Origin of the sequence: Marinifilum sp. N1E240, from assembly GCF_009295825.1 — a bacterium.
GTDB lineage: Bacteria > Bacteroidota > Bacteroidia > Bacteroidales > Marinifilaceae > Marinifilum_A > Marinifilum_A sediminis.
Window position 1 is genome coordinate 1 of sequence record NZ_WHKF01000005.1, and the last position, 57,671, is coordinate 57,671.

At 34.2% G+C, this 57,671-nt stretch carries 46 protein-coding genes, 1 tRNA gene, 2 rRNA genes and 1 riboswitch (1 of these 50 running past the window's edge); of the genes, 20 read left to right on the forward strand and 29 right to left on the reverse strand.

Annotated features, from left to right (window positions below; all coding sequences use genetic code 11):
• Together rrf (GCQ56_RS13530) and rrf (GCQ56_RS13535) are read left to right on the forward strand one after the other, a co-directional pair.
• A 5S ribosomal RNA gene (rrf, locus tag GCQ56_RS13530) occupies nt 1-82 on the forward strand; the annotation flags it as partial.
• A gap of 96 nt (nt 83-178) precedes the next feature.
• Nucleotides 179-289, forward strand: a 5S ribosomal RNA gene (rrf, locus tag GCQ56_RS13535).
• Nucleotides 290-482: 193 nt separating this feature from the next.
• Here the strand turns inward: rrf (GCQ56_RS13535) and GCQ56_RS13540 are convergent.
• Nucleotides 483-556 (reverse strand) — tRNA-Ile (locus tag GCQ56_RS13540).
• Nucleotides 557-656: 100 nt separating this feature from the next.
• Here GCQ56_RS13540 and GCQ56_RS13545 point away from each other — a divergent pair.
• Complete coding sequence (locus GCQ56_RS13545; protein ID WP_152735017.1) at nt 657-1,286, forward strand: HAD family phosphatase; 630 nt, start codon at nt 657-659, stop codon at nt 1,284-1,286.
• A 6-nt stretch (nt 1,287-1,292) separates the two neighbouring features.
• Here GCQ56_RS13545 and GCQ56_RS13550 read toward each other — a convergent pair whose 3' ends face one another.
• Together GCQ56_RS13550 and ispG are read right to left on the reverse strand one after the other, a co-directional pair.
• Nucleotides 1,293-1,973 (reverse strand): hypothetical protein, encoded by a 681-nt coding sequence (locus GCQ56_RS13550; RefSeq protein ID WP_227006078.1) that lies wholly within the window; start codon nt 1,971-1,973, stop codon nt 1,293-1,295.
• A gap of 177 nt (nt 1,974-2,150) precedes the next feature.
• Nucleotides 2,151-4,112 (reverse strand): (E)-4-hydroxy-3-methylbut-2-enyl-diphosphate synthase, encoded by a 1,962-nt coding sequence (ispG, locus tag GCQ56_RS13555; RefSeq protein ID WP_152735018.1) that lies wholly within the window; start codon nt 4,110-4,112, stop codon nt 2,151-2,153.
• Nucleotides 4,113-4,226: 114 nt separating this feature from the next.
• Here ispG and gldA point away from each other — a divergent pair, with 114 nt between their 5' ends.
• Both gldA and metK read left to right on the forward strand, forming a co-directional pair.
• Complete coding sequence (gldA, locus tag GCQ56_RS13560) at nt 4,227-5,126, forward strand: gliding motility-associated ABC transporter ATP-binding subunit GldA (protein ID WP_152735019.1); 900 nt, start codon at nt 4,227-4,229, stop codon at nt 5,124-5,126.
• A 356-nt stretch (nt 5,127-5,482) separates the two neighbouring features.
• The gene (gene metK / locus GCQ56_RS13565) at nt 5,483-6,739 is read left to right on the forward strand and encodes a methionine adenosyltransferase (protein ID WP_152735020.1); all 1,257 of its coding nucleotides are present in this window, start codon (nt 5,483-5,485) and stop codon (nt 6,737-6,739) included.
• A gap of 261 nt (nt 6,740-7,000) precedes the next feature.
• Here metK and GCQ56_RS13570 read toward each other — a convergent pair whose 3' ends face one another.
• Nucleotides 7,001-8,026 carry an NAD-dependent epimerase/dehydratase family protein gene (locus GCQ56_RS13570; RefSeq protein WP_152735021.1) on the reverse strand — a complete coding sequence of 342 codons (1,026 nt, stop codon included), beginning with the start codon at nt 8,024-8,026 and terminating at the stop codon, nt 7,001-7,003.
• Between the two features lie 37 nt (nt 8,027-8,063).
• Complete coding sequence (locus GCQ56_RS13575; RefSeq protein WP_152735022.1) at nt 8,064-8,474, reverse strand: OsmC family protein; 411 nt, start codon at nt 8,472-8,474, stop codon at nt 8,064-8,066.
• Between the two features lie 204 nt (nt 8,475-8,678).
• On the opposite strand from GCQ56_RS13575, the gene ileS reads away from it, so the two are divergent.
• The 4 genes from ileS to GCQ56_RS13595 all read left to right on the forward strand — a co-directional run bounded on the left by ileS (nt 8,679) and on the right by GCQ56_RS13595 (nt 14,458).
• A complete protein-coding gene (gene ileS / locus GCQ56_RS13580) occupies nt 8,679-12,119 on the forward strand; it encodes an isoleucine--tRNA ligase (protein WP_152735023.1) in 3,441 nt (1,146 codons plus the stop codon).
• A 35-nt stretch (nt 12,120-12,154) separates the two neighbouring features.
• Nucleotides 12,155-12,529: a TraR/DksA C4-type zinc finger protein gene (locus GCQ56_RS13585; RefSeq protein WP_152735024.1), complete on the forward strand. Its 375-nt coding sequence runs from the start codon at nt 12,155-12,157 to the stop codon at nt 12,527-12,529.
• 125 nt (nt 12,530-12,654) lie between these two features.
• Nucleotides 12,655-13,263: a lipoprotein signal peptidase gene (locus GCQ56_RS13590; protein WP_152735025.1), complete on the forward strand. Its 609-nt coding sequence runs from the start codon at nt 12,655-12,657 to the stop codon at nt 13,261-13,263.
• 451 nt (nt 13,264-13,714) lie between these two features.
• Entirely contained in the window at nt 13,715-14,458 is a 744-nt protein-coding gene (locus GCQ56_RS13595) for a LytTR family DNA-binding domain-containing protein (protein WP_152735026.1), read from the forward strand.
• Between the two features lie 72 nt (nt 14,459-14,530).
• Here the strand turns inward: GCQ56_RS13595 and GCQ56_RS13600 are convergent, their stop codons facing one another.
• From GCQ56_RS13600 to GCQ56_RS13610, 3 genes are all read right to left on the reverse strand, one after another.
• Nucleotides 14,531-14,806 (reverse strand): hypothetical protein, encoded by a 276-nt coding sequence (locus tag GCQ56_RS13600; protein ID WP_152735027.1) that lies wholly within the window; start codon nt 14,804-14,806, stop codon nt 14,531-14,533.
• A gap of 176 nt (nt 14,807-14,982) precedes the next feature.
• Nucleotides 14,983-15,369: a hypothetical protein gene (locus tag GCQ56_RS13605; RefSeq protein WP_152735028.1), complete on the reverse strand. Its 387-nt coding sequence runs from the start codon at nt 15,367-15,369 to the stop codon at nt 14,983-14,985.
• A 149-nt stretch (nt 15,370-15,518) separates the two neighbouring features.
• A complete protein-coding gene (locus tag GCQ56_RS13610) occupies nt 15,519-16,382 on the reverse strand; it encodes a hypothetical protein (RefSeq protein WP_152735029.1) in 864 nt (287 codons plus the stop codon).
• Between the two features lie 321 nt (nt 16,383-16,703).
• Here GCQ56_RS13610 and GCQ56_RS13615 point away from each other — a divergent pair, with 321 nt between their 5' ends.
• Entirely contained in the window at nt 16,704-19,247 is a 2,544-nt protein-coding gene (locus GCQ56_RS13615; RefSeq protein ID WP_152735030.1) for a response regulator, read from the forward strand.
• Nucleotides 19,248-19,250: 3 nt separating this feature from the next.
• Here the strand turns inward: GCQ56_RS13615 and GCQ56_RS13620 are convergent, their stop codons facing one another.
• Nucleotides 19,251-20,603: a sigma-54 dependent transcriptional regulator gene (locus tag GCQ56_RS13620; protein ID WP_152735031.1), complete on the reverse strand. Its 1,353-nt coding sequence runs from the start codon at nt 20,601-20,603 to the stop codon at nt 19,251-19,253.
• Nucleotides 20,604-20,789: 186 nt separating this feature from the next.
• Nucleotides 20,790-22,934, reverse strand: a complete 2,145-nt coding sequence (gene rnr, locus GCQ56_RS13625; protein ID WP_152735032.1) for a ribonuclease R — start codon at nt 22,932-22,934, stop codon at nt 20,790-20,792.
• A gap of 138 nt (nt 22,935-23,072) precedes the next feature.
• Here rnr and GCQ56_RS13630 point away from each other — a divergent pair, with 138 nt between their 5' ends.
• The 3 genes from GCQ56_RS13630 (at nt 23,073) to GCQ56_RS13640 (ending at nt 26,642) form a co-directional block, all read left to right on the forward strand.
• Nucleotides 23,073-23,894: a toxin-antitoxin system YwqK family antitoxin gene (locus GCQ56_RS13630; protein ID WP_193323788.1), complete on the forward strand. Its 822-nt coding sequence runs from the start codon at nt 23,073-23,075 to the stop codon at nt 23,892-23,894.
• Between the two features lie 59 nt (nt 23,895-23,953).
• Nucleotides 23,954-25,426, forward strand: a complete 1,473-nt coding sequence (cysS, locus tag GCQ56_RS13635) for a cysteine--tRNA ligase (protein WP_152735034.1) — start codon at nt 23,954-23,956, stop codon at nt 25,424-25,426.
• An 88-nt stretch (nt 25,427-25,514) separates the two neighbouring features.
• On the forward strand, nt 25,515-26,642 hold the full coding sequence (locus GCQ56_RS13640; RefSeq protein ID WP_227006079.1) for a glutaminyl-peptide cyclotransferase: 1,128 nt from the start codon (nt 25,515-25,517) through the stop codon (nt 26,640-26,642).
• Between the two features lie 217 nt (nt 26,643-26,859).
• Here GCQ56_RS13640 and GCQ56_RS13645 read toward each other — a convergent pair whose 3' ends face one another.
• The 3 genes from GCQ56_RS13645 to GCQ56_RS13655 all read right to left on the reverse strand — a co-directional run bounded on the left by GCQ56_RS13645 (nt 26,860) and on the right by GCQ56_RS13655 (nt 29,908).
• On the reverse strand, nt 26,860-27,651 hold the full coding sequence (locus GCQ56_RS13645) for a DUF3108 domain-containing protein (protein WP_152735035.1): 792 nt from the start codon (nt 27,649-27,651) through the stop codon (nt 26,860-26,862).
• Nucleotides 27,652-27,727: 76 nt separating this feature from the next.
• Entirely contained in the window at nt 27,728-28,039 is a 312-nt protein-coding gene (locus GCQ56_RS13650; protein WP_152735036.1) for an MTH1187 family thiamine-binding protein, read from the reverse strand.
• Nucleotides 28,040-28,042: 3 nt separating this feature from the next.
• Complete coding sequence (locus tag GCQ56_RS13655; protein ID WP_152735037.1) at nt 28,043-29,908, reverse strand: Ig-like domain-containing domain; 1,866 nt, start codon at nt 29,906-29,908, stop codon at nt 28,043-28,045.
• Nucleotides 29,909-29,985: 77 nt separating this feature from the next.
• On the opposite strand from GCQ56_RS13655, the gene GCQ56_RS13660 reads away from it, so the two are divergent.
• The 4 genes from GCQ56_RS13660 to GCQ56_RS13675 all read left to right on the forward strand — a co-directional run bounded on the left by GCQ56_RS13660 (nt 29,986) and on the right by GCQ56_RS13675 (nt 35,550).
• Nucleotides 29,986-31,308 (forward strand): hypothetical protein, encoded by a 1,323-nt coding sequence (locus GCQ56_RS13660; protein ID WP_152735038.1) that lies wholly within the window; start codon nt 29,986-29,988, stop codon nt 31,306-31,308.
• A 111-nt stretch (nt 31,309-31,419) separates the two neighbouring features.
• Nucleotides 31,420-31,785 (forward strand): hypothetical protein, encoded by a 366-nt coding sequence (locus GCQ56_RS13665; protein ID WP_152735039.1) that lies wholly within the window; start codon nt 31,420-31,422, stop codon nt 31,783-31,785.
• A gap of 141 nt (nt 31,786-31,926) precedes the next feature.
• On the forward strand, nt 31,927-34,389 hold the full coding sequence (locus GCQ56_RS13670) for a TonB-dependent receptor (protein ID WP_152735040.1): 2,463 nt from the start codon (nt 31,927-31,929) through the stop codon (nt 34,387-34,389).
• Nucleotides 34,390-34,674: 285 nt separating this feature from the next.
• On the forward strand, nt 34,675-35,550 hold the full coding sequence (locus tag GCQ56_RS13675) for a hypothetical protein (RefSeq protein WP_152735041.1): 876 nt from the start codon (nt 34,675-34,677) through the stop codon (nt 35,548-35,550).
• Between the two features lie 65 nt (nt 35,551-35,615).
• On the opposite strand, the gene GCQ56_RS13680 is transcribed toward GCQ56_RS13675, so the two are convergent.
• Together GCQ56_RS13680 and GCQ56_RS13685 are read right to left on the reverse strand one after the other, a co-directional pair.
• A complete protein-coding gene (locus GCQ56_RS13680) occupies nt 35,616-36,071 on the reverse strand; it encodes a hypothetical protein (protein ID WP_152735042.1) in 456 nt (151 codons plus the stop codon).
• Nucleotides 36,072-36,096: 25 nt separating this feature from the next.
• A complete protein-coding gene (locus GCQ56_RS13685; RefSeq protein ID WP_152735043.1) occupies nt 36,097-36,993 on the reverse strand; it encodes a hypothetical protein in 897 nt (298 codons plus the stop codon).
• 173 nt (nt 36,994-37,166) lie between these two features.
• On the opposite strand from GCQ56_RS13685, the gene GCQ56_RS13690 reads away from it, so the two are divergent.
• Entirely contained in the window at nt 37,167-38,456 is a 1,290-nt protein-coding gene (locus tag GCQ56_RS13690) for a glycosyltransferase family 4 protein (RefSeq protein ID WP_152735044.1), read from the forward strand.
• An 11-nt stretch (nt 38,457-38,467) separates the two neighbouring features.
• Here GCQ56_RS13690 and GCQ56_RS13695 read toward each other — a convergent pair whose 3' ends face one another.
• The 4 genes from GCQ56_RS13695 to GCQ56_RS13710 form a co-directional block, all read right to left on the reverse strand.
• Entirely contained in the window at nt 38,468-39,274 is an 807-nt protein-coding gene (locus GCQ56_RS13695; protein ID WP_152735045.1) for an amidohydrolase family protein, read from the reverse strand.
• Nucleotides 39,271-40,104 (reverse strand): DUF4296 domain-containing protein, encoded by an 834-nt coding sequence (locus tag GCQ56_RS13700; RefSeq protein ID WP_152735046.1) that lies wholly within the window; start codon nt 40,102-40,104, stop codon nt 39,271-39,273. The genes GCQ56_RS13695 and GCQ56_RS13700 overlap by 4 nt, the downstream gene beginning before the upstream one ends.
• Nucleotides 40,105-40,173: 69 nt before the next feature.
• Nucleotides 40,174-40,926 carry an ABC transporter ATP-binding protein gene (locus tag GCQ56_RS13705; RefSeq protein WP_152735047.1) on the reverse strand — a complete coding sequence of 251 codons (753 nt, stop codon included), beginning with the start codon at nt 40,924-40,926 and terminating at the stop codon, nt 40,174-40,176.
• Nucleotides 40,923-41,663 (reverse strand): ABC transporter permease, encoded by a 741-nt coding sequence (locus GCQ56_RS13710; protein ID WP_152735048.1) that lies wholly within the window; start codon nt 41,661-41,663, stop codon nt 40,923-40,925. The genes GCQ56_RS13705 and GCQ56_RS13710 overlap by 4 nt, the downstream gene beginning before the upstream one ends.
• Before the next feature lie 153 nt (nt 41,664-41,816).
• On the opposite strand from GCQ56_RS13710, the gene GCQ56_RS13715 reads away from it, so the two are divergent.
• Nucleotides 41,817-42,905, forward strand: a complete 1,089-nt coding sequence (locus GCQ56_RS13715; protein WP_152735049.1) for a mannose-1-phosphate guanylyltransferase — start codon at nt 41,817-41,819, stop codon at nt 42,903-42,905.
• Nucleotides 42,906-42,970: 65 nt separating this feature from the next.
• Here the strand turns inward: GCQ56_RS13715 and gldN are convergent, their stop codons facing one another.
• The 6 genes from gldN to topA all read right to left on the reverse strand — a co-directional run bounded on the left by gldN (nt 42,971) and on the right by topA (nt 51,529).
• A complete protein-coding gene (gene gldN / locus GCQ56_RS13720) occupies nt 42,971-43,816 on the reverse strand; it encodes a gliding motility protein GldN (protein ID WP_152735050.1) in 846 nt (281 codons plus the stop codon).
• A 15-nt stretch (nt 43,817-43,831) separates the two neighbouring features.
• Complete coding sequence (gldM, locus tag GCQ56_RS13725) at nt 43,832-45,388, reverse strand: gliding motility protein GldM (protein ID WP_152735051.1); 1,557 nt, start codon at nt 45,386-45,388, stop codon at nt 43,832-43,834.
• A gap of 23 nt (nt 45,389-45,411) precedes the next feature.
• Nucleotides 45,412-46,365, reverse strand: coding sequence for a gliding motility protein GldL (gldL, locus tag GCQ56_RS13730; protein ID WP_152735052.1), 954 nt, complete (start codon nt 46,363-46,365; stop codon nt 45,412-45,414).
• 47 nt (nt 46,366-46,412) lie between these two features.
• Nucleotides 46,413-47,747 (reverse strand): SUMF1/EgtB/PvdO family nonheme iron enzyme, encoded by a 1,335-nt coding sequence (locus tag GCQ56_RS13735; protein WP_152735053.1) that lies wholly within the window; start codon nt 47,745-47,747, stop codon nt 46,413-46,415.
• 44 nt (nt 47,748-47,791) lie between these two features.
• Nucleotides 47,792-48,730: a type IX secretion system membrane protein PorP/SprF gene (locus GCQ56_RS13740; protein WP_152735054.1), complete on the reverse strand. Its 939-nt coding sequence runs from the start codon at nt 48,728-48,730 to the stop codon at nt 47,792-47,794.
• A 375-nt stretch (nt 48,731-49,105) separates the two neighbouring features.
• Entirely contained in the window at nt 49,106-51,529 is a 2,424-nt protein-coding gene (gene topA / locus GCQ56_RS13745) for a type I DNA topoisomerase (protein ID WP_152735055.1), read from the reverse strand.
• 208 nt (nt 51,530-51,737) lie between these two features.
• On the opposite strand from topA, the gene GCQ56_RS13750 reads away from it, so the two are divergent.
• Entirely contained in the window at nt 51,738-54,113 is a 2,376-nt protein-coding gene (locus GCQ56_RS13750) for a transglycosylase domain-containing protein (RefSeq protein ID WP_152735056.1), read from the forward strand.
• A gap of 44 nt (nt 54,114-54,157) precedes the next feature.
• Nucleotides 54,158-54,359: riboswitch (cobalamin riboswitch) on the forward strand.
• Nucleotides 54,360-54,502: 143 nt separating this feature from the next.
• Here GCQ56_RS13750 and radA read toward each other — a convergent pair.
• From radA to panC, 4 genes are all read right to left on the reverse strand, one after another.
• Nucleotides 54,503-55,876 carry a DNA repair protein RadA gene (radA, locus tag GCQ56_RS13755; protein ID WP_152735057.1) on the reverse strand — a complete coding sequence of 458 codons (1,374 nt, stop codon included), beginning with the start codon at nt 55,874-55,876 and terminating at the stop codon, nt 54,503-54,505.
• A gap of 9 nt (nt 55,877-55,885) precedes the next feature.
• On the reverse strand, nt 55,886-56,386 hold the full coding sequence (gene rfaE2, locus GCQ56_RS13760) for a D-glycero-beta-D-manno-heptose 1-phosphate adenylyltransferase (RefSeq protein WP_152735058.1): 501 nt from the start codon (nt 56,384-56,386) through the stop codon (nt 55,886-55,888).
• A gap of 138 nt (nt 56,387-56,524) precedes the next feature.
• Nucleotides 56,525-56,875: an aspartate 1-decarboxylase gene (gene panD / locus GCQ56_RS13765; protein ID WP_152735059.1), complete on the reverse strand. Its 351-nt coding sequence runs from the start codon at nt 56,873-56,875 to the stop codon at nt 56,525-56,527.
• Nucleotides 56,876-56,893: 18 nt separating this feature from the next.
• Nucleotides 56,894-57,671, reverse strand: partial view of a pantoate--beta-alanine ligase gene (gene panC / locus GCQ56_RS13770; RefSeq protein ID WP_152735060.1) — the 3' portion only. Its footprint extends 62 nt past the window's final position; 778 of the gene's 840 nt are visible here — the last part of the coding sequence; its start codon lies off the right edge, out of view; it ends in the stop codon at nt 56,894-56,896.

A 57,671-nucleotide genomic window follows, 5' to 3' on the forward strand; every position in this document is an offset into this window, starting at 1 on the left:
TCTTCCCATTCCGAACAGAGAAGTTAAGCCCGTTAGCGCCGATGGTACTGCAGAAATGTGGGAGAGTAGGTCGACGCCAACCTTTAAAAAGAGTCTTATTCCAAATGGAGTAAGACTCTTTTTTATAATGAAAAATTACGTGCAAAGGATATTCTTTGTAATTAAAATATTAACGATTTCAGGTATTTATAGCGGCAAGGTTCCACCTCTTCCCATTCCGAACAGAGAAGTTAAGCTTGTTAGCGCCGATGGTACTGCAGAGATGTGGGAGAGTAGGTCGATGCCAATCTTTAAAAGAGTCTTATTCCATCTAGGAGTAAGACTCTTTTTTTATGAATTTAATTCAGTTTAATTAAGATTGATGCATATGAATTGGTTGAACAACTTTTAAATTCAACTTCATAAGTCTGGAAAGGTTTAAATTTCTTTTAAGTTGGGCATAAAAAAAACACTCAATCAAAAGATTGAGTGTTTTCTGGGGGTGGGCCCACATGGGCTTGAACCATGGACCCCCTGATTATGAGTCAGGTGCTCTAACCAGCTGAGCTATAGGCCCTCGAAAAACTTATAAAATAAAAGCAATGTTTTATCTTTGTTTTCGGTGTGCAATATTACATATTTGTATTGAATAATTCAATAATTGACACAAAAATTTTATGCAAAAATACAATTCTTTCTCAAATATAATCTTTGATTTCGGTGGTGTACTTTTGAATATTGATCCGGATAAGGCAGTTAACAGTTTTAAAAATATTGGTTTAGAGGATGTTCAATTAATTAAAAATGAATATCGGACTAATGGTTTATTCGATTCACTTGAAAAAGGAATTATTAGTGCAGATGAATTTAGATCTGAAATTAGAAAACACATTTGTAAAGATGTAAGTGATAAGGAAATTGATGAAGCTTGGAATTCCATGCTTTTAGATCTGCCTTACGAACGATTAGAGCTTCTTAGCCGACTTAAGGAAAAGCATAGAATATTTTTATTGAGTAATACTAATATCATCCACTGGGAAGCTTATACGGGGATGATACGAGAAACTCATGGAGTTAACTTGTCTGATTTTTTTGAAAAAGATTATTATTCTCATGATATGGGTTTGAGAAAACCAGATACTAAAATTTATTCATCGGTTTTATACAAGGAAGGACTGGTTGCAGAGGAAACATTATTTATTGATGATATGTTTGCCAATGTTGAAGCGGCAAGATCGGTTGGTATGAAGGGACACTTCCTGGATTTGGATAATGGTGAAACAGTTTTGGACTTGTTCGGAAATTAAAAAGGATTATTTCTTTTTGAAACTACCCATTGTATTGTCGTAATTGATATAGTACAAGCCTGACTGAAGTCCTTTAAGATTGATTTTGGTACCGAAGCCTTTAAATACAATATTACCGAAATTATCGTAAATTTCATATAAAGTGGAGTCTGTAAAAAGAAGTTCATCTTTTACTTTTTCAGGACCAAAACTAACTAATTTTAGTTTTGATTGATGAACGATACGATCTGAATATTTTGGCTTGCCAGTATAATCAGTTTGACACAATCGAAATAAATTTTCACCTGTATGTGGACGAACATTTAATTCATATTTGTTAAGGGTGGACGAACCTTTTCCTTCCACTTCACCAACAGTTATCCATTTGTTCCAACGATATTGTTGCACAGTAAAAGGAATAGAACCCATTTCGCCACGAGTACTCCAATGCAATATTCCTTTTTTGTCCACCTCTGCTTTTTGTAAAACAAATGATGCCTTAGGTTGTATAACCTCGGCATTTATAACTCTTGGTATACAGCCGCTTTTATAACGAAGTATTACAGTAATTTTTTGACCGATATCAAAATTGAAATGTGTTAAATCTATCTCGAAAGCGCTGCTGTTAATTTCATCAGATGACGTTTGACCATTTACGCTCACTTCGTAAACGCAATATCCAATACCTGAATCGGCAAAGGGGTTCATAACGTAAAGATTTTTGCCCAAATAAATACCACTTAATTCGAGTTTATCTCCATAAGCGAAAGTAAATAGAAATGAAAAAATTATGAGCAGGACTTTTTTCTTCACGCTGATAATGCTATGTTTAGGTCTATACGCAAGATATAAAACTATATGTAATAAAAAAATCCGTTAATCAAGTTAATTGATATTATTGTCAATCCAATCACCGTTACGTTTAATGATTTGTTTGAGTTCAGATATGGCTTCTTTACTAGGAATATTCTTGATTAAAACTTCGTGCCCTTTGTAAAGAGACACCTTACCCGGACCAGCTCCTACATAACCATAATCAACATCTCCCATTTCGCCAGGACCATTTACAATGCAGCCCATAACTCCAATTTTTAAATGAGTTAAGTGGGAAAATTCTTTTTTTACTTCTGCAACTACATCCTGCAACTGGAATAGTGTTCTACCGCATCCAGGGCAGGAAACGAATTCAGTCTTTGTAGTTCTTACTCTTGCCGCCTGAAGAATTCCAAAAGCGGTAGATAAAACCTCATTTTGAGGAAGTATTCCATTGTTTTCTATGCTTATGCCATTACCGAATCCATCGAAGAATAAGCTACCTAAATCGCAAGATGATTTTATGTGTAGATCTTCGAGTGAATTATCGTGGAAAGATCTTTTGAAAATTATTGGAGCTTTACAATTACTTTCAATCAATTTAAATGCAAAGGCTCTTTGTTCTGCAAATGCATTCTGATGATTCGATTTACAGATTAACACGATTTTAGGATTTGCTTTTACCTTTTCAATAAAATCATTGGAGAGATCTTTATAAGTACACTCTAAAAAGTGAATGTCGCAACAAAATGCAGTTAGGTTATCATTTAAAAATTCCTCTGTTTGAAACAATGGATAGGATTTATCGGTATATTGATCAGTTAATTCCCAACATTCCTGATCTACAATAATGCCCATGTCTTTTGGATAATCAGCAAAAATTGGATCGTACCCATTAACATATATGTAATCGGCTGCTAATTTCCCTTTTTCCCACTCTAGTGTATCATCATCCTGAATGTAGCCTGCCAATTGTGGTAAATCGGCAGTTAAAAATCTTTCGTGACTTAAATCTGAGATGACTACAGGAAGTTTTTTACTGCCAATATTCTCAATCAGATAGGTTGATCTCTTGTAAAAATCAAACAGGTTGACATCGGCATTTTCAACGGGAACAATTTGCTCATGATTTTCTTTCTCTAAAACATAGTCCACTAATTTTTGCCCAACAGGAGATTCTATTTCCGGATCTTCAGTCAAGGAAATACGAACTGTATCTCCTATCCCATCATTTAAAAGAGCTCCGGTTCCAACTGCCGATTTAATTCTTCCGTCTTCTCCTTCTCCAGCTTCAGTAACACCCAAATGCAAAGGAAAATGGATATCTTCATTTTCCATTTCACTTACTAACAGACGAACTGTTTTCACCATCATTACCGTATTGCTCGATTTAATGGAAATAGCAACATTGTAAAAATCTTGTTCCTTGCAAATCCTCAGAAATTCAAGAGTTGCTTCAACCATACCTCTTGGTGTATCACCATATCGGCTCATTATTCTGTCTGATAAAGAACCATGATTGGTACCAATACGAATTGCCGTATTGTGTTCTTTACAGATGCGTAAAAGTGGAATAAATTTATCTCTAATTTTCTCTAAATCTTCCTGATACTTATATTCTCCATAATTGCTATTGTTGAAATCAGCTCTTTTATCCACAAAATTTCCCGGATTGATTCGAACTTTATCAACGAATTTTGCTGCTATCGTAGCCGCTTTAGGATTGAAATGAATATCAGCAACCAAAGGAGTTTGATAACCTCTCTTTAACAATTCCTCTTTTATAAACCTTAAGTTCTCAGCCTCTTTAGTACCTTGAGTAGTCAAACGTACATATTCAGCACCCGACTCAATCATTCCAATAGCTTGCTCAACGCTTGCATTAATATCGTTTGTATCGGTATTGGTCATCGATTGAATCCGAATAGGATTACATGCTCCCATTGGTGTAATTCCAATTTTCGATTCGCTCGATGTGCGACGAGAATAGTTAAAAAGATCTTTACAAAATTGTTTATGTTGTGAGAAACTCATTGCCTTTGATTTGAATTTAAGCACAAAGGTAATTGATAAATTTTATAAATTTGATCATCCTTTAGCAAGAAGTAAGAGCTCTCAAGCTATAGGACAACAATGTAAACCATTCCTATGTCGATAATTGTTCAAGAAGTAAGTAAGCTGTATGGCAAACAAAAAGCACTCGATACCATTAGTTTTGAGATTAACAAAGGTGAGGTTGTTGGATTTTTGGGTCCTAATGGAGCTGGTAAATCAACAATGATGAAGATTATTACGGGATACATTCCACAATCTTCGGGATTTGTTGAAGTGAATGGTTTAAATATTGAGGAACATTCGCTAGAAGTTAGAAAGCAGATTGGTTATTTGCCCGAGCATAATCCATTGTATCTGGAAATGTATGTGAAAGAATATTTGGATCATGTTGCTTCCATTTACAAGCTGGGTAATAAAAGGACTCGAATTGCCGAAATGATTGAGCTTACAGGATTGGGAATAGAACAGAATAAAAAAATTGGCTCTCTCTCGAAAGGATACCGGCAAAGAGTGGGAATTGCTCAGGCTCTGATTCATAATCCGAAGGTTTTAATACTCGATGAACCAACTACAGGACTCGATCCCAATCAGTTGATAGAAGTAAGGAAATTGATTCAGGATATAGGGAAAGAAAAAACAGTAATGCTTTCAACACATATTATGCAGGAAGTTGAAGCTTGTTGCGAAAGAGCTTTAATTATTAATAAAGGAAATTTAGTTGCTGATAAACGAATTGTAAATTTAAATTCAGAATTAAATTCTAAGATAATTGAATTGGAATTTGCCGAAAGAATTTCAGTTGAGAACCTAAAAAGTCTCCCAGCAATTAAAGGAATAAACGATTTGGGTAACAATCGATATGCAGTTTCAACAGATGAAGATATCCGTAAAGAAATATTTCAAACAGCAGTGGCAAATAATTGGATCATTTTAGAGATGAAGCTACAAAGCCAAAATCTCGAAGAAATATTCCATGAATTAACAGTCGAATAAAGACTTACATGTCTTAATAGAGGTCAAACTAGCTGTTTTTCAGGAGTACGAATTGTTAAAAACAGCTAAAACAGCTCTTGCATTTTTGTTTCTTTCCGAAATAATACTTTCCTTTGCGACGAAATAAGTGGAAAGATTTGGCTGCTTGCAACCACAGAAAAAAATGCTAAATGGTAAACTATATTGCTTTTCTGCAATTAGATGACCTAACATTGCTTTCCCGTATCGTGAACACCATTATTTAGTAATGGTATTAAACAACAATACGTATTGATTATTTCAGACATAGTTAATTCTCGTATGTAGTATTGATGACACTGAGACAATCGATAGGACAACTAATTTATTAAAATATTATGGGATATTTATTCACATCAGAGTCAGTTTCAGAAGGACATCCAGATAAAGTCGCTGATCAAATTTCAGATGCTTTATTGGATAAATTTTTAGCTTTCGACCCAAATTCGAAAGTTGCATGTGAAACTATGGTTACAACCGGGCAGGTTATTCTTGCCGGTGAGGTTAAAACCAAAACTTATATCGATGCTCAAGAAGTTGCTCGCCAGGTAATCAATCGTATTGGTTACACTAAAAGTGAGTATCAGTTCGATGGAACATCATGTGGTGTTTTATCAGCAATTCATGAGCAATCAGATGATATCAACCGTGGTGTAGATCGTGAAGATCCAATGGCACAAGGTGCAGGTGATCAGGGAATGATGTTCGGTTATGCGAGCAAAGAAACTGATGATTATATGCCTTTATCTTTAGAGCTTTCACATCGTTTGCTCATCGAATTGGCAGCTATTCGTCGCGAAGGACGAGAGATGACTTATCTTCGTCCAGATTCAAAATCTCAGGTAACCATTCAGTATAACGATCAGGATTCTCCTGAAAGAATTCACACCATTGTGGTTTCTACTCAGCACGATGATTTTGGTCCGAATGATGAATTAATGTTGGCTAAAATCAAGAAGGATGTTAAAAACATTTTGATTCCGCGTGTCATCAATCAATTACCAGAACGTGTTCAGTCTTTGTTCGATGATGAGATTATATTACACGTAAATCCAACAGGAAAATTTGTAATTGGTGGTCCTCACGGAGATACAGGATTAACAGGTCGTAAGATTATTGTTGATACATACGGTGGTAAAGGTGCTCACGGTGGTGGTGCATTCTCAGGAAAAGATCCTTCAAAAGTAGACCGTTCGGCTGCCTATGCTTCTCGTCATATTGCGAAAAATTTGGTTGCAGCTGGTGTTACCGACGAAATTTTGGTTCAATTGTCATATGCAATTGGTGTTGCCGAGCCTGTAGGTATTTTTGTTGATACTTATGGTAAATCGAATGTATCGCTTAGCGATGGAGAAATTGCTGAGAAAGTAAAAGAATTATTTGATTTGCGTCCGGCAGCTATCGAGCAACGTTTGAAATTACGTAATCCTATTTACGAAGAGTCGGCGGCTTACGGTCACATGGGACGTACACCGAGAACCGTGGTGAAGAAATTTGATTCTCCTTACTTTGGTGATAAGGAAATGGAAGTTGAATTGTTTACCTGGGAGAAACTCGACTATGTAGAGCAGGTAAAAGAAACATTTGGTTTGTAAACAACAACAAACACATTATATTTAAGCCATTCCTTTCGGGGAATGGCTTTTTTGTTAGTGCTTAAATTTTCGATTTAAAAAACGATAAGTAAGATTTGAAACACCTACAAAAATCAGAAACCAAACGAAACCTATAATTATAGCTTTAATCATTATTTTAGAGTCAATAAGATATTCTGGCAAAGGTAATTTTATCAAGTTGGTGATGATTATTCCTATCACAATTGATAAGAATATTTTAAGTTTTCTGTTCATTGTATTTTAGTCCTTTTTTACTTTAGCATCAATTGGGTAATGCATTACTGTATCTTTAATGCTTTTATCTATAGGGATAAATTTGAAATTTATTGACTTTTTAATTTTTTCGTTTGAGTAATGCTTCACATTGTGCGATGCTCGGGCGGTTTCTCTGGTAAAACCTGCAGGTTTAAACAAAAAAATCTTTTTTAGTAGTGCAAATCGCCAACCAATTTCAGTCATTTTTGACGACGCATATATTGTAGGACCTTCAATACCAATGTATTTTGCGATGGACTTGGAAATGAATTCATAGGTGCAGTCTTCGCCATTAAGGATATAGCGCTCGTTAACGAGATTACTTTCCATTAGTTCAACCATGGCTCGGCTTACATCTCTAACATCCACATAACCTGTAATTCCTTTTGTGTAATATTTTAATCCTTTGGCAACTGTGCTAAATAAAAGTGAGCTTCCCTTATCCCATTGTCCTGGACCCAAAATAATAGATGGATTTACAATTACGGCATTTAAACCTTCTTCAATTCCACGCCAAACTTCCAATTCGGATTGAAACTTACTTACCGAATAGCCTGATCGTTTTTCTTCAGGACTCCAGGGAGTTGTTTCAGTAACGGTATCTTCTCCCTCTTCGGGCGATCCCAATGCAGCAATGGAGCTTACCATGCAAAATTTATGAATCCTGGCATCAATACAAGCGTTAACCAAGTTGCGAGTTCCCTCTACATTTATATCCAACATGTTCTTTTTGTCTTCTTTTTTAAAAGAAACCAAAGCCGCACAATGATAAACATCTACAACATCTTTTAAAGCTACTTCTAAAGAAAAAGGATCGAGCATATCACCATTGAACCACTCAATTTTTTGGTAAAGTTCATCAGCTTTATCGGTATAATACGAAAAAGTGTTTTTAACCAAATTGGTATTGCTACTTTCTCTTTTTAGAGCACGTACCTTTTGTCCTTTCGAAACTAAATCGAAAAGTAAATGAGAGCCAACAAGACCTGTTCCACCAGTTACAAAAATCATAGGTTGAGAATTAAATGTAAAAGAAAACAGGGTGAAGTTATTTCACCCAATTCAGTTTAATGGTTTGTTTCATTTGGTAGTGAACGCTTAATGGTACCGGACTTGTTCCAGTTACTGCTTCAATAATTTTCTTTTCTTCAGCAGTATAATCCTTATCTGGGAAGTTGAATTCTACAATTACTTCAGATACACGACGAGGATCACTTGCCATTATTTTCGTAATATCCAGTTCTGTTCCAACAATATCAATATTGTTATCACGAGCCACAATTCCCATAATGGTCATAATACAAGAACCCAATGACGTTGCCAATAAGTCGGTTGGTGAAAATGCTTCTCCTTTTCCCTGATTATCGGTTGGTGCATCGGTAAAAATTTTATTTCCAGATTGTAGATGAATACATTCTGTTCGTAAATCTCCAAGATATTTGGATTTTATAGTTGTCATGGTATTTTGATTTGAAATTTAAAGCTAAATATATCTAATAATTTCGGATTATAAGTAAGTAGGATGAAATGGGATTTAATCATCATTGAAATGCTGATTAAAAAACCTTTAGCAGCCTGAATATGCATGCAATATGATCATTCGCTTTTGTATTTTTTCTATATTTGTAAACTTTTTAGCGAATACAAGATAAAATTAATATAAATGAGCACTAAATTTCCAGAGTACAAAAACTTTGATCTTTCTCAGATCAATAAGGATATCTTAAAGGATTGGGAAGAAAACAAGACTTTTGAGAAGAGTTTGGAGACCCGTGAAGGGAACCCATCTTTTGTTTTCTATGAAGGACCTCCTTCAGCGAACGGAATGCCAGGTATTCACCACGTTATGGCTCGTGCACTTAAGGATATTGTATGTAGATACAAAACTCTTAAGGGATTTCAGGTGAATCGTAAAGCTGGTTGGGATACACATGGTCTGCCAGTAGAACTTGGTGTTGAAAAAGAACTGGGAATTACTAAAGAAGATATTGGAACCAAGATAACCGTTGATGAATACAACGAAGCTTGTAGAACCAATGTCATGAAATATACCCGTGAGTGGGAAGATTTGACTTCGAAAATGGGATACTGGGTAAATATGGAAGATCCATATATTACTTACGATAACCGTTATATCGAAACGCTTTGGTGGTTGTTAAAGCAAATGTTCGAGAAAGACTTGCTTTACAAAGGATATACCATTCAGCCATTCTCTCCCGCAGCAGGTACTGGTTTGTCAACTCATGAGTTGAATCAGCCTGGATGTTACAAAGATGTAAAAGATACCACTGCAGTTGGTATGTTTAAAGTTGCTCGCGATGAAAAGAGTGAGTACTTATACGAAGGAATTGATTGCGATGCCTACTTTATTGCATGGACTACTACTCCTTGGACACTTCCTTCAAATACTGCTTTGGCTGTTGGTCCTAAGGTTGATTACGTTCGTGTTCGCACTTTCAATCCATACACAGGAAATCCATGTGTTGTAATTCTTGCTAAAGATCTATTCTACAATTTCTTTGATAAGAAATATGAAGGTTTGGAACTAGGCGAATATAAGGCTGGAGACAAGCGTTTAACGTTCAAAACTCTTTCGGAACACAAAGGAACGGATTTGGAAGGAGTTCGTTATGAGCAGTTAATGCCGCTTGTGAAACCAGAAGGTGATGCTTTCCGTGTGATCTTGGGTGATTTCGTAACTACCGAAGATGGTACTGGTATTGTACACATCGCTCCTACTTTTGGTGCCGATGATGATAGAGTCGCAAAAGCAGCAGATATTTCACCTTTAATTCTTCGCGATAAAGAAGGTAAGATGCAGCCAATGGTTGATCGTACCGGTAAATTCTTTAAGATTGAAGATTTAGATGATGAGTTTGTTAAGAACTATGTGAATGTTGAAGCTTACGGTGAGTATGCCGGTCGTTTTGTAAAGAACGATTACGATCCAACTTTAACGGAGAAAGATGCAACTTTAGATGTTGATATCGCTGTAGCTCTAAAATTACAGAGTCTTGCTTTTAAGGTAGAGAAACATGTTCACAACTATCCACACTGTTGGAGAACCGATAAGCCAGTACTGTATTATCCATTGGATTCATGGTTTATCAAAACTACGAAAGTTCGCGATCGCATGATCGAATTAAATAAAACCATTAACTGGAAACCTCAATCAACTGGTGAAGGTCGTTTCGGAAAGTGGTTAGAGAATCTTCAGGATTGGAACCTTTCTCGTTCTCGTTACTGGGGAACTCCGTTACCAATTTGGGTTAGCGAGGATCGTACAGAAGTAAAATGTATTGGTTCAGTTGCAGAATTGAAAGCTGAGATTGAAAAATCTATTGAAGCTGGTTTCATGACTGAAAATATTCTTGCAGATTACGTTGAAGGAGATAATAGCAAAGAGAATTACGAGAAATTCGACTTGCACCGTCCGTACGTTGATGGATTATTCCTTGTATCCGATTCAGGTAAAAGATTGGTTCGTGAACTAGACTTGATCGACGTTTGGTTTGATTCAGGTGCGATGCCATATGCGCAGCAACACTATCCATTCGAGAACAAAGAGAATTTCGATAAGTTATTCCCTGCTCAGTTTATTGCAGAGGGGGTTGACCAAACACGTGGATGGTTCTTTACACTTCACGCAATTGCAACCATGTGTTTTGATGGTGTTGCTTTTGAAAATATCATCTCTAACGGATTGGTATTGGATGCTAAGGGTAACAAAATGTCGAAGCGTCATGGAAATGCTGTGGATCCTTTCGAAACTATTGAAAAATATGGTTCTGATCCTTTACGTTGGTACATGATCACTAATGCTCAGCCTTGGGATAATCTTAAATTTGATTTAGGTGGTGTTGAAGAAGTTCGTCGTAAATTCTTCGGAACATTATATAACACATATTCTTTCTTCCAATTATACGCAAACATCGATGGTTTCAACTATTCTGAGGCTGATGTTAAAATGGAAGATCGTCCTGAAATTGATCGTTGGATTCTTTCTTTATTGAATTCATTAATTAAAGAAGTAGAAGAGTGCTACGAAGCTTACGAGCCAACTCGTGCCGGTAGAGCCATTCAGGATTTTGTGAATGAGAACCTTTCTAACTGGTACGTTCGCTTGTGTCGTAAGAGATATTGGGGTGGAGAATACGATACGGATAAGATTTCTGCATATCAAACTCTTTACAAGTGTTTAGAGACGATTTCAGTTCTAGCTTCACCAATCGCTCCATTTTATATGGATCAATTGTTTAAGGATTTAAATTCGGCTACAGGTCGTTTCTCTGAGCAATCGGTTCACCTAATTGATTTCCCAAAATACAATGCAGAAGAAATTGATAAGGCATTAGAGGAAAGAATGGACATGGCTCAGAAGATCTCTTCTATGTCGTTAGGATTGCGTCGTAAGGTGAAAATTCGCGTTCGTCAGCCACTGCAGAAAATCATGATTCCTATTTTGGATGAAACAATGGTTCCTCAGTTGGAAGCGATCAAGAACATTGTTCTTTCTGAGATTAACGTGAAGGATATGGAGTTCATTACTGATACATCAGGAGTATTGGTGAAGAAAATTAAGCCAAACTTTAAGACCTTAGGTCCTAAGCACGGTAAAATCATGAAACAAATTGCTGCTGCTATTGGTCAAATGAATCAGGAAGATATTGTAACATTTGAGAAAGCTGGAAACTTTGCTATTACGGTAAATGAGCAAATTGTAGATCTTACTTTGGAAGATGTTGAAATCATCTCAGAAGATATACCTGGATGGTTAGTTGCCAACGAAGGGAAACTTACTGTTGCAATGGACGTAAATATCACTGAAGACTTAAGAAAAGAAGGTATTGCTCGTGAATTTATCAATAGAATTCAAAATCTAAGAAAAGACAGTGATTTTGATGTAACTGATAAGATCAAATTAGAGATTATGATGCATGAATCCATTAATGATGCGGTACTTGCTCATAAAGAATACATTGGAAGTCAAACATTGGCTGTAAGTGTTGAATTAGTGGAGAAATTAGCGGAAAATGAAGCTAAGGCAGTGGAGATAGAACAAGGTGTAGAGAGCTTTATTAAGATCGAAAAAGTTAGTGAATAATCGATTTTTTGTTATCTTTAAAAAAAATAGATGCAATGACAGATAAAAAGCGATATACAGACGAGGAATTGCAAGAATTCAAAGATTTGATTCAATCGAAACTTGCAAAGGCTAAAAAGGATTTTGATACATTAAAGGCTGTTATTTCTAACAGTTCGGGTAATGATATTGAAGATACTTCCCCAACTTTTAAAGTTTTGGAAGAAGGAGCTTCAGTTTTGTCTAAAGAAGAGGCTGGTCGATTGGCACAGCGTCAGGCTAAGTTTATTTCACATTTGGAAGGCGCTTTAATTCGAATCGAGAATAAAACATATGGTATTTGTCGCGAGACTGGTAAATTAATCGGTAAAGAAAGATTACGCGCTGTACCACATGCTACTTTAAGTATCGAAGCTAAAAACAAACAGTAAATTATTCAAATAGAATATATAAAATGATTGGAAGAATATTCTTCCAATCATTTTTGTTTAGAAGCAAAGGTTTTTATTTCTTTAAAGGCTGAAAAACAATAAGATTAAACATTTAAAGCAAAAATATGTCGCTATTTAAAAAATCGGTAGCACTAATTGTGGTACTTCTGGTTTTGGATCAGGTGCTAAAAATTTGGATTAAAACCAATATGATGTTGGGAGAAGAATTCTCGGTTTTTGGGGATTGGTTCCTTATCCATTTTATTGAAAATAACGGAATGGCTTTTGGAATGGAGCTGGAAGGCGAGTGGGGTAAAATCTTACTAAGTCTTTTCCGTATTGTAGCCGTTTGTGGAATTGGTTGGTATCTGTATGATATTTGTACTAAAAAAGCTCCTATTGGCTTAATAATGGCTATTTCATTAATATTTGCTGGTGCTATGGGTAATATAATCGATAGTGCTTTCTACGGGATGATTTTTAATGATAGTTACTATCAGGTTGCTACTTTTATGCCCGAAGCTGGCGGTTATTCAAGCTTTCTGCATGGTAAGGTAGTTGACATGCTTTATTTTCCTTTACTTGAAGGAAGATTTCCTGAATGGCTTCCAATGTGGGGTGGAGAGCATTTTGTTTTCTTCAGACCTGTTTTTAATGTTGCTGATTCATACATTACCATTGGAGTTGCATTTATATTTCTATTCCAACGTACCTATTTCATGAGAGAAAAATAGAGAAATTTACTTAATATAGTAAAAGCCCTTTTAAGGGCTTTTTTTGTGTCTTTATGTAAGGTATTTTTGATATAACTCTTGTCAATTGGCGAAATGAAAGATTAAGCCTATTTATCTTTATAATATTTAAATAAAGAATAACATATAAACTAATTTTAATATTTGCAGGAAATTATAGTTTGTATTATATTTATTATTAAATTCACATTAACGACTGCAAGCAATTGTTTATGAGGGTATAATATTCATGTTATTTTGCCTTAAAAGCAGCTACTACTAACGACTACTAATAATAAATTTATGAAAGAGCCATCTACTAGTTTTCAAGAGAAATGTACGATTTGTTATAGTTCTAATTAAATTCTTATACGAATACTGTAAATGAAGATAAATCTGTTTAGACAGACTGATTTTATTCTAGGAGTGTAATTAATTTAATGAGGATAAGAAGATGAAAAAGAAGATTCGTATTTTAATTGTCGAAGACGAATATGTTATTGACGAAGAGATTCTGTGTCGATTAAATGAGATGGATATTGAAATCACTAAAACTGTTTTTCATTCAAGAATTGCCATTCAGTATTTGACGGAATCAGAAATTGATATTGTATTGATTGATGCAAATATAAAGGATGATCTTGATGGATATCAATTAGCAAGAATTGTTAAAAAAGAATTTCACAAGCCTTTTATTTATCTAATATCATCAGGGATACAAGACAATATTGAAAAGCTAAATGAATCAAATCCTAGTGGAATTATCCTACAAAATTCATCTCTAAAACAAATTTATTTTTCAATTGCCCTCGCAATTTGTAATGATCAAGAGTCAAGTGAAAATATGATTTCTAATGCTGATGAAAATACCTCCTTAAACTTATTGAGTAATTGCTTATTTCTTAAAAAGAACAATCATTTTGATAGGGTTAGTTTTGATGAAATATTTTGGTTGCGTGCTGAGAATAATTATACTGTTATTCATACACTTAAGGGGGATTATTTATACTCTATGGTATTGAAGAAATTTGTTGAGAAATTACCACAAAAGCAGTTCTTAAGAGTACATAGATCTTATATTATAAATCTTCATAAAATTGAAGGATTTGAAGGGAAAATGGTAATTATCGATAACCAGCATATTCCAGTTGCAAAAAATTGTTATAAATGTGTTTTCGATCTATTACCAACTGTTTAAGGTGAGAATACTGTCCAGTAAATTCTTAAAGTTGATTTCAAATAAAAAAGAGCCAATTGGCTCTTTTTAGTATTAACATCTTTTTATTTCACAAATTCGAGCTGCTCCATCCAATGGTTTGTAAATTTCAATTAATGCAGCTTCATTAATTGCGTTTGGATAAACATCTTTTGCATTACAGAAGAAACGATAATTTACCCCTGAAACAACTTGACTTGCTACTGCAACCGGAGTGTAATGAACTCCTAATATTTCTTTTGTTGCATTAATAAATACGTTTAATTCTTCATTCGAAATTTTTGAACTGTAAGGAGTGTATGCTCCTACCATTTCTTGCGTTTTTTCCATCTTAATTTTTTTATAGTTAAAATTTAATTTTAACACAGATATGTAATTAACTTAACTGTATTATAAAAGTTAAGATCTAACTATAAAATGGGAATTAAAAAATAGATTAATGAGCGGTATTAATTTATGAGTGAATAGCAGCTTTGCTTGAGTAAAGCAAAATAAAAATAACGAAACTATGAATTAACCTGATTCGCTTTTCTTTTACGTTGAGCTTTAAAATAGTTTATCTGACTTCGTAAACTCCAAACACCACCCAATATAACAATTAGGAATATCCATTGTTTTCTGCCCCATTCTGCATCTCCAAAGATTCCTTTTGTTAGCATGATTAGAGCCGTAACGATAAGTAATGTGGTTACCGAAGCTGCTACATGTCCTATTGCAGCATTTTCTTTTTTAATTCCTGGAGTGCATAGAAATAAAATAACTCCAAAAAACAGAGGGATCAAAGCAGTAAACTGCCAATCGCCCATTTGATAATATCTAGCCAAAAAGCCAAATGCTCCTGCTAGAATTAAGATTAAAGAATAAACTTTATTGATTTGATATGCTTCTTTCATATTTGTTGTTTTTATTTAGAAAAAATCTAAATACTAAAATACAAAAACTCTTTAAGAAACAAAACAGACTTACAAATTACTGAAAATAAGAAAGGCTATCCTTCCGGACAGCCTTTCTTGGACAACCTTAAAACTCAACCATGAATTGATTATCGTACCGTTACTACTAAATACTTTGAAGATTTCCAGAATTCTACTGGATCTAGAATAGTAATACCTTCAATCTTTTCAACTCCCTCAACCTTATAAGAGCTACTAGGATGACTTGTTACTAAACTAATCTTCTTCCCGCTAACAGGAATAGTTGTAGTTTTGGTGATATCAATTTTCTTAAATTCACTTGTATTAAAATCTTTGCTAAGAACTGCAGTTTTACCAATTCCAATAAATCCACCATCTTTGGTAATCACTTTCTTTTCTTGCAATTCTTTACTTGTACCAAAAACATAAAAGCCAGTATTTAACTCTGATGTTTTTTCTTCAATTTCTTTGGTTTTAGCATCATTTTCAGTGTTTAAAGCTAAAACTGTTCCGTTCAATTCAGTTACCTGCCCATTTAAGTTTTCAACTTCGATGTTTAATTTGGCAACCTTACCGTTTAAAGCTATGATTTCAGTTTCTTTGTTTTCTAATTCAGTTTTTAAACGATCAGTTAGTTTACGCAACTTTGAATTTTGGTACCAACTATTATTTAGTTTTTTATCTAAATCTGCTATTTTCTCTCTGTTTTGCTCCAATAAGTTATTAATTGAAGTCAAATCACTTGCGATTTTTTGTTTCTGAGATTTATTTGGGTTTTCAGAGTTTACCGCAATAATTGTTTCTTTCTCTTTGATGATTTCCAGATTTTCTTCAATTGTGTTTAAAGACTCAATAAAATCATTGATTGTAGAATCTTTTTGCTTAGCCATTGAAGTAAGCTGCTGATTTTGTTCTTTTAATTGCTTTAACTCTTTTTGGTTACAAGCCACAAAAAATGGAAGAATCAACAATACTAGAAAAATGCGTTTCATATAAATTATTTTAGAGATTGGGGTTTCAATATTCTTTCTTTATTTATGAGTGAATATCGTGCCGAAATTCAATCTTGTTAAATAAAATTAAATATTCAAAGTGTAAGTTTCATATATTCAGCGTGTAAACATGGAGGTGTTTTTTTGATTGATCTTAACTTGTAATGTTATACTGACAACTTATGGGGAAATTTTCTACATATTTCGGGTATAAAATCCCCAATTCGAATAATTTCTACAGTTTTTAAAACAAATATGACTTCGAAAATTCTTTTTAACTTTACGAGAAGCTTGTAAATCAGAAAATCAATTGATATTCAAATGAAATCAGAAAGTAGAAGCAGCATAAAAATTAAAGTAGTATTAGGTTATATTTTTGTGTTTCTTGCAATTATAGCTTCTGTTTTTATAGCGTATAAATCTTACAATAAGCTACTTGATTCTGTTATCTCTTTATCTAAACCTGATGCGGAAATTGCAAGAATGAATAGAGTTCTGACTAATTTGTCTGAAGCTGAAAACAAAATTAGAATCTACTCACTTACAAAAAAGGAACGCTACCTGGCACATTATGCAGAGAATATTCTTGAAATTCAAGCTGATTTGGATTCGTTAAGATCTTTTAGTCCCGATAGTAGTAAATCAATACTTTTAATCGACTCAATGAGCTTTTTGTTAGAGGAAAGAGCTGAAAAATTGGAGGAGTTTGTAAGAATAAAACGAACAAGAGAAAGGGAAAATTTAGCACAAAAAGCAATGCAGGAATTGAGCGTTGCCTCGGATTCTGCAAAAACAAAAATAAAAACCACCACTACAACAAAAACCTTTCTGGATACTGTTGTTACGCCAACCGAAGTTAAGGAAAAAAAGAAGGGTATTTTAGCCAGATTGTTTGGTAGTAAAAAGGATACCATAAAAATTGATTCTATTGAAACGATAATTAAACGCACCGAAATACAGGTAGATACGAGTTACTTGCCTCAAAGTGATAGCCTCTTACGTAGTCTTGAAAATATGTTACTGATAGCTCAGGAAAAAGACAGGCGTAACAGAGAATATGTTTCAAGAAAGGAGCTTAAGTTGGTCGAAGAGAATTCCATAATGTGGGATAAAATAAAAATTCTACTTCGACAACTTGAAGAGGAGCGTCTGGAACAGCTAACTACTGAATCGACAAAAGCAAAAGAGATTGCCAGCAATTCCATATTTATTATTTCAGTAATTATTATTGTTGGATTCGTTTTGGGTGTTCTATTCATAATTTTTATTCTTACAGATATCACTAAAAGTAATTATTACCGGAAGGAGCTGTTGCTTGCTAAGGGTAAGGCTGAAAAATTAGCAAAAGTAAAGGAGGAGTTTTTGGCTACCATGAGTCATGAAATTAGAACGCCGCTAAATGCCATTATTGGATTTACAAATCAACTGAATAAAACATCACTTGAAAGTAAACAGCAAAGTTTTGTTAGTGTTTTAAATAGTTCATCGAAACATTTATTGGGATTGGTAAATGAAATACTTGATCTGTCAAAAATTGAAGCTGGAAAGTTAAGCATTGAAAATATTGCCTTTACCCCATATAGTCTAACCTCTGAGGTTTATAATGTACTGAAGGTGAATGCTTCGAATAGGAATATTGACTTTTCGATGAATTTTTCAGGTGATAAAGAACTTAGGTTAATTAGTGATCCTTTTAGAATAAAGCAGATTTTGCTGAATATGGGATCGAATGCTATAAAATTTACCGAGGAGGGTAGTGTGAAAATAATAGCCTCGGTTATTGCTGATAACGACAAGTATTTGTTTAAAGTGGATGTTGAAGATACTGGAATTGGAATAGAGGAAGATAAGCTAACTACTATTTTTGATGATTTTAATCAGGCCGATTCATTTTCAGCAAGAAAATATGGAGGAACAGGTTTGGGACTTTCTATTAGTAAAAGGTTAGCGAATTTGTTAGATGGCAATTTATTTGTAGAGAGTGAGTTTGGTAAAGGATCTTGTTTTACTCTGCAGATTCCTCTGTATGAAGATAGAATGCCATTGGTTGAAAATAACTTTAAACCTGACGAGGAGTTGTTACCAATTTTAAAGGTAAAGAAGTTTTTAATTGCTGATGATGATGAATACAGCCTGTTGCTTTTGAAAACGATTTTTACAAATTGGGAGCTTAATGCGGATTTTGTAGAAAATGGTGAAATAGCCTGGAATTTACTACAGAAAAATAACTACGATATGGTATTAACCGATATCCATATGCCTGTAATGGGAGGAATTGAACTTTGTAGGAAAATTAGAAGTACAAAGAATAATTTCGCTGATATTCCAATCGTTGCTTTAACAGCTAATGTAAGAGAAACTGATTTAAAAGAATATATCGATTCTGGTATGACTGAATGTTTAGTAAAACCATTCGATGAAGCCATCTTAAACTCAATGCTTTCCGAATTGTTGCTTGGTAAACAAAGTGATTCTTTAAAGGTGGTTGATGAAAAGGAATTAATAGCCGACGATATTTTGTATGATTTGTCGCAAATTAAACAATTTACTGCCGATGATTCGGATTTAATTCAGCAAATATTAAATCAATTTATAGTATCTGCTAAGGAAAATCTAATTGATTTGAACAAAGCAAATAGGGAAGAAAACTATTTGGAAATTGGTTCAATTGCGCATAAAATGCTAAGTTCATTTACACAACTTAAGGTAGTTAATGTGATTCCATTACTTAAAGAATTGGAAGATTTACTGCACAAAAAATCCGGAAATGTTGATGATCCGGATTATATAAAAGAGTTGGTTGAAGAAGTACAACAAAATACAGACATTGTAATAATATCTATTCAAAAAGAGGTAACAGTTTAGTTGTTATACCTCAATGCCATATTGTTTAATTTTATTGTATAGGGTTTTACGATCAATATTTAAAAGTCTGGCAGCTTTCGATTTATTAAAGTTTACCTTTCGTAAGGTGGAAATAATAAGCTCTTTTTCGTTGGCAGCCTGAATTAATTTTAAGTTCGAACCTTCTGTTACAATATTATTCTGAACTTTCTCACTCATGATTTCAGTTGGTAAACTGATGAGTTCCACTTGCTCTCCCTGGCTCAATAAAACCGAGCGGCGCACAACATTGCGAAGTTCTCGCAAGTTACCAGGCCAGGAATAATCTTTAAATTTGCTGAGAACTTCATCTGAGAATTTTGAAATGCTTTTATTTAGTTCGTTATTCGATAAGTCTAAAAAGTATTTTGCAAATATTTTGATGTCTTCTCCTCTGTTTCTAAGCGCTGGAACTGTTATTTTAAATTCGTTAAGGCGATGATATAAATCTTCTCGAAAGGTTCCTTTTTCTACAGACAATGCTAAATCTTCGTTGGTTGCAACAACAATTCGCACATCGACATCAACATCTTTATTACTACCAATTCTTCTGACTTTTCTTTCTTGTAATGCACGCAAAAGTTTTACCTGAATTTCGTAAGAAAGATTACCAATTTCATCTAGAAATAAGGTACCACCTTTAGCAGCTTCAAACTGTCCTTCCTTATCGGTAATTGCTCCGGTAAACGAACCTTTTATATGACCAAAAAGTTCACTTCCTGCCAAATCGGTTGATAAAGCTCCACAATCTACGGCAACAAAAATATTGCTTTTACGATTGCTCTCAGCATGAATTCTACGGGCTGCAATTTCTTTACCTGTACCACTTTCTCCTTCAATGATAACGGACATATCAGTCGGTGCAACCAATCTAACGTATTGATCAATTTGGAGTGAACTCGAACTTTCTCCACGCACAAAATCAACGACAGGTTTCTTCTTTTTTATTATAGTTTTTGGAGCCTCTTGTTTTTCTTCAGCTTTCTCTAGGGCCGATTTAATTAGTAAAAGAATTTCATCAGGATTAAGAGGTTTGGTAACATACTCGAAAGCTCCCATCTTAATTGCACTAACTGCAGTTCTAATATCTGCATACGAAGTCATGATGATAACCGGCACATGAGGATGCATTGCTTTTATTTTTTGCAATAACTCCAATCCATCAAAATCAGGCAAACGAAAATCACTTAAAACCAAATCAAATTTGTCGATTTCAAGTTTCTTAATGGCTTCTCCAGCAGAAAAAACTGTATCAGCATCAAAATTCTTTCGCTTAAGTAATCCCTGAAGCATCAGGCATATAGTAGCATCATCATCGATAATTAGTATTCTCTTCATGCGGAAATGGATTGTTGTTCAGTATTCAGGAAGACTTTTAATGTAGCAATAGCCCATTAATCAAGCCTTTCAACCAAAATTACATAAAAAGAGCGGATGAAAGAAATCGTTCGGATTCTTTTATAATTAATTAAGAAATGACTTTTCTGTATAATTAAATAGAATCCGATAGATATTCCAGAACTCTTATTTTACGTTAGGCAATACAAAATCGAGTTGTTTTGCGACTAAATTGGCTTTTGCCACTTTAATAGAAATTTTATCACCCAATTGATAAATTTTACGATGATGACGACCAACAATGCAGTAATTGTCTTCATCGAATTCGTAATAATCATCTTCTAATTCTCGAATGGACACCATTCCTTCACATTTATTTTCGTCGAGTTCAACGTAGAAACCCCATTCGGTAACTCCAGATATGGTTCCTTCGAATTCCTGCCCTAAATGTTCCTGCATGAATTCCACTTGTTTGTATTTGATTGATGCACGTTCTGCATTGGCGGCTTTTTGCTCCATTTCGCTGCAATGCTGGCAGTATTCCTCATACTTATCAGCATTAACAGATTTACTACCATTAAAGTACTTCTCTAACAAGCGATGTACCATCATATCCGGGTAACGGCGAATAGGAGAAGTAAAATGTGAGTAATGATCGAAATGCAAACCATAATGACCAATATTTACAGTTGAGTATTCAGCTTTAGCCATAGAGCGTATTGCAAGAGTTTCAACTAAATTTTGAATGTTTTCGCCCTTAACATCGTGTAATAATGTGTTTAAGGATGTTGAAATGGATGATGCATTGTTTGTTTTAATGCCGTATCCAAATTTGCGAATGAATTGATTAAAGGTATTTAGCTTTTCTGGGTTTGGTTGATCGTGAGTTCTGTAAATAAAGGTTTTTGCTTTTAAGCCTTTGGTAACTTTACCAATTTTTTCAGCAACTTTTTTGTTTGCCAAAAGCATAAATTCTTCAATCAACTTGTTCGAATCTTTCGATTCTTTAAAGAAAACACGAGTCGGTTTTCCCTTTTCATCAATTTCAAATTTTACTTCGAATCGATCAAAATCAATAGCTCCCTTTTTGAATCTTTTCTCGCGAAGTTGTTTTGCCAATTTATCCAAACAAAGCACGTCTTCTTTATAATCACCTTCTCCGGTTTCAATAATTTCCTGAGCTTCCTCGTAAGTAAATCTTCTGTTCGAATTAATTACTGTTTTCCCAATCCAGGTATCAAGAATTTGAGCTTTTTCATTCATTTCAAATACTGCCGAGAAGGTCAATTTTTCTTCATTCGGACGAAGAGAACAAACACCATTCGACAATCTTTCCGGAAGCATTGGCACAACTCTATCTACCAGATAAACAGAAGTTGCTCTATCAAAAGCTTCTTGTTCTATAATACTGCCTTTTCTTACGTAATGTGTTACATCAGCAATGTGAACACCAACTTCCCAATTTCCATTTTCTAAGGTTCTTAATGATAATGCATCATCAAAATCTTTTGCATCATGCGGATCAATGGTAAAAGTGGTGATGTCTCTAAAATCACGGCGAAGAGCAATTTCTTCTTCAGTAATCTCATCGGAGATTTCTTCTGCTGCATCGTTTACCTTTTGTGGGAATTCGTGTGGCAAATCAAATTCGGCAAGAATTGCATGCATTTCAGTATCATTATCACCAGGTTTTCCAAGTACACTTATAATTTGTCCAACTGGATTTTTTGATTTCTTCGGCCATTCGGTGATTTGAGCAATTGCTTTATCACCATTGTTGGCTCCATTTAGTTTGGAAAGTGGCAGAAAAATATCATAAGGCATTTGTCTGCCGGTAGGAACCAGAAATGCATAACTTGCCGAAATTTCTACAACTCCAACAAAAGTGGTTTTTTTACGCTTGATAATTTCTACAACTTCACCTTCAGGTTGCTTACTGCGTTTTTTAGCATATAGATATACTTTTACAATATCACCATGCATGGCACGATTTAAGTTGGCTTGCGAAACAAAAACATCTTCCTCAATATCTTCAGATACAATAAAAGCTGCACCTCTTGCTGTCATATCAACAGTACCTGTAATATGACCTATTTTTGATTTCATTTTAAATTTACCAGTTGATATTTCTGTAAGGAAATCAAGGTCAACTAAATCGAATAAAATTCCAACAATTAATTGTTTGATTCCCATATCTTTTATCTCCAGTTGTCTGGAGATTTGTTTGTAGTTGAATGTTTTATCAGGATTATTGCTGAAAATCCCTACAATCAGTTTTTCTAAGCTTTTACGACTATATTTCGGTCCTGAATTTTTTCTTTTTTTTGTCATTTTGTATAAATCTTAATTAAGATTTGATTTGAAAAGAGGCTTTGAATTTAAAGTAAGAATAAAATTTGTATTTTGATTGCCGAAATCCTTTAATTAAACATTAAAAGTATATTTCTGCGATCCATTATAATTATGAAAATGCCCTTTTCAAACATTAATAAGTCAATATTAAATAGCCTTTTCTTTGTTGTTTTTAACTTGATTTTTTTCAACCTATCCTATGGAGCTGCGGTTCGGGATACGGTTAATCTTGTTGATGAAGAAAATCTTAAACAAGGATATTGGATAGAATATTGTAATGGCACAAAGATACGAGAAGGAAACTACATTGACAATAAAAAGATAGGAATCTGGAAAAACTATCTTAAAACAGGCGTTTTATCATATACCATTCGATTTACTAATGGAGTACCAAATGGTGAAATGTGTTCCTATTATTCCAATGGAAAACTATTAGAGAAAGGAACTTGGGTTATAGATCATTGGGAAGGTGAGTATTACACTTATTTTGAAAATGGGAAATTATCGGGGCATTTTTTCTTTAATAAATACGGTAAAAGAACTGGATATCAGAAGTATTATCATGAAAATGGAGAGCTGAAAATCTCTGGTTCCTGGAAAAATGGAAATAAGGAAGGTACAATAAATGAGTACTACAAGGATGGATCAGTAAAATGCAAGAAAGTATTTTGTAAAGGATTGTCTAATCCTGACTTGCAAGAGGAGTTTCCAAAAGGTGTAAAATTAGCAGAAAGGAAAAATGGAAATTCTGAAAGTTCGATGTTTTCAGGGAATGGATATCATGTTTTTTACAACAAAAATCAGCAAACTGATAGAGAAGGTGATTTTAAAAATGGCAAACTAATAAACGGTAAAAGATACTATTACAGCCTGAAAGGAATTCTTCAAAAAACGGCTATCTATCAGAATTCTAAAGTTATTCGTTGGATTACTCACTAAGAGCGATAATTTTTTATAATTTTACAGCCCCAATACAAATTCGAATTATTTTAACGGATATGGAAAATAAGTTGTTCATTTATAATACACTAAATCGTAAAAAAGAGTTGTTCGAACCAATTAATGCACCGCATGTTGGTTTGTATGTGTGTGGACCTACTGTATATGGTGATGCGCATTTGGGACATGCTCGTCCTGCAATTACTTTCGATTTATTATTCAGATACCTTACTCATTTGGAGTATAAAGTGCGTTACGTAAGAAACATTACCGATGTGGGGCATCTTGTGAACGATGCTGATGAAGGGGAAGATAAAATTGCTAAAAAAGCAAGGTTAGATCAACTTGAGCCAATGGAAGTGGTACAGTTTTTTACTGATAGATACCACAAAGATATGGATGATTTGAATGTACGTAAGCCAAGTATTGAGCCTCGTGCATCAGGACATATTATTGAGCAAATGGAAGTAATTGATAAATTACTTGCCAATGGATTTGCTTATGAAAGTGAAGGTTCGATTTATTTTGATGTGGAAGCATATAGCAAGAAACACAATTACGGTAAATTATCGGGACGTAAAATTGAGGATTTAATTGCGAATACTCGTGAGCTGGAAGGACAAAGCGAAAAGAAGAACTCTTTCGATTTTGCTCTTTGGAAAAAGGCAGCACCAGAGCATATCATGCGTTGGCCATCGAAATGGAGTGATGGTTTTCCAGGATGGCATCTGGAGTGTTCGGCAATGAGTCAAAAATATTTAGGAGCTGAATTTGATATTCACGGTGGAGGATTGGATTTACAGTTTCCACATCACGAATGTGAGATTGCTCAGTCGACAGGAGCTTATGGCAAAGAAGCTGTGAAGTACTGGATGCACAACAACATGATTACCATCAATGGACAAAAGATGGGGAAATCTTTGGGTAACTTTATAACTCTTTCTAACATGTTCTCTGGTGAGAATGATGTGTTAGAGCAGGCTTATAGTCCAATGACTGTTCGTTTCTTCATGTTGCAGGCACATTACCGTAGTCCACTTGATTTCTCGAATGATGCTTTAAAAGCAGCTGAGAAAGGCTTCAAACGAATGATGACTGCTATTGGAACATTGGATAAAATTCAGGTTTCAGATTCATCTACAGTTGATGTTGCCAATTTAAAGGCAAAATCGTACGAGGCTTTAAACGATGATTTAAATACACCTATTTTAATTGCTCATTTGTTCGATGGCGTTAAAATGATTAATTCATTAGCCGTTGGAAACGAGAAAATTAATGCTGAAGATTTGGAAGCTTTAAAAGTTTTATATCGAAGCTTGGTTTTTGATGTTTTAGGTTTAAACGAAGAAGGCGAGGAAGAAGGTAACAACGAAATATTGGATAAAGTAATTTCATTATTGCTTACTACCAGAAACGAAGCCAAAAAGAATAAAGATTGGGCTACCGCCGATCGAATAAGAGATGAGTTGACCAATTTAGGCATTGCGGTGAAAGACACCAAAGATGGTTTTGAATGGGAAATCATAAAATAATTGAAACTGTCCTGAGTAATCAGGGCAGTTTTTTTATTTTTTAGCTAATTTAGCTTAGATCATCTAAACGATTAAACAAAGTACAATAATGAAATTTCATACTCTACTAATAAGCCTATTTGCTGTTATTATTATCGGATGTAACGGGAATGGAGCAAATCGAACTTTACCTGCTAAGAATAAAGAAGAAAAAGCAGTCGAAAAAACTGTTGAATATATTAGTAGTATGCGATTGAAATCTCCACATAGAGGTGATTTGTTTACTTATGGAGAAGAAGTTTTGATAGATATACATCCAAGAAAAAAAGTAGGTGATATTGATTCTTTACAAGTGATTGGCGATGGCAAATTGGTAAGTACTTTGACTCAAGAGCCATGGGTTTTGAAATGGATTCCTGAAAAGGGAAATATGGGTAAGCACAAGTTAAAGCTTCTGGCTTATCACGAGAATGGAAAAATTGGTTTGGTAAATACCTATGTGAATATAAAATCAAATCAGGCTCCTGATGAGTATGGATTTGAGATTGTAAATTCATTTCCGCATGACAGAAGAGCTTATACGCAAGGATTGTTTTACCATCAGGGATTTTTATATGAAGGAACTGGACAGCATGGAGAGTCGAGTCTTAGAAAGGTAAAGCTAGAAAATGGAGAGGCTTTATCGATCAAAAATTTGGAGCAGGAGTATTTTGGAGAAGGAATTACCTTAAGTAAAAATAGGATAATCCAACTGACTTGGAACTCTAGAAAGGTATTTGTTGTTGATCCGGAGACATTTGAGAAAATCGATTCATTTGAACCAAACACCACAAATAATCAAGGTTGGGGAATTACTAATACAAATAATGAGTTGATAATTTCGGATGGGACTAATGTTTTAACTGTTCTGGATGATACCAATTTTGGAAGAATAAGAACAATTGAGGTGTACGACAATGCAGGCAAAGTGACCAATTTAAACGAATTGGAATATATCGATGGTAAAATTTATGCCAATGTATGGTTAAGTGATAGAATTGTAATCATCAATCCAAAAACCGGTAGAGTTGAGGGCAATATTAATCTTGGTTCTATCCTAAAGCAATCAGAGAAAAACAAATTGGATAAAAATGATGATGTTTTAAATGGGATCGCCTGGGACTCTCTTAACCAAAGAATGTTTGTTACAGGTAAGCGCTGGCCAAAGCTTTTCGAGATAAAGATTAGTAAAAAATAATTCACTACTACTCCCGGAAAAATTCGTAGTACATATCTAAACTCTTTCCTTTAGTGTAATATACTCTTTCCCTAGTACTAGGGAAAGGCTTGTCCTCACGTGAGGGAAATACTTTACCATGTACGAGGGAAAAGGATTGTGACGTACAAGGCAATTTTATTTAGACACGTAGTGTTTTTTAATGTTAGTACCTGTACTAAGAAATCATTTGGCACTCTTACTCTTCAATATCCAGTCTCCCCTTATTTTTTTTGAAGAATGAATTCTTAGTGTTTCGTAAGCCTTCGTAAGAATCTAGAACACCTTTCACACTACCCACCAAAACTTTGGCTTCAACCTGTATTGGAATACGATTGTCGTCGTTACTCAGCCAAACGGTCATATCCTCGCCTCCTTCAAACATGGTTCCTTGCACCAGTAAAGGTGAAAACTTCAGACATTCGAATCGCTCGCCCGATTTTGTCTTAATGGTTTCCAAGCCACGATAACGGATATAAAGAGAATGAATTTCGTTATCGATTAGCATAGAGAGCGGAATTTTATCTCCCTTTTTGTGTTTGGAGAAATCGAGATTCCGAACGTAATAGGCAACCGATAAAATATCGAAAGTACATGCTTTATTTTTGAGGGTATCGAGCTTTACCGGTTTCTCTCGCTTCTGAATTTTAGATAAAATAGTGCTATCCTTATCATTGAACCAATATTCATGGTGCGCATCGTATTTGGATTCGTGAGTTCTCCTATCAAAATAGAAAGGAGAAAGGGTTTTTACATCTGCATAACAATTTAAAGTATCGCGCAGTTTAAAAAACCAATCGAAAGCTTTTAGATTTTTTCCGGTTCCGTAAAACTGATAAGCATCTTTATTTTTGTATTTAGTTTGCTTAACAGTTAAATTAACTTCGCCAGCGGCAACCCAAATAAATCCCCAATTGTAATACCCACGAAAGTTTAGTTTTTCACCTTCCTGGAACGCAAAAATATCCTCTACACATTGCGATTTTGCCATTTGAGGCAACAATAAAGTCAAACATAGCGAGAGGAATAGTATTTTTTTCAACAAAATAGAATGTATTAATTTGCGCCTATTTATTTACTTGCCCAATTTTATTTTCGATAGCTTCTACCTTTGTTTTCAGACGATTGTTTTTTCCTTTCTGAATGTCGATATTCATAGTAGTATAAACGCGTTCTGAATCTTCGGCTAGCACATCGTAAGATCGATTTACAATGGCAAGTGCTTCTGGCAAAGTATCGGTTTCTATTAAAGTTCCCATTGCAGTAAGCTGATAATTTACGCCGCTTTCGCGGATTAAATCAATTACTTTGCTCACTTGTTTGCTTACGCTATCACCTTTATCAGTTGGGAATATTGCGAATTCGAGAAGTACAGACATATTTTATTTGTTACGTTTTGATTTCTTTTCTTTATTATTCTCTCCTTCATGATCGTGGTCGTGATCGTGTTCACAATCATGATGCTCATGAAAATTCACACTTGTTTCTGCTGGAATCATTATTTTTTCCTCCACATCCCAGTTTGATCTGACTTTGATTTCTTTTCTAAAGTAGAAAACTTGCTCTGGCTGAATTCCTTTTTCGTAGTTACCAGTATCCCAAATTCCATTGTCGTTTTTATCAATTATTACTTTAATGATATAGGTTTTAGGTTCTAGATAATCGAATAGAACAGTTTGGTCAGATTTGATTTTTTGAGTTTGAAACAGCTTATCTTTTTTCGCACTCTCGTGCAACTGTATTAAAGTTGGAAATTGAACACCACTTACATTTAAGAATAGTTTTCCGTAGTATTCTTTTTCTCTCGTGGTAATTTTTCCTTGGTAAGAATCACTGTACAAGCCATAAATATTCTGAAAAGCTGTTGAATCAACTTTTAGTTTGTATTGAGTTTCAGGTTTCCAGTTAACGATTAATTTATAATCTAAAATATGCTTAGGATCTTTTTCAATTTTAAAATCAACAGGAATTTCTAAAGTATCCTTTAATTGGAAAAAATGGATACTGTCAAGATTAATATTTGTTAAAGGCTCATCAAAACGAATTGCAACATCTTTATGTAGATCTTGAATTGAACTTGTACTTACTTTGAATTTATAGGTTGGAACTTTAATTTTTAACTTTTTCTTCTTCTTTTTTCCTTTTGCTTGTTTTGCTTTTTTAGGATCTTTAAAATTTAGTTTAACGGTATCCTTAAAGTTGGTCAACATTCCTGTTGAATCGGTTTTTAAATACTGCAGGGCAGCCAATAAAGTATCACGTTTGTATATAGTTGAATCTGTTATCCAGTAAGATAGAGTATCTTTGCTTGCATTTGATTCTGCAAGGAACCAATTTGGATTTTCGTCAATACCTACAAAATCAATTTGTAAACTATCGCTTCGTTTTGCATTAAATTCAAACTCAAGTTTTTCTCTTCTACTTCTTTTATAGCCTGTTAAATATTGAAGAGTATTTTCTTCATCAAACATTCTAATGTGAATGTTATTGGGTTCTAGAGCTGTAAGTTCTCTTATTACTATTGAATCTTGAGCTATGGTATCAATTTGTTCAAATCGATGAGAAGTAGGTACGATTAGTTCTTTGAAATATCCAATTTTCTCACCTGGTCCATTGTACATGTAATCTTTATTCCCATCTACTATAGAAAATAGTTTATAAGTACCCTCTCGTAAGCTGTTTATTTGGAAATAACCTGCTGAATCGGTTAGAGCAATGTAATCTGGGATAGTAGTCAGTGGAACAGAATCATGCGTATTTAAATACGCCATTACCATCGATCCTTCTACAGGTAATTCATCAAAGGCATTGTCTATTTTTCCTTTGATACTTAATGAATCAATATTTTCGCCGGTAGAGAATACAAATTGATAATTTCCTAAAGGATTTCCTTCATTGTTATCTACGATTCCAGTTCCGAAATCAAGAGTGTAAGTTGTATTTTCTTTTAACTCTTCCTCTAATTTCACGTATATTGATCTTCCTTTAAGCTTAACGATGGGCGTTTTCTTTAATGGAGGAGAAATAACAAAGTTTTCACTAATCTTTTCCAGTTTCACGAATTCATCGAAGAAAATCTCTATTTTTCCGCCGTTGAAATTTAAAGCGTAATTTTCCGGTTGTGTTTCCGTTACCTTTGGAGGCGTATTGTCAATAGGACCTCCGGTTGGGTAACCCTGGTTTGCACAAGAATATATAAAAGCTGAAATTGCAAATCCTAATAGGATATTAATAGCTATCTTTTTCAAATTGATTGGTTTTGATAATTGATATTAGGCAACAAAATTACAAAGATTCAATACAAAAATAAGTTAATAAAAGTAAAATGGTTGATTCCGCAGCATTTTCCCTTACAAACAGAAAGAAATTTTTAGAATTAAGCACTCAATCCGAGTTCGATTTTGTGTTTTTAGACTTGGATATTAAGGAAGCTCTCTTTGCTCTGCTTGCGGTTCGAATGGGATTTTCCTGTGCAATTTTTGCGCCTAAGGATTTTACATCTAAACTGCATCCAATTGTAAATGTGAAAGATGTGGATGAAAAATCAATTCAAGCTTTAAGAAATAGAATTCCACATTTAATCTTACCTGATGAATATTTAAGTATTGAAGCCAATAAATCTCGCATTAGCGGATTATTAAAAGGAGCCATAAAAAGAAAAGATATTGCGAAGTATGAGAACATTCTAAACATAGATGAAACTTGTAATGTTTTTTTAGAGAAAGAATTTAAAATCAGTAGTAATAGGCTATTGATTACACTTATTAAGAGTGCTGTAAAAGCCGGTGCTACTATCTTAAATCACATTCATACAGATATTATTACTACTTCCAATAATAGCCTTACAGTTAGCGATAAAACTTACGTCAACAATTTGCAATACTCTATCGATTTTAAGCATTTGTTGAATTATGAGACAAATCAACAGGTTAATAATAATAAAGAGCTTCATTTAAAACTTGATAAGAAAGGCTTGTTTCTTAAAAGAAGTTTAAAGTTTAGTGTAAATAATGAATTGGTTCGCTTGGTGCGATACCAGGATCACTTTCTATTGGTTTGTGAAAATATTGTAGATAATGATGTGAAATTGCAATTGATTCTTGATGAATTGAATTCTATTTTAGATTGGGACAATAAATATTCCTTGAATGATATATTGTCTAAGGAAATAGTTGAATTAGCTCAAACAAATACCTTAAAGGGAGAGTTGTTGGACGTTGAGAAATTTGCCAAGAAATACATGGATGTAAGCTCAGCAAACTTTATTGACCGCGTGAAACATTTACCAGTAGTTGATACTAATTTTGAGAGTAGAATAGAGATTCAGGAATTAATAGAATTTGCTGATTTTCGTTTTGATGAAGCAAAGCAAACCGGGATCAATCCAATTGCATTTAAAAACTTATTTTATCGTTATGGTTCAGCTACTGATGATTTAACAGAGAAGGCTTATGATCTACATGGAGAGCTTGGTCCTGGTGCTGAATTATGGCAAACTGTTCAGTTGTGGTATTTAATCCACAATGAAATGATTTGTGACTCGAAGGATTACTTGACTCGAATTTGTCCTAATGGTAAAGGTTCTGATTTTGACTTAATTGCCGATTTTCAAATGGTGGATGACTATTTTGCCAAAATGATACTATAATATATGCTATATAACATATTCAAATATAATTATACCAACAATTAGGTATTGTTTACCCTCTTATCTGTATCTATTTTTGTTTCGAAATTAATTCCAAGAGTGCTTGACACTATGAACAAATTTTTGAAATATAAAATAGCTATTGTAAGCATATTGCTTCCAGCCATGTTATTACTGGCCGGAAATGCTGTGTTCAATTGGCACGTTCATAAATCAGTGGATGGTAAAATGATTGTTCATGCTCACCCTTTCCATAAAGCAGGGAGCTCTCAGGGAACAAACAGTCACTCTCACTCTTCTCAGGAATGTTTTTCGATTAATCAGCTGACCAGTTTTTTATTTGTATTAAGTGTTGTTTTCTTCATAAATGCTATAATCAAAGAAGCTAAACAACTTTTACAACAATACACTTATCAGATTAAGGTTAGTTACCTCGATTACCTTATACCTAACCGGGCACCTCCGGTATTGGCTTAGTTTTAAATTATTTATTGGTATTGCTATGAGCTAATGTCTGGCAATAACACAAATGCATCTAACTAGAATATTATGTCTAGTTGTTGATGGTGTGTTTTTCTTTTTAATCAAACACTAATATCAAATACTAAATCTTAAGTAATGAGAATTTTAACTCATCTGATCATCAGCATGTTTATGTTGGTTAGTATCACTAATTCTGCTGTGGCAGAAAATCTTACCGCAAGTATTAAAGGTAAAGTAATAGACGTTAACAGTAATGAACCAGTTCCTTATGCAAGTGTTGCTTTAGAAGGTTCAGCAATGGGAGCCGTAACCAATTTCGAAGGAGAATTCGTAATTGAAAATGTTCCGATGGGGCATTATCATGTAATTGCTACATGTGTGGGTTACAAATTAGTAACGAAAGAATGTGACTTAAAAGGGGGGAAACACGCTTCTCTTGAATTTAAAATAACTGAAGATTTTATTGGATTGGATCAGGTTGTGGTTACGGCTGATAGAAATAACATTCAAAGAAAGGATGCTCCAGTAGTAGTAAATTCTATCTCAACAAAATTATTGGAGCAAACATCAGCTGCAACATTGGCTGACGGTTTGGTTTTTTCGCCAGGTTTGCGTGTTGAGAACGACTGTAACAATTGTGGTTTCTCTCAGGTTAGAATGAATGGTTTGGAAGGACCTTATACTCAAATATTGGTAAATAGCCGTGCAATTTTTAGTGGTTTGGCTGGAGTATATGGATTGGAACATATTCCTGCCAATATGATCCAACGTGTAGAAGTTGTTCGCGGTGGTGGATCGGCTCTTTTTGGTGGAAATGCAATTGCTGGGACTATTAATATTATCACTAAAGATCCTATTAGCAATTCATTTAAGGCAGGAGTTAAATATGGTGCAATTGGAGTTGGTGCTGATGATGCAGGAAGTGTTGCAAATGATGTTACTGCTGATTTTAATGCATCTGTTGTTTCTGAAGATCACAAAAGTGGAATCTTTATTTTTGGTATGAGCCGAAACCGTGGCGATTGGGATGCTAATGATGATGGATATTCTGATTTGGTGAAAATCGAGAATTTAAGTGCTGGTTTAAGAGCATATCATCGATTTACGGATTTAAGTAAATTAACCATTGAATATCATGTAGTAGACGAGTATCGACGAGGTGGTGACAATTTGGATTTAAAAGCTCACGAAGCAAATGTAGCCGAAGAAGTAAGTCATAAAATTAACTCTGGAGGATTAACCTTTGATCAGTATTTAAATACGGAAAGAACAAATAGATTATCAGTTTATGCTTCAGGTCAGGTTATCGACCGTAAAAGTTATTACGGTGCTAAAATTACCGAAGGAAAAGATGAAGAAGGAAATACTGTAATTTATAATCCTGCTAGACCTGATTATAGTGCTTATGGACAAACTGATGATATTGCAATTTCGACAGGAGCACAGCTTTTCACAAAATCAGAAAATTTAATTTTTGCTCCAGCAGATATTACTTTAGGTGTTGAAAATGTATACAACAGTCTGAAGGATGACAAATTGGGATATTTTGATCCATATAAAAACGAAAATATTGCAACCACTGTTATTGCAGATCAAACTTCGAATACAATTGGTGCTTTTGCCCAAAGTAAATGGGATTTAGGATCGGTAAAATTTTTATTGGGAGTTCGTATGGACTCATACAAAATAAAGAATTCCGCTGATGGATCGGATTATTCAAATTCTGTTTTTAGTCCTCGTGCTAATGTGTTGTTTAATATGTCAAAAGCTGCTCAATTAAGAATGAGCTACGCAAGAGGTTTCCGTGCTCCTCAAATTTTCGATGAAGACTTGCATATCGAAGCTTCACAGGCTAGAAGAATTACCCACAAATTGGCAGATAATCTAAAAGAAGAAACTTCGAATAGTTATACATTATCATGGGATTACACAAAATCATTTGGTAAGGTTCAAACTTATTTTCTTGCGGAAGGGTTTTATACTCAATTAATAGATCCATTTAAAAACGATTATCAAACTAGCGAAAACAATCCTACAGAGTTAGTTGCTGTTCGCGAAAATGGTCCTGATGCAAAGGTAAAAGGAATTAATATGGAATTTAAGTTGGCTCCATCTTACAAATGGGATTTTCAAATGGGAATGACTCTTCAATCTAGTAAATATGATGTAGGTGATGATGTAGGTGAAGATGGTAATATTGAGAATAGTTTTACAGATAAAATTCTGAGAACTCCTGAACGTTACGGATATTTCGCCTTAAACTGGAAACCATTACACGAATTTACAACTACTCTTTCGGGAACCTACACAGGTCCTATGGCAGTGCTTCACTTGGCAGGAGGAGATGATAAGTATGGTAAAGAAATTGAAATGGAAAGTCTTGTTAAAACGGATGATTTCATGGATTTAGGAGTAAATTTTGCTTATCATTTCGATTTGGGAAGAGAAGTTAAATTGCAATTTGATTTTGGTGTAAAGAACATCTTCAATGCTTTCCAGGATGACTTCGATAGAGGTCCAAGCAGAGATGCTGGATACATTTACGGACCACTAAATCCTCGTACAATTTACTTAGGTGTGAAAATTGGCAACTTTTAGTAGAAATTTTCCACAAAATATAGAATAAAAACTTTGGGTTAGTTTTAACGAGATTGCTTCTTTTATTGAAGTAATCTCGTTTTTTTATACTTGTATTCGATTTGGCATACGAATTGAAACCTTTAAACATATTAGTTAAAGTATCATTAAGTAGACAAAAATTAAAGGAATTGTAATGCTTAGTTACTGTATGCTAAACAAATTAGCTTCAAAGAATCTTATTTTAAAAAAGATAAGTAAATTTGCACGAATCATTAAAAGTTGGACCGAATTACCAAAGTTATCATGGAAAACGAGAAGAAGGATAAAGTTTATAAAGGAGTACTAGTTGGATTGGGAGCTGTATTGCTAGTTGTTGCAGGAATGTACTTTATGGAATATAGAGAAAACAAAAAATATGTTGCTGAAATAACCACCGAAAAACTAGGTTTAGAGAATGAGTTGAAATTACTTTCTCAGGACTATGATTCTTTGCAAACAAGCAATGATACTTTGAATGTTCAATTGAAAATGGAACAGGAAAAAATTACCGAGCTTTTGGATAGAATGAGAGTGTTTCGCAATAATTCTTATGCTGAAATTAATAAATACAAGCGTGAATTGGGAACGCTAAAAGGAGTGTTGAGAGATTATATTGTTCAGATTGATTCATTGAATACAAGAAACCAGTTGCTTACTGCTGAAAATTTAAAAGTAAAGAAGCAGATAAACTGGGTAAAAGAACGAAATGAAAAATTGCAGGAGACCTCCGAAAATATGAAAGAGGTAATCAGTAAAGCATCAGCTCTTGATGTAGTAAATCTTACTTGTGAACCAATTAATAAAAAAGGCAGAACTGTAAAGAAAATATCTAAAACAGTAAAGCTTAAATCTAGTTTTACCATTCAAAAGAACATTACTGCACCAACAGGTGTTAAGGAAATTTTTGTTCGTTTAACTCGTCCTGATGAGGTTGTTTTAGGTAATCCACAAAATCTATTGTTCGATTTCGAAAATACTAAATTGGTGTACTCTGCAAAGCGTGATATCGATTTTGAAGGGGATGCTTTGGAAGTTGCTATTTTTTGGGATAACGATGGAAGTTTAATTTCCGGTGAATACAAGGTGGATATATTTGCAGAAGGTAATCACATTGGTAGTTCAAAATTCTTATTGAAATAAATTATACTCGATATATTGAAAAAAAGGCTGTCACTTATGACAGCCTTTTTTCGTTTAAATTCCTTTTATTTGAAAATTGTTCTCGAACCAAATGCTCTAAAACCAATGAGTATGGAAACGCACCCACTCTCAAGTTCAACTTTCGTTTCATCTTCTGGAATCAATACTCTAATGATAAAATCATCTGTGCTTTCTACCATAAAATCCCATAAGTTTGTGTAATCTTCATCAGAATTGTCGTAGAGTAAATTGTATTCGGTATCGAACAGTTGAAATTGTAAATCTCCAAGATTATCCTCTCCCTTTACTAGAATTCGATATTCTTGATCTTTGTAAAAAGTAAGCTGTAATTCGGCAGTTTCTCCTTGCGATAAAACAGCACTATTCAATTGCCCGTTAAATGTATAAGGTGATAATTGCGGAATGCATTCCTTTTTGGTGTACTCGTTACATTGCGCTACCAAACCGATAGGTAAAGCAAATATACAGAGTAGTAATATTGTAAGTTTAGTTATCTTCATAAGTAGTGAGTTTTGAATCCAACAATTACAGTTCGGTTAGTTTGGTTCTAATTCTGTTATTGATTTCAGTAATTTCCTGTATGGTTTTATTTGAAGCACTTAGTGTTACTTTATTTTGAATAATAGTTTTACCATTTTTCGATTTTAAACTTGAAGGTGTTTTTTTAACTTGTTCAATTTCTCTGAATTTAGCATCTAGTAGTTTTAAATCGGGTAAAATTTCGTTCACTTTTTTATTGTTACGATATTGACTTAATAGTCCAATTAAATTTTTAACTGAATGTTTTTGTTGGGCTATTAAGCCTATCATTTCTTTTTGCGGATCTTTTAAATCGATAATATTTGTTGCCAGATATAAGGTTTCAATCCAACCTCCAAATACAATTAAAGCAGCTGTTCCTCCCCGTTGATTTTCTTTTAAGTAGCTATCAGATTTTGTAAATGTTTCAGAAATAATGTTTAACAACGAATCCTGATTTTCAATATTTTCTTCTACCCTGCGGGCAGTGTATTTTTCCTGTTCTTCCGGTATTCCCAATTCTCGAGTAAATTTCTTTATTACGGCAAGATATCGGGCTGCGTCCTGAAATTGTTCGTAAATTCGGATATAACTTAAATCGGCACCGTATATTCCTATATTAATTGCAATATCAGCTTGTGATAAATAGTTGTCTGCATTATTTACCGAATTCATTAAATCTGGCTGGTATGGCAGCTTCATTTTTTTCATTATTTCGGTAACTTCTATAGGACTAGGAACATTGTAAAAAAGATTCTTAACCGTTCCAAACTTTTGAGGTTGAGCTGTATTTATAGCCGACTCTCTTTCATTTGCAGGTTTGCTATTTTGACAAGCATAACTTAAAAGTGAATTAATAAAAATCAGTATGAAACAGATTATTCTGAATGAGTATTTAAACATAATAAATAGATTTTCTCTTTTGAATAGATTTGTAAGAAACTTAAAGTTATACTTTTACCTATAATAAGCAAACAAAAAAACAATATATTACCACATCTGTAAAAAACACTCAAAATCTGGAAACAAATGATCCTTTAGACCGTAAACGGTAAGTTAATTAAAAGGAAAATGTCATGAGAATTGGAATATTAATTGGTCGCATTGGTGGAGTTGATGGTGTTGCATTGGAAACAGAAAAATGGATTAAGGTATTTCGAAAAATGGGACACGAAGTGTTTACTTTATCGGGACAATTTGAAGAGAGAAAACTAGATCCTGATTTTGAAACTTTGGTTCCTGAAATGTCATTTTTCTCTCCAGAAGGTTTTTGGGGACAAAAAAAAGCCTTTCATTTTCCAGACAATAATCTATCGGAATTATTAGAGCATATCCATTTTTATGCTGATTTAATTGGTGATAAGATTATAAATTGGGCAAGAGAGCATAAAATTGAGGTTTTGGTTTCTGAGAATGCTTCTGCTTTACCTGCTCATCTGGAAATGGGTTTAGGAATTAAAAAGGCAATTTCTATTCTTGGAATTCCTACTATAACTCATGACCATGATTTTTACTGGGAGCGAGGGGATAGATATTTATCACTTTATCCAGAGGTGAATAAAATTGTAGAAGAAAATTTTCCTTTGCGCTTGCCGAATGTATTTCATGCCGTTATTAATACTTATGGGAAAGATACATTGACAGAACGATTTAATAGAAATTCAATTGTTGTTCCAAACGTTATGAATTTTGATTTGCCTTTTGGAGAAATTAATGAAACCAATATCAATTTGAAACGGAATATTGGACTTCAAAAGGAAGATTATATTCTTGCACAGGTTACACGTATTGTTCGAAGGAAAGGGATTGAAACGGCAATTCGACTGATACATATGTTGGATGATTCCAGAGCAAAATTGGTCATTACTGGAAATCATTCCGATGATGAGGGTAATATGTACTACAATGAATTAATTGACCTGATTCACGAATTGAAATTGGAAGGTCAGGTAATGTTTTCATCACACATTATAAAGAACAATAGAAGACAAATTGAAGGAAGTAAAGCGTATTCTTTGTCGGATGCTTATGCGCATGCTAAAGCAAGTACTTATTTTAGTACTTATGAGGGATTTGGGAATGCTTTTATCGAATCAGTATTAGGTAAGTGCCCAATTTTTGTAAATAATTATAAACCTGTTTATTGGCCAGATATTGGTAGTAAAGGGTTTAGAACAGTTATGCTTGAAAACAATGAGATTACAGATCAGGCTTTGGCTGAAATGAAAGAGATTCTTCATAACGAAAAACTAAATCGCGAGATTGGAGAGTTTAATTACGAACTTGGTAGAAAGTATTTCTCTTTCAGTACTTTAGAAGAAAAACTAACAGAGTTATTAGATTTGGCTGTAAAATATAGAGGATAAACCAAATTGGTTTAAATTAGTATTTTTAATGAACTATCTGGAGTGAAGCGTTGAAGCTTAAAATCAATACCACTTAATAAATTTAAACCTGGCTTTTTCCCTATTTCAATACTTCCTAAGTCAGAATCAAGACGAAGATGTTTTGCCGGATTTAAACTTCCCCATTTTAATAGTTCTTCAAATTCAATTTGAGGATATTTTTCTTGAAGGTATTTCATCTCATCAAATACAGAGAGTAATTTGTGCGTTTGCAATGATCCGGTACCAATACAGAAGCGACTATTATTTTTAGCAATATTTTTGATGAATTTAACTGTGTGTTGATTGATAAGAACTGGCGAGTGATCTTTTTCATCGACAGTATTCAAAGATGCTTTCAAATCAAATTTAAAGTTTTCAACGCCTACATTCCTAAATTGAATTTTTGATTTTGCTTTTAAATTTTCATTAGTAGCAGTAGGATAAAAATCAGCTGCTCCTTTGGTTCCAAATGCTTCTAAATGATTGATACCTCTTTGAACAGAATTTGTATCTGGAAGCAAACTAGATGTTTTAAGTTTTAAACTTTCAGCAAAATTATCTTCTATGCAATCTAAAAAGTCATGTATTGTGAATATACTCCAGGATAACATACAAAAAGCATCTACAAATCCGGGAACTATAATTCCACCGTAAAATTCTAAATTCTGAATTTCTTTTAACTGTCCCTTGGTATCAATTAAGTCAACAATACGATTATCATTATCAAGAACTATAATGCCATTTTTAAGTGGTTTTGAACTTAAAGGAAAGACGTAATTTGCAGTTACCTTTCTCATCTTTTTATTTCTTTAAGACTTTGAAAGTTTAAATGACGATCAATTTCACGCTCCAATTCAAGACTATCTGGTTTTATTTCGGGATTGTATATTTTAATGTTTTTTATTTCATAGTCTTGTGTAAATTGTTGCAAATCATTGTCCCAGGAAAATATATTCCCTTTTAATGTAGTGTAGGTAGTGTCGGGATATTCAAGTTGTATGGAATAATTTCTAAAAATAGAGTCTCGAGTAATTTTCAATGGCTCAAAATGAACTTCTTGAGGTCCGTTTAATGTGTCATTTTTCCAGAATGAAGCAGTCATCTGAGGATTCTCAGACTGATCTTTTGAGAAGATTCGAATATCTGCAGAAACTGTATAAATTCCTTTTTGATTTACAAGAATAGAAAAATCGAATTGTGGTTTGCCATTTTTTGGAACTATGTAATGTGTCTTTTTTCTCCACAAATTAACGGTGTCTTGTTCTAACTTTGCATTTTTAATGTCAATACGATATTGAGTCTCCAATCGATTTAGAGAATCAATTACAACATCATAAATTTTGGTGAAGTTATTTGCGTTATCGGCATAATAAGCAATGCAAGAATCGAATTCCGCTTTGTTTAAGTTGTATTTTTTATAAATAGAATTGTAGTAATAGCTAGGTCGGTGATTATTTCCTGATCGATAAATGTTTTGAGCAGATAAAATTCCGTCAGCCATATGAATGTCAATCAATAGCTTTGTGAATTCCTCTTTATTTAGTTTTGGTTTCTCTTTTTTCGTTTCGGTGCATGAAATGAAAAATACCGTAAATACAATACTTACAATCAGAAAGAATTTATTCATCGAAAATTTGCTTTGTTAATATAGTACAAAGATAAGAAATGGAATGGTAAAGATTAATTTTGGATATGCTTAGATCGATTTTTTAATTTTTTTATACAATTCAGAGGCAAATACGAAATTGTTTAAATCCTTATTATCGGTATCAAAAATTTCACTTTTATGACCTTGCCAAGCTTTGAATCCTTTACTTATAAATAAGATATTCTCACCAATTTCCATAACCGAGTTCATATCGTGAGTATTTATAATAGTGGTGATATTAAATTCTTTGGTAATTTCCTGTATTAAATTGTCAATAACTATTGCAGTAACCGGATCTAAACCTGAATTTGGTTCATCGCAAAATAAATATTTAGGATTTAATGCAATTGCTCTGGCTATGGCAACTCGTTTTTGCATACCACCACTAATTTCGGATGGATACAAGTGATTGGCATTTTTAATATCAACCCGGTTTAAACAGAAATTGACTCTATCTTGTTTTTCACTTTTTGACATATCCGAAAACATATCAAGTGGAAACAACACATTCTGTTCTACATTTAAAGAATCAAAAAGTGCACCACCCTGAAAAACCATTCCCATTTCTTTTCTGATATCCTTTCTGCTTCTTAGGTTTAATTTTGTAAAATCGCGATCATTGTAAAATATTCCGCCAGAATCGACTTCATGCAGTCCTATAATAGATTTTAATAAAACGGTTTTTCCAGATCCACTCTGACCAATTATTAAGTTGGTTTTACCTTCTTCAAAAGTTATGGAGATATCATTAAGGACTTTTTTGTCATCAAATGATTTATTTACCTTATCTAGTTTAATCATTTTAAGAGAATTTGGGTAAGAATAACGTTAGCAAGAAGAATTAGAATACTACTATTTACAACAGCTTTAGTACTTGCTTTACCAACCTCTAAAGCTCCTCCTTTTACGTAATATCCATAATAGGAAGGAACTGCAGTAATTATAAATGCGAAAACAATTGTTTTAATCAATGAATAGGAAATATAGTAAGGAATAAAACCGAATTGGGTACCATAAATAAATTCGGATAAGGGAACTGTACCTGTAAGATAACTTGCCGTTAATCCTCCTAAAATTCCCACAAATACACTTAAAACATATAAAAATGGATTAATGAAAACTGCAGCGACAATTTTAGGTAAAATTAAATAACTGGCCGAATTGATTCCCATTATTTCCAAAGCATCAATTTGTTCGGTAACTCTCATTGATCCAATTTCAGAGGCAATATTAGATCCAACTTTACCAGCTAAAATTAAGCCAACAATTGTGGATGAAAATTCCAGAATCATTGACTCTCTCGTTGTATATCCAACCAAATAATCAGGTAAAAAAGGATTCATTAAATTGTATGCGGTTTGCAAGGCAATTACAGCTCCCATAAAAAGAGAAATGATCACAACAATACCAATAGAATTGATACCTAACTTGTGTATTTCTCGAATTATTTGGGTGAAAAATAATCTACCTTTTTCCGGTTTTGAAACTACTAAAATTAAGAATCTGGAGAATTTTCCTACGTGTTCAAACAAGTTCATATGTATTATTGTTTACGATAAAAATACAAATTATTTATTTACCTTTTTGAATCTAATATTCTTCTAAGTAAAAGCATTTCTCTTTTTGATTTGTTTTTAGATTTCAGTATTTTAGAATATCTTATTTTTATCTGCATATCATTAAAAATCAATATGGATACTAACAATTATTGTGTAATCATGGCAGGCGGAGTTGGATCTCGCTTCTGGCCTTTAAGTAAAAACTTACGTCCAAAACAATTTCTTGATATTTTAGGTACTGGAAAAACTTTAATACGTCACACTTTTGAAAGGTTTGCTTCTGTTTGTCCGGTTGAGAACTTTTTGGTAGTAACCAATGCGATTTATAAGGATTTGGTATTAGAGCAAATTCCAGAAATGAAGGAAGATCAGGTTTTATTAGAACCTTTAAGAAGAAATACAGCACCATGTATTGCTTATGCCAACTTTAAAATTCTTAAAAGAAATCCTAATGCTTCAATAATTGTTACACCTGCAGATCATCTCATTTTAAATGAAGTGAAATTTATTGATGTAATTAAGGAAGGAATTCAATTTGTTAAGGATGATAATAAATTATTGACTTTAGGAATGAAGCCTTCACGTCCGGAAACTGGATATGGATATATTCAGGTTGGCAAGAAACCAAATGGAGGTGAAGTAGACATATTACCGGTTAAAACTTTTACGGAGAAACCTCATTTAGACCTGGCTAAGATTTTTTATGAATCTGGTGAGTTTTTCTGGAATTCAGGTATTTTTATTTGGTCTTTAGATGCTATTCAAGAATCATTTGGTAAATTTTTACCAGATGTGAATTCTCTTTTTGATTCGATTTTGAGTGACCTGGACACTGACAAAGAACAAGAAGCCATTGATAAGATTTATCCGGAATGTCAGAACATTTCAATAGATTATGGTATTCTTGAAAAATCGGATAATGTATTCGTTTACTGTACAGAGTTTGGTTGGTCAGATCTAGGAACCTGGGGTTCTATGTATGAGCATTCGTCTAAGGATAATAATCAAAATGCAATTCAGGGTGAGAATGTAATGATATACGAATCGAAGGATTGTTTGATTAATGCAAAAGACAAAAAACTAGTTGTTGTTCAAGGTTTGAAAGATTACATCGTAGTTGATACGGATAAAACTTTACTGATTTGTAGAAAGAGAGACGAACAGGAAATAAGAAAAATTGTGAACGATGTAAAAATTACCAAAGGAGAAGAGTTTATTTAGTACGAACTTATTTATAAAAGAAAAGGACCTCATTGAGGTCCTTTTTTTATTTTATAGAGTTTTTATTAGTACTCCCAAAGATCGTGTTCGTAAGTGAAAATATCGTTCTTAATTCTCTCAGCTTCAAGCATAGAATTAATACCTACTGTATATTCACTGATACCTCTGTTGTTGTGAACGTTTGATATTTGAGTAATAAAGCTTGCAAATTTTCTTTTCATGAAAAGATCATCAAATGAATAGCGCGCAGCATCATTGTATGGATTAAATACTTCGTGAGTTGCAAGCAATTGTCTTGCTTCAGGAAAATAAATCCAGAACAATTGTTTTTGCTGAATTCCATCCATGGCAGTATCGCCATCTTTAATGTATTCACGAATAGGGCAAATTCCAATAATTCGAACTTGCATAGTTGATGTTTGCTTATCGAAAAACCATTGTTCTTTTACCATATAACGTTTAACGTCATCGGTGTGCATTTCACCAGCAAGAATTTTTTCTTCTAATTCTCCAGTTAATCTGTTACGTTGCATAATGGTATCCGCCTGAGCATCAAATTTTGTTTGAATTTGCTCTAAGGTCATTGGCATTTTAAACTCATCATCATTGGTGTCGTAAGCTGTTAAACCTTCGTTTTCGATACCATACATCAACAAATCAATCAAGCTGTATCGATCATCCTGAGGAGAGGTTGGATAATACATTGGAAGGTTCATTTTTTCTCTTAAATCAACTATCCTCCATACCAACTTCGACCACATAACATCCGATTCTCGAATGTTTGAAAATGGAATCGGCTTACGATTTTTGATATGATTCTTAGTGTAAACACTAGTTGCATTTGTTTGAGCCGACACATTTGCGGTACAAAACAAGGCAAGACCAATAATTAGTAATAAGCTTCTTTTCATCGTATGTAAATTTTATTACTCTATTCTAAAGACAATTGCAGGTAGGTTTCTGGTAACACCATCGGGACCTACCGCCCTAATATCTTCAATATATACTTTTTGATTTCTCTTTAAATTTCGGAACATTCCAATCTGATCTTGTGTGAACATGTCAGAACGTGATGCTTGATCAACAGTAAAACCTTTTTGAATTGCAGATACCGTAAATCCTGTAATCTTAAATTCTAAATCAAAGTCGAAATTATCCATTACAGCATCAACACCCGTTTGAGCCAAAAGTAAATTTCTTTTGATCTTTCCACCACTCTTTTCTGCAATTTTAGCAACAGGATCTGGAATAGGTTTCACACGAAAATCAACAGTTCGTAAGGGTCTCCACTCTCCATCAAAATTGGCTTCAACACTAACTTTAGTATCTCTGAATGCAACTTTAGGTTGAGCAATGTAATCATTACCACGTTGTAATAATTTACCATTGGTCATAGTTGCTCTAATTCTATCTGAAGTAAAACCTGGAGCAGAGATGCTAACCGGATTATCAACTCCAACGTAGAATACATTCATCTTGGTTGGTGAAACAACAACGTTTGGTTCTGCTACGGTATATTCAGCTTTAAATTCACGTTTAATATCTTGTCCAGAAGGGGTTTTAAAAGTTAGAAAACCGCCCCATTTATGGGTGCCAAGCTTATTCGCTTTGGTTTTGAATACACCTCTTCTTTTTTTGTTAAAACTCTTATTACTAAGTTGTCCGACACCATTTATCAAAATCGTAGGATTTTGGGTTGTATCTACAGCAGCTAAAAAGATTTCTGCTTCATATGTATCTCCTTTGAGCACATAACTAGATTTAGCGATAACTTCAGCTTTCAAATCATTAAATTTAAATGATTCAGCTTCGATCTGGTTAAGAAGATAATTAACCACATCAGATTCGGTATTTCGAACATCTACCTGCATTTTAGATAACAGAGTGATCGCTCCAATTAAAGGTGTGTGAGAAAACTGTTTTGATTCCCAAGAATAATTAGGATCACCAGGTTTTGCCTTTTCCGGATCTTTAGTATTTAATGTTTCAAGAATAGCATGTCTTAAAGAAGAATCTTTTACTGCAACATTTGCCAAAACAAGATCTCTATAGGTGTTTATAGCTTTTTTTAACTGCTTACCTTTTTTTCCAACAATCATTACCTCTGGTGGAATATCAAGATTATCCTTGCTCTTAATATCATTTAGATCGTATTCCGGTCCATCAGCTTTCTCTACTATTCGTTCTTTTAATTCTTGCATATAGGCATAAAGAGAATCCGATTGTACTCTAATTTTCTGCGCTTGTTCCCAAGATTCTCTTACCTTTCTTTCATTGGCTTGTAAAGCCATATCAAATTTAGTGTAAGTAGCTTTTGTTTTTTCTTCAAAAGTCTCAATGGTTTTCGATAAACCATTATCAATAATTGTAAAAGCATCCAGTACTTCATTCGATACATTTATCGCCAACATTGCTGTCAGAAATAAATACATCATTCCAATCATCTTTTGCCGTGGCGTTTCTTTACAATTCGTTGCTCCCATTTCAGCTCAGCTTGATTGTTAGACTAGTTCTTTTTCTTATGATCCATTGCACTTAACATGTTACCATAGATGGTATTCAGTGCAGATAGATTTGTATTCAATTGCTCTGTTTCTTTGCGATACGTTTGAGCATTGTCTAGAGTTGCTGTTAGCGTCTGAAGAACTTTATCTAAATCTTGATGTAGATTTTTGGCATTATCCATTTGCTGATTGCTCTCTTTCAATTGTAACTCGTAAATCGCATTCAACGAAGAAAGATTTTTATTCATCGACTCCATTGAAGAATTGTAGTTGCTACTGTTTTCAGTAATCTTACCGAAATCAGTTTGAAGCGATTGATCAATTTTTTGATATGAGTTCAATAAATTATCTCCCGACTCGTTTACTTTACCTGCAAAATCTTTTCCTGAATTCTCAATTGTTGAAGCTGTATCTTCGTAGGATGCACTTAACTTTTGAGCTGAATCAGAAAGTTGTTGAGTTGAATCAACATATTTACCAGAAAATTCTCCTACCGATTCAGATGCCTTTTGCATGCTTTGAATGTAACCATCAGTCGCATCAGAAGCTGCCGATAGGTTAGATAAACTTTCGGTAGCATTGGTTAATTTTGCCAAGCCTTGACTTAAGTGAGAAAGTTTATCTGGCTCAACACTAATTTTCTCAAGTAATTGCTGTAATTGCTCAAGTCCTTCAACTTGAACTCCTCCACCTTTTACCATTTGTTCTTTAGGTTCCAGACCAATTAACTCAGGATAAACCAAACTCCAGTCTGGTTGCTCGTGTGGTGGTTCGAAAGCAGAAAAGAAGAAGATGATAGCTTCTACTGACATACCTAGAGTTAAAAGTTCACCAGCATAAGGATAATGTTGTATTTTAAAAAGAGCACCAATCAGTACAACGGAAGCTCCCCATCCATACACATACCCCATCATTTTTTTCCACTTTGGTGATTGTACAAGTTCTGTAATATTCATGTCGGATTTATTGAAAAAGGTCTTAAAATAAATAGTTTACTGGTAGATTATCTACCTAAATGAGTTCTTACACAGCGGAAACCGATATACGATTTAGCAGTATCCTGATATTCGTATGTTCTGGTTGCGCATTGCAAATAGTAACCAATGTCTTTCCATGATCCACCTCTGATCACTTTTCTCTTCAATGCTGGAGGATCGTCCGGAAGGGCATTGTATTCGTAATTCGGATTCATATCGTGTGTGAAAGAATAAGCTGATTCATCATATGCGCCAGAAGTCCATTCTGCAACGTTACCTGCCATATCATACAAACCAAATTCATTTGGCTCGTAGCTACCTACAGGAAGTGTTACTAAACCACCATCATCAACATAGTTACCACGTAAAGGTTTAAAGTTGGCTAGGAAACATCCTTGATCATTTCTTGTGTAAGGACCTCCCCATGGATACATATTTTGTGCAATACCACCGCGAGCAGCATATTCCCACTCCGATTCGGTTGGTAAGCGGTAATCTTGTACAGGGTAATCACCTTCTTGTTTTAATGCTGAATTGTGAAAACGTGTTCTCCAAATTGAGAAAGCTGTTGCTTGTTTCCATGAAACTCCAACAACAGGATACTCATCGTAACCAGGATGCCAAAAATACTGCTTGGTCCATGGATCATTATATGAGTAAGTAAAATCCTGAATCCAACACAAAGTGTCAGGGTAAATATTTAATGCTTCTTTCATGATAAAAGAAGATCTGTCTTCAATTTGTTTTCTACCACCTTTGTAGTCGTCGACCATACCTTCGTATTCGCCAGTTTCGTAGTTGTAACGATTCGATTTTTTTGCAGCTTGTTGCAAATCAACCCATTCGTACTGATACTTCAGTTTACGTGTATCAATTTCTTTGTTACGGAAAAAGCGCTCGTGCTCTGGTAAATACATTTCTTCCAGAATTTCAACGTATTCTTCATCGTTCCACTCTAGTCTCTCTTCCCAATTAATAAAAGGAGGATCGATAGGGTTTCCGTTGTCATCTTCGGCAATTAAAAACTCTTCGAACTGCTGTCCTAATAGTTGTCGGGCGATTGAATCGCGCACCCAATATACAAACTGACGATATTCATTGTTGGTAATTTCAGTTTCATCCATCCAAAAAGATTCAACAGAAACAGTTTTAGCTGTTGCATTTAGTGCCCATGCTACATCTTGATCGTTAGGTCCCATGGTAAAACTTCCTCTTGGAATTTGTACCATTCCATAAGGTTTAGGCTCAAACCATTTACCTCTCTGACCTGCACCAACAAGTTCTCCATTCCCGGTGCGGCTCCCGCAACTGGATAAGAACAACAAAACAATTACACAAAGTGTTGTAAGTAGTTTATTCATAGTGGTTTTGTAAATTGTGCTAAAGCACAGATTTTTAGTGTTTTTTATAAAAATCGAATACTCTTATATTTTTGATTTCGGCGTTCTAATTTAGTGTTGAATCGATACATCAAAAGAAATTCATGTGATCCTTTTGCAATTTTTGAAGTTGAAACATCATACGCATATCCAATTTGAATTCCATTATTGAATAATACGCCCATCATTCCAACTACTGCATCATCAACTCTATAAGAAACGCCTCCCCAAATCTTTTTATTGTATCTAATTAAACTGTTTATATCAATTTGTGAAACAACAGCATCTGTTTTATAAAAAGCAGATGGTATTACTTCCCAGCTTTCATCTAGCTTTAGAGTGTATCCAGCAGTGACATAATAATGTCTTGCCAAATATGTTTCTACCGATTCATTATATGAAACTGTAGGCTCTGTGACATGCGATACGGAAGCACCGGCATAAAAGTTATCGCTTTGGTAAAAAATTCCTAATCCAGGATCAAAAATCATTTTGCCTTCATCGATAGTTGCTGCTCCCATGTCTTCAATTACAGAGGTGTAATCATCTCCTTCTCCATCTGGAACATACCATTCTCCTTTTAATGCATTGTTCTGCACTCCAACACTAATTCCAAAATGTAAAGAACCATTATTTATTTTTTTTTGATACGCATAGCTAAATCGTATCCCGGTATTTTTTTCAAAACCTAATTCGTCTCGAATAATACTTAAGCCAATACCATGTGTTAAACCTGCAAAACGTACAGGAGTAGTGAGATTTACAACTGTCGTAACAGGTGCATTATCAAAGCCAACCCATTGTTGTCTGTTAATAGCAGATACAACAATATCCTTCTCGACACTAGCATAGGCTGGGTTAACTGAGAGGATATTAAACATATTTTGACTGAACTGTGGGTCTTGTTGTGCCCTCATTACCAGGGCAGAACAAAAAAACATTATGAAGAAAATTATTCTTTTCATGAATCACTTTATGGTTCAGTATTATTCAAAAACTGTGAGGAGTAAAGTAAATAAAAATATATATTCCTTACAAGTTTTATCAGAGGTTCAGGCTCTTTTATCAACAATTTTCATTAATCTACTTTATAAATATTTTTTTAGATTAAAATATTAAATTAAATAAACATTTGCTATAACTCTTTTAATAGCAATATTCTTTCTCTAAATATCGTAATTCTTATTTACGTCATTTTTTACATTTTGTTAATAGATTTTCTTCTTTTTCAATTTAGATTAACAATAATTAGAATTGTATTAAGATGCATTAATATAGAAAAGGCAATAAAAAAGGGCTGTACATGAATTTGTACAGCCCTTAAACTTTTTTGAAAAATTTTATTTTTTTGCCTTTTTGGCAGTTGCAGTTTTTTTCTTAGTCGTAGTAGACTTCTTTTTCGTCGTTGTTTTTTTAGCAGTCGCCTTCTTTGCAGTTGCTTTTTTAGTTGTTTTCTTTTTCGGACCATCCTTAATGATCTTCATACAATCTTCGAAGCTTAATGCTTTTGGATCCTCAATATCCTTAGCCAAACGATAATTTTCTTTTTGGTAAGCAATATAAGGTCCCCAGCGACCATTTAAGATTTGAAGGTCAGGATCCTCGTCGAAACCTTTAATGAATTTCTCTCGATCTTTCTTTCTTTTTTCTTCAATTAATTCAATTGCCCGTGGCAAATCAATCTCCATTGGATCATCTACATCTTTCTTAAGAGAGGCGAATTTACCATCGTGACGAACGTATGGACCGAACCTTCCAATTGCAACTACGACTTTTTTATCTTCATATAAACCTAAATCGCGAGGTAATTTGAATAGGTCAATTGCCTCTTCAAGGGTAATGGTCTCTAAATGTTGACCAGTACGAAGGCTAGCGAATTTTGGAGGTTCGGCTTCTTTGTCTTCCGGAGTTTCTCCTAATTGTGCCATTGGACCGTATCTTCCTATACGAACCAAAATTACTTTACCGGTTTTAGGATCTTCCCCTAATATTCTTTCTCCTGTTGATCTTTCTGAATGTTCTAGTGTTTGCTCAACATTCTCGTGGAATGGATTGTAGAATTTACCGATCATTTCATGCCAAATCAGTTTACCTAAGGCGATATCATCAAACTCTTTTTCTACATCAGCAGTAAAATTGTAGTTCATGATATTTGTGAAATGCTCATTTAAGAAATCGGTAACTACCATTCCGATATCTGTAGGGAAAAGTTTCTTTTTCTCAGCACCAGTGATTTGAGATTTCACATCTTCGGTAAGAGTGTTTTCTTTTAAATTAATCACTTCGTACTTTCTTTCTACTCCATCTCTTGATTCTTTCACTACATATCCACGATTTTGAACTGTAGTAATTGTTGGAGCATAAGTAGATGGACGACCGATACCAAGTTCTTCTAATTTCTTAACCAAACTTGCCTCGGTAAATCTTGCAGGACGATAAGTAAAGTTTTGAGTAGCATTTAGAAAATCTTCTTCAACAGGATCGTTTACTTTTACTTTTGGTAATAGTGTATCCTCTTGCTTGCCGTTATCATCGTCGGTAGATTCCAGATATACTTTTAAGAATCCATCGAATTTTACCATTTCACCACTAGCAACAAATTCCTCACTATTAGTTGAGGCACCAATTTTAATATTGGTTTTTTCCAGCTTAGCATCACTCATTTGTGATGCAATGGTTCTTTTCCAAATTAAGTTGTACAAACGGATCTCATTAGATTCTCCGTTAATTACCTCTTTGTTCAGATATGTTGGACGAATCGCCTCGTGAGCCTCTTGAGCTCCTTTATTTTTGGTTTGGTATTTTCTGATTTTTACATACTCAGAACCATGACGCTTGGTGATTTCCTCTTTAGCTGCTGATAATGCAGTATCAGATAAATTCACCGAGTCAGTTCTCATGTAGGTAATGTTTCCTGCTTCGTACAAACGCTGAGCAACAGTCATGGTTTGTGAAACAGAAAAACCTAATTTTCTACTTGCCTCTTGTTGTAAAGTTGAGGTAGTAAATGGAGCTGCAGGTTTACGAGTTGAAGGTTTTTTCTCAATTTCGTTAATCTTATAATCTGCATTTTTACAACTTTCAAGAAACTTTAAAGTTTCTTCTTTAGTAGAAAATCGTTTTGGATACTCAGCTTTTAGAGTTTTTTGAGTTCCGTTTTCTTCAGTTACAATAAAGTTGGCAACAATTTTATAAAAACTTTCAGACTTGAAAGCAATAATTTCTCTTTCACGCTCTACAATTAATCGAACGGCTACTGATTGAACACGACCCGCAGAAAGTTGTGGTTTCACCTTTTTCCATAAAACAGGAGAAATTTCAAAACCTACCAATCGATCTAAAATTCTTCGTGCTTGCTGTGCATTTACTAAATTGTCATCGATATCGCGTGGCGTTTCGATAGCATTTAGAATAGCATCTTTTGTAATTTCATGGAAAACAATACGCTTGGTATTCTCTTTTTTAAGCTTTAAAACTTCAAAAAGGTGCCATGCAATAGCTTCTCCCTCGCGGTCTTCATCGGATGCGATCCAGACAGTCTTGGCTTCTTTCGCCAACTTTTTAAGTTCTGTAACTACCTTTTTCTTATCGGTAGATACGATATATTTTGGTGTGAAATTATTCTTAATATCAATTCCAAAATCCTTTTTTTCCAAATCCCGAATGTGCCCAAAGCTTGACTTTACCAAGAAATCTTTACCAAGAAATTTCTCGATTGTTTTTGCTTTTGCAGGGGACTCGACTATTACTAAATTCTCTACCATCTCGTATCTTTGCTTTGGAAAGTTAAGGTTAAAATTTTTTGCAAAGTAAAACAATAAGCAGGCTAAGTTCAAAATTTTGTTGTAATTATTTTGGAACTACCTGTTTATAAGGTATACTCTTCATCCAATAAAATCAAGAAAAATACGTCTTATCTATTAGAATATAATTTGCTATTTTTACAGCTCAATTAAAATCAATCGGAATAAAATGTCTGAAATTAATTCAAGTACAGAGATTAATCAGGAATCTAATCTTAAAAAATTCAAGAAACCTTTGATCATTTTTTGGTCTGTTTTTCTTGTGGGGATAATTGCTGTTGTATTATTTTTTGCAGGAGTATCTAGTGGAAAGTTTGGTTTTATGCCAACATTTGAAGAATTAGAGAATCCTAAAAGTAGTCTTGCGACAGAAATTTATACTGTGGATAATGAATTGATTGGAAAATTCTACTTCCAAAATCGATCGTTCATTGAACATGATGAACTATCTCCATTTTTGGTTGATGCTTTAATAGCAACTGAGGATGTTCGTTACGAAACTCATTCAGGAATTGATGTTCGAGGACTTGGTCGTGTTGCTAAGGGTTTGGTTACAGGTAATAAGAATGCTGGTGGAGGTAGTACCATTTCTCAGCAGTTGGCAAAAATGCTTTTTCCTCGCGAAAATTTTAAGAATAAATTGGATATCGTATTCAGAAAGTTTAGGGAATGGGTTATTGCTGTAAAGCTTGAGAGAAGTTATACAAAAGAAGAAATCATGACCATGTATTTTAATAAGTATGATTTCTTGAATTTGGCTGTTGGAATTAAATCGGCAGCAAATGTATATTTCAATACAACTCCTGATTCTTTAAAAATGGAACAGGCTGCCATGTTGGTTGGTATGGCAAAAAATTCATCCTATTTTAATCCATTACGTCGACCTGAACTTACAAAAGACAGAAGAAATGTTGTTCTGGCTCAAATGGTGAAGTATGACTATTTGAAGAAAGAGGTGTATGATTCCTTGAAAACTCTTCCTTTAGGAATAGATTATCAGAAAGTGGATCACAAAAGAGGAATGGCTCCTTACTTTAGAGAATATCTTCGGATGTCGTTAACAGCGAAGAAACCAGAGCGAAAAAACTATCCTTCGTGGAACATAGAAAAGTTTAAGCTGGATTCTTTGGAATGGGAAAGTAATCCATTTTATGGCTGGTGTAATAAAAACCAGAAAGCTGATGGTAGTCCATACAATATATATAGAGATGGTTTAAAAATTTATACAACCATTGACTCGCGTATGCAGAAATATGCAGAGCAGGCTGTAGAAGAACATTTAGGACTGGATCTTCAGAATGCTTTCGATCGAGAGAAACAAAATCATAAGAATCCACCTTTTTCGGATGATTTAAATGATGAAGCTGTAGAGCATCAGCTTGATTTGTCGATTCGTAGAAGTGAAAGGCACCGAGTGCTAAAAAAGAAAGGTTTATCGTTCGAGGAGATTAAAGAGAATTTCAAAAAACCTGTTGATATGAAAATATTTACATGGAAAGGAGAGCGTGATACTATTTTATCACCTTTGGATTCCATGTTGTATTACAAAGGTTTCTTACGTGCTGGTTTCATGTCAATGGTTCCACAAACTGGAGAAGTTCGAGCTTATGTTGGGGGTCCAAATTACAAGCATTTCATGTACGATATGGTTACCTTAGGAAAGCGCCAGGTTGGTTCAACAATTAAACCTTTCTTATATACTTTGGCAATGCAGGAAGGTTTATCACCTTGTGATAAAGTGCCAAATATTCCTCAAACTTTTATTTTACCTGATGGATCGCCATGGACTTCACGAAACTCAACAAGTAAAAAATCTGGTGAAATGGTTACCTTAAAATGGGGACTAGCCAATTCTGTGAACAACATTTCCGGTTGGGTTTTAAAACAATCTACACCAAAATCAGTTGTTTCTATGGCTCATAAAATGGGAGTAGTTAGTAGAATAGATCCTGTTCCATCAATCTTTTTAGGAACTTCTGAAATATCGGTATATGAGATGGTTGGAGCTTACAGTTCTTTTGTAAATAAAGGGGTGTACATTAAACCGCGATTCATTAGTAAAATTGAAGATAGTAAAGGGAACCTTATCGCTCAGTCTGTTCCTCGAAAAAAAGAGGTAATGAACGAGAAAACGGCGTATTTAATGACCAACTTATTACAAGGGGTCGTTAATAGAGGTACCGGTGTACGTTTGCGCTTTACATACAATTTATATAATCCTATTGGAGGAAAAACCGGAACTACGCAAAATCATTCAGATGGATGGTTTATGGGTATTACACCGGAATTGGTATCAGGTGTTTGGGTTGGTGCCGAAGATAGAGCAGTCCATTTTGAAGGTATTTATTACGGTCAAGGTGCCAACATGGCATTGCCAATTTGGGCTTTATATATGAAAAAAGTATATGCCGATAGAGGTTTGGGTATCTCACAAGGTGATTTTGAAAAACCAAGAGGCGTGATTCTGAATTTGGATTGTGAATCAGATTCTAATGAGTCTAATAACAATGAATTACAGGATTCTGAAGATGAAGATTTCTTTTAGAATTCGAACTTGATTTTTATTGAAAAGATCAAATTATTTTATTAAAATTGTAGTGCAATTTAGGTTTCCGATAAGGAAATAATAGGGAATCCTGTTTAAATCAGGAGCTGTCCCCGCAGCTGTAAATTCCGATTCAGTTTTGAATCTGTGTTTTGAACAAATATTCCACTGTCCAAAGTAATCCGGATGGGAAGGAGTTCAAGACCGGAATAAGCCAGAAGACCTACCTTGATTGATGGATTTTAGCTTTCGGGCGAGAAAAGCGGGAAGATTCAATTTATTCTTTCTAATTCCGACGCTAGCAGATTCGAACTGCCATACTCGAATCGAAAAAATTCATAGTAACTGTTTTACTATAGAGGATGTCTTGCCAAGACATCCTCTTTTTTTTATCTAAAAAGTGTTTGGAATACTTGACCAACTTTGCTTACTAAATGTATTTTGATATTGAACTTGGAAATATCCAGACCTTTTGAATTGTATTTTGGAATGAATATTTGCTTGAATCCCAGTTTTTCAGCCTCGCTAATTCTTTGATCAATTCTGTTTACCGAACGAATTTCTCCGGATAAACCAATCTCTCCAGCAAAGCACACTTCTTTAGGAATCGAGATATCGGTACTAGATGAAAGTATGGCAATAATTACAGCTAAATCGATAGCTGGGTCGTTTACTTTTATACCACCTGCAATATTTAGGAATACATCCTTGGTCGAGATTCTAAAGCCTGCACGTTTCTCCAGTACAGCCAATAACATGTTTAGTCTTCTCAAGTCGAAACCTGTTGAAGAGCGTTGAGGTGTTCCGTATGCTGCAGAACTCACTAAGGCTTGAATTTCGATCAGAAAAGGACGCATGCCTTCTATTGATGCTGAAATGGCGGTTCCACTTAAACTTTCATCTTCCTGCGAAAGCAACAATTCTGATGGATTCGATACTTCTCGTAATCCGGTGTGTTGCATTTCGTATATTCCCATTTCGGAGGTGGATCCAAAACGGTTTTTGGTAGAACGTAAAATTCGGTACATGTGGTTTTGATCACCTTCGAACTGAAGAACCGTATCTACCATGTGTTCCAAAATTTTTGGACCTGCCAGATTTCCATCTTTGGTAATGTGTCCAATTAAAAGAACCGGCACCGCTGACTGTTTAGCGAATTGCAACAATTGCGAAGTACACTCACGAATTTGAGAAACGCTCCCAGGTGCGGCTTCTATTTTTTCTGTTGCTAAAGTTTGAATAGAATCGATAACAACAATATTTGGCTTGGTATTTTTAATGTGAGAGAAAATGTTTTCCATTAAAGTCTCACTCACAATTAAGCACTTCTCATTATCAGAATTGATTCTGTTTCCTCTTAGTTTTATTTGCTGTGCACTTTCTTCACCCGAAACGTAAAGAGTTGTGAAATTTTTAAGGTGTAAAGCAATCTGTAAAGCAAGAGTAGATTTTCCGATGCCAGGTTCGCCACCAATTAAAATTAATGATCCTGGAACCAATCCGCCGCCCAAAACTCTATTCAACTCCATGTCTTGAGTGTTGAATCGTTTTTCTTCGGAAGAAGAGATTTCGGAAATTTTAAGCGGTTTGTTTTTAACGCCCTCGTTTGTACCAACAATATTTGTTGATTTTGTTTTCGTAATAATTTCTTCTACAAAAGTGTTCCACTCGTTACAAGAAGGACATTTTCCAACCCATTTAGCAGATTCTACTCCACAATTTTGACAAAACCAGGCACTTTTACTTTTTGCTTTGGCGACCATGCAAATTATTTATTTAGAAGTTTTGATGATTTTATTAATAATTCCTGTTGACGAAAATCCTTCAATAAAATCTAGTGTTTTGATTTCTCCACCTTTTCCTTTCACTATATCATATCCTACAATATCTTCAGCACTGTAATCGCTTCCTTTTACCAAAATATCCGGCTGAACGAAATTGATTAAATCGTAAGGTGTTTGTTCTCCAAAAAAGATGATCATATCGATATAGCCTAATGAAGCCAGGAGTAAGGCACGGGAATATTCATCGTTAATTGGGCGATCAGGACCTTTTAATTTCTGAACCGAAGCATCGGTATTTAATCCCAAAATCATTTTATTTCCCATTGATGCTGCTGAAGTCAGATATTCCAAGTGTCCTCGGTGAACAAGATCGAAACAACCATTGGTAAAAACGATTTTTTCTTCCTTAAATCTCCAGGTTTGCAATAGGTTGAAAGCTTCTTCCTTTTCGAAGAATATTTTATTTTTTATCAATTCAAGTTTATCCATCTGTTTCAAAATTTTCTTAAAGTTAGTTTTTCGAATACATAGTAGCAAGTCATATTCGATATCTCAATTATCGATTAGGGACAACAAAAAAAAGGCTGATCCCGAAAGAACAGCCTTGAACTAGTATTCTAAATAAATTTAAATCAATTTATTGGTAGCAGTATCAGGGAATACCAAACTCGGTTCCCACGATTTAGCCTCCTCAAATTCCATTGAGGCGTACGAAATAATGATGATAACATCACCAACCGCACATTTTCTTGCAGCAGCACCATTCAAGCAAATTGTACCTGAACCTCTTTCGCCACGAATAACATAGGTCTCTAAGCGTTCACCATTGTTAATGTTAACAATTTGAACCTTCTCATTTTCTATTAAGTTGGCTGCATCCATTAGATCTTCATCAATGGTTACACTACCAACATACTGAAGATCTGCACCTGTTACTGATGCTTTGTGAATCTTCGATTTACAAACTTCAATGTACATAATTGCCTCTAACTAATATTAAAAAGTTACATTATCGATCAAACGAATTTTTCCAACCTGAACCGTGATACAACCAACTTTCACATTGTCTTCATCCCAACTATTTATTTGAGTTAAAGTTGTATCATCCACAATTTCGAAATATTCGACCGAAAGATATGGGTTTTTATTGATTTCTTCAACAACCCAATTTTTCAATTGAGTTACATTTAATTCGGCAGCTAAGTTACGAGCTTTAAATAAAGTTTCAGAGATTTTAGAAGCATTTTTTCTTTGGACATCACTAAGTAGCATATTTCTTGAGCTCATCGCTAATCCATCTTCCTCCCGGATAATGGGGCATGGAACGATATTTACGCTTAACTTAAGATCCTTTACCATCTGCTTAATAACAGCTACTTGTTGGAAATCTTTTTGTCCAAAATAGGAGTTATCTGGCGTAACTATGTCGAAAAGCTTACTTACAACCTGTGCAACACCATTAAAATGTCCTGGTCTGTTTTTACCTTCCATAACCGTATCAAGCTGTCCAAAGTTAAAAACACGAGTGTCAGGTTCAGGATATATTTCCTCTACTTCAGGAATAAAAATGATATCAGGATTGTATTTCGATAATTTTTCCAAGTCATCTTCTATGCATCTTGGATAAGTTTTAAGATCATTAGGATTGTTGAACTGTGTTGGGTTCACAAAAATACTTACAATGGTAATGTCATTATTTTTAACCGATTGTTCTGTTAAAGATAAATGTCCCTGATGTAAAGCTCCCATGGTTGGTACAAAACCAATACTCTTT

Bases quoted from the DNA above. Each gene is read 5' to 3' on its own strand.
- GCQ56_RS13545 (WP_152735017.1), top strand. From the start codon at position 657: ATGCAAAAATACAATTCTTTCTCAAATATAATCTTTGATTTCGGTGGT.
- GCQ56_RS13550 (WP_227006078.1), bottom strand. From the start codon at position 1,973: ATGAACCCCTTTGCCGATTCAGGTATTGGATATTGCGTTTACGAAGTG.
- ispG (WP_152735018.1), bottom strand. From the start codon at position 4,112: ATGAGTTTCTCACAACATAAACAATTTTGTAAAGATCTTTTTAACTAT.
- gldA (WP_152735019.1), top strand. From the start codon at position 4,227: ATGTCGATAATTGTTCAAGAAGTAAGTAAGCTGTATGGCAAACAAAAA.
- metK (WP_152735020.1), top strand. From the start codon at position 5,483: ATGGGATATTTATTCACATCAGAGTCAGTTTCAGAAGGACATCCAGAT.
- GCQ56_RS13570 (WP_152735021.1), bottom strand. From the start codon at position 8,026: ATGATTTTTGTAACTGGTGGAACAGGTCTTGTTGGCTCTCATTTACTT.
- GCQ56_RS13575 (WP_152735022.1), bottom strand. From the start codon at position 8,474: ATGACAACTATAAAATCCAAATATCTTGGAGATTTACGAACAGAATGT.
- ileS (WP_152735023.1), top strand. From the start codon at position 8,679: ATGAGCACTAAATTTCCAGAGTACAAAAACTTTGATCTTTCTCAGATC.
- GCQ56_RS13585 (WP_152735024.1), top strand. From the start codon at position 12,155: ATGACAGATAAAAAGCGATATACAGACGAGGAATTGCAAGAATTCAAA.
- GCQ56_RS13590 (WP_152735025.1), top strand. From the start codon at position 12,655: ATGTCGCTATTTAAAAAATCGGTAGCACTAATTGTGGTACTTCTGGTT.
- GCQ56_RS13595 (WP_152735026.1), top strand. From the start codon at position 13,715: ATGAAAAAGAAGATTCGTATTTTAATTGTCGAAGACGAATATGTTATT.
- GCQ56_RS13600 (WP_152735027.1), bottom strand. From the start codon at position 14,806: ATGGAAAAAACGCAAGAAATGGTAGGAGCATACACTCCTTACAGTTCA.
- GCQ56_RS13605 (WP_152735028.1), bottom strand. From the start codon at position 15,369: ATGAAAGAAGCATATCAAATCAATAAAGTTTATTCTTTAATCTTAATT.
- GCQ56_RS13610 (WP_152735029.1), bottom strand. From the start codon at position 16,382: ATGAAACGCATTTTTCTAGTATTGTTGATTCTTCCATTTTTTGTGGCT.
- GCQ56_RS13615 (WP_152735030.1), top strand. From the start codon at position 16,704: ATGAAATCAGAAAGTAGAAGCAGCATAAAAATTAAAGTAGTATTAGGT.
- GCQ56_RS13620 (WP_152735031.1), bottom strand. From the start codon at position 20,603: ATGAAGAGAATACTAATTATCGATGATGATGCTACTATATGCCTGATG.
- rnr (WP_152735032.1), bottom strand. From the start codon at position 22,934: ATGACAAAAAAAAGAAAAAATTCAGGACCGAAATATAGTCGTAAAAGC.
- GCQ56_RS13630 (WP_193323788.1), top strand. From the start codon at position 23,073: ATGCCCTTTTCAAACATTAATAAGTCAATATTAAATAGCCTTTTCTTT.
- cysS (WP_152735034.1), top strand. From the start codon at position 23,954: ATGGAAAATAAGTTGTTCATTTATAATACACTAAATCGTAAAAAAGAG.
- GCQ56_RS13640 (WP_227006079.1), top strand. From the start codon at position 25,515: ATGAAATTTCATACTCTACTAATAAGCCTATTTGCTGTTATTATTATC.
- GCQ56_RS13645 (WP_152735035.1), bottom strand. From the start codon at position 27,651: ATGGCAAAATCGCAATGTGTAGAGGATATTTTTGCGTTCCAGGAAGGT.
- GCQ56_RS13650 (WP_152735036.1), bottom strand. From the start codon at position 28,039: ATGTCTGTACTTCTCGAATTCGCAATATTCCCAACTGATAAAGGTGAT.
- GCQ56_RS13660 (WP_152735038.1), top strand. From the start codon at position 29,986: ATGGTTGATTCCGCAGCATTTTCCCTTACAAACAGAAAGAAATTTTTA.
- GCQ56_RS13665 (WP_152735039.1), top strand. From the start codon at position 31,420: ATGAACAAATTTTTGAAATATAAAATAGCTATTGTAAGCATATTGCTT.
- GCQ56_RS13670 (WP_152735040.1), top strand. From the start codon at position 31,927: ATGAGAATTTTAACTCATCTGATCATCAGCATGTTTATGTTGGTTAGT.
- GCQ56_RS13675 (WP_152735041.1), top strand. From the start codon at position 34,675: ATGGAAAACGAGAAGAAGGATAAAGTTTATAAAGGAGTACTAGTTGGA.
- GCQ56_RS13680 (WP_152735042.1), bottom strand. From the start codon at position 36,071: ATGAAGATAACTAAACTTACAATATTACTACTCTGTATATTTGCTTTA.
- GCQ56_RS13685 (WP_152735043.1), bottom strand. From the start codon at position 36,993: ATGTTTAAATACTCATTCAGAATAATCTGTTTCATACTGATTTTTATT.
- GCQ56_RS13690 (WP_152735044.1), top strand. From the start codon at position 37,167: ATGAGAATTGGAATATTAATTGGTCGCATTGGTGGAGTTGATGGTGTT.
- GCQ56_RS13695 (WP_152735045.1), bottom strand. From the start codon at position 39,274: ATGAGAAAGGTAACTGCAAATTACGTCTTTCCTTTAAGTTCAAAACCA.
- GCQ56_RS13700 (WP_152735046.1), bottom strand. From the start codon at position 40,104: ATGAATAAATTCTTTCTGATTGTAAGTATTGTATTTACGGTATTTTTC.
- GCQ56_RS13705 (WP_152735047.1), bottom strand. From the start codon at position 40,926: ATGATTAAACTAGATAAGGTAAATAAATCATTTGATGACAAAAAAGTC.
- GCQ56_RS13710 (WP_152735048.1), bottom strand. From the start codon at position 41,663: ATGAACTTGTTTGAACACGTAGGAAAATTCTCCAGATTCTTAATTTTA.
- GCQ56_RS13715 (WP_152735049.1), top strand. From the start codon at position 41,817: ATGGATACTAACAATTATTGTGTAATCATGGCAGGCGGAGTTGGATCT.
- gldN (WP_152735050.1), bottom strand. From the start codon at position 43,816: ATGAAAAGAAGCTTATTACTAATTATTGGTCTTGCCTTGTTTTGTACC.
- gldM (WP_152735051.1), bottom strand. From the start codon at position 45,388: ATGGGAGCAACGAATTGTAAAGAAACGCCACGGCAAAAGATGATTGGA.
- gldL (WP_152735052.1), bottom strand. From the start codon at position 46,365: ATGAATATTACAGAACTTGTACAATCACCAAAGTGGAAAAAAATGATG.
- GCQ56_RS13735 (WP_152735053.1), bottom strand. From the start codon at position 47,747: ATGAATAAACTACTTACAACACTTTGTGTAATTGTTTTGTTGTTCTTA.
- GCQ56_RS13740 (WP_152735054.1), bottom strand. From the start codon at position 48,730: ATGAAAAGAATAATTTTCTTCATAATGTTTTTTTGTTCTGCCCTGGTA.
- topA (WP_152735055.1), bottom strand. From the start codon at position 51,529: ATGGTAGAGAATTTAGTAATAGTCGAGTCCCCTGCAAAAGCAAAAACA.
- GCQ56_RS13750 (WP_152735056.1), top strand. From the start codon at position 51,738: ATGTCTGAAATTAATTCAAGTACAGAGATTAATCAGGAATCTAATCTT.
- radA (WP_152735057.1), bottom strand. From the start codon at position 55,876: ATGGTCGCCAAAGCAAAAAGTAAAAGTGCCTGGTTTTGTCAAAATTGT.
- rfaE2 (WP_152735058.1), bottom strand. From the start codon at position 56,386: ATGGATAAACTTGAATTGATAAAAAATAAAATATTCTTCGAAAAGGAA.
- panD (WP_152735059.1), bottom strand. From the start codon at position 56,875: ATGTACATTGAAGTTTGTAAATCGAAGATTCACAAAGCATCAGTAACA.